Consider the following 57,209-nt stretch of genomic DNA (forward strand, 5'->3'; position numbering starts at 1 on the left):
TCTCCTGATCCCATGCTGGGAGGGCTAAAGCCGATCCCGTAGAGAAGCGAGGCCCCGCGAAAGACGTCAAACGCCGGAGAAGCCGCAAGCTCGAAAGCGCTTGACCTCAACATGCCGAATAGAGAAGTGCTTCAGGACTGCTGCAACCCGGACTCTTTCAACACTATCTGTCGGAAGCAGACGAACCGCGGGCAGCGCCACATCCGACCGCAGGGATGGTTCCTTCGAGAGCATCGAGCCGGCGAGTTCCGTCGGCCCGCCTCGCTTAATCGATTGTAGAGGACGCCGGCTTTGCCGAAAGCTTGCCTTTCGCACTGCAGCACAATATCGGTTCGATTCCCAACGTTCCAAACTCTTGGAACCGGAGAGCTAGCATGACCAAATGGGTCTACACCTTTGGCGATGGAGCAGCGGAAGGCCGTGCCGGCGACCGCAATCTGCTTGGTGGCAAGGGCGCCAATCTCGCCGAAATGTGCAGCCTGGGCCTGCCGGTGCCGCCTGGGTTCACTATCACCACCGAGGTCTGCAACGCCTACTACGCCAACGGCCACGCATACCCGGCCTCGCTGGAAGCGGATGTTGCGGTCGCCCTCGACCATATCGGCCGGCTGACCGGGCGCCGTTTCGGCGATCCGTCGAAACTGCTTTTGGTGTCGGTGCGCTCCGGTGCCCGTGCTTCCATGCCCGGCATGATGGACACCGTGCTCAACCTCGGCCTCAACGATGAGACCGTGGAAGCACTGGCCGCCGATTCAGGCGATGCGCGATTCGCCTATGACAGTTACCGCCGTTTCATCCAGATGTATTCCGATGTCGTCATGGGCCTCGACCATGAGGTGTTCGAGGAAATCCTCGAGGACCAGAAGGGCGGCCTCGGCCGTGAGCTCGACACCGAGCTGACAGACATCGAATGGCAAGGCGTGATCGCGCTCTATAAGGCCAAGGTCGAGGAGGAGCTTGGCAAGCCGTTTCCGCAGGCCCCGCATGAGCAGCTCTGGGGCGCCATCGGCGCGGTGTTTTCCAGCTGGATGAACAACCGCGCCATCACCTATCGGCGCCTGCACGACATTCCCGAAAGCTGGGGCACGGCGGTCAATGTCCAGGCCATGGTCTTCGGCAATATGGGCGACACCTCGGCCACCGGCGTCGCCTTCACCCGCAATCCGTCGACCGGCGAAAAGCAGCTTTATGGCGAGTTCCTGGTCAACGCCCAGGGCGAGGATGTCGTTGCCGGCATCCGTACGCCGCAGAACATCACCGAGGCGGCGCGCATTGCCGCCGGTTCCGACAAGCCGTCGCTGCAGAAGCTGATGCCGGACGCCTTCCAGGCTTTCGTCAGCATCTCCAACCGCCTGGAAAAACATTACCGCGACATGCAGGATCTCGAATTCACCATCGAGCGCGGCAAATTGTGGATGCTGCAGACCAGGTCCGGCAAGCGCACCGCCAAGGCGGCGCTGAAGATTGCGGTCGACATGGCCATGGATGGACTGATTTCGAAGGAGGAGGCCGTCGCCCGCATCGATCCGGCCTCGCTCGACCAATTGCTGCATCCGACAATCGATCCAAAAGCGGCGCGCGACATTATCGGCGTCGGCCTGCCGGCCTCGCCGGGTGCCGCCACCGGCGAAGTCGTGTTTTCCTCGAACGACGCCGAGGAGGCCAAGTCACAAGGCCGAAAGGCGATCCTGGTCCGCATCGAGACTAGCCCCGAAGACATCCATGGCATGCATGCGGCCGAAGGCATCCTGACGACGCGCGGCGGCATGACCAGCCACGCAGCTGTTGTGGCGCGCGGCATGGGTAAGCCTTGCGTTTCGGGAGCCGGCTCGCTGCGAGTTGACTACAAGGCCGGCACGCTGATGGCGATGGGCGCGACCTTCCGCAAGGGCGACATCATTACCATCGACGGCGGCAACGGCCAGGTGCTGAAGGGTGCCGTACCGATGCTGCAGCCGGAACTCTCCGGCGATTTCGCCGCTATCATGGAGTGGGCCGACGGCGCGCGCCGCATGAAGGTGCGCACCAATGCCGAGACGCCGCTCGATGCTCGCATGGCGCGGTCCTTCGGCGCCGAAGGCATCGGGCTTTGTCGCACCGAGCACATGTTCTTCGACGGCGACCGCATCGTTGCCATGCGCGAGATGATCCTGGCCGATACGGAAAAGGATCGGCGAACGGCGCTAGCCAAGCTGTTGCCGATACAGCGCTCGGATTTCCTCGAACTGTTCGAGATCATGGCCGGGCTGCCGGTGACGATCCGTCTGCTCGATCCGCCGCTGCACGAATTCCTGCCCAAGACCGAGGAGGAGGTGGCCGAGGTCGCCGCGGCCATGAACGTATCGCCGGACAAGCTCAGGCGGCGCACCGAAGCGCTGCACGAGTTCAATCCGATGCTCGGCCATCGCGGCTGCCGGCTTGCCGTCTCATATCCCGAAATCGCCGAGATGCAGGCACGAGCCATTTTCGAGGCGGCCGTGGAGGCCAGCAGGAAGGCCGGCGCGCTGGTGGTCCCCGAAATCATGGTGCCGCTGGTCGGGCTAGCGAAGGAGCTCGACTTCGTCAAGGCACGTATCGATGCGGTCGCCAAAAGCGTGATGGAGGAGACCGGTGTCAGGATCGACTATCTGACCGGCACGATGATCGAACTGCCGCGTGCCGCGATCCGCGCCCAAATCATCGCCGAGGCGGCCGAATTCTTCTCCTTCGGCACCAACGATTTGACCCAGACCACGTTCGGTATCTCGCGCGACGACGCGGCCTCGTTCCTCGAGACCTACCGGCAAAAAGGCATCATCGAGCAGGATCCGTTTGTGTCACTCGACATAGAGGGCGTCGGCGAGCTGGTGCGGATGGCGGCCGAGAAGGGCAGGGCGACGCGGCCCGACATAAAGCTCGGCATTTGCGGCGAACATGGGGGCGACCCGGCCTCGATCCATTTCTGCGAGAAGGTCGGCCTCGACTACGTCTCGTGCTCGCCCTACCGGGTGCCGATCGCCAGGCTGGCCGCCGCGCAAGCGGCGATGCAGGCCGCGAAGGAAGGGCGCGGGTAGGAACCGCGCGATCCTTTCACATACGGTTAAGGACGTGGAGCACGCATGGTGACCTCGCGCTTGCCAAAGGTCAGGCCGGCGGTCAAATTGCCGCTGCCGACCCTTTTGCAGGGGCATCGTCCCGATTTCCGCCTTGATGGCGGTCTTGAGGTCGCCGCTTCAACTTTGATCCGGCCGACCTGGAAATAATCGATGCGCCTGTTCCAAAACTATTTTTGCGCCGTTGCGATATCGCTGTGGGCTGTTTCTCCTGGCAACGCCCAGTTGCTCGTCGCACCTACGCTGCACATCAAGGGCGAGGCGGGCGGCGGCCGCGTCGCGCTGACGCTCGATGCGTGCGGCGGAAGGACCGACACACGGATTCTCTCGGCGCTGGTGGAAAACAAGATTCCTGCCACCATTTTCGTCACCGGCATCTGGCTGAAGCACAACGCCGCCGCCATCGAGATCATGCGGGCGCATCCCGAACTGTTTGAATTGGAAAACCATGGCGGCCGCCATGTCCCGGCTGTCGACACGCCGCAAAAGATCTACGGCATTCGCAGTGCCGGCAGCCCGCAGGCCGTGCTGGCCGAGGTCGAATCGGGTGCTGCCGCTCTTGCCGTGACCGGCGAACCGGCGCCGAAATGGTTTCGCGGCGCAACCGCCGAATACAGCCCGTCGGCGATCGCGATGATACGCAAGCTTGGTTTCAAGATCGCCGGATTCTCAATCAACGGCGATGGCGGCTCATTGCTCGGTGCAAAAGAGACCGCCCGGCGCATTGCCGCGGCGAAGGATGGCGACGTCATCATCGCTCACATCAACCAGCCGACCCATGCGGCCGGCGAAGGCGTGGTGCAGGGCCTCCTGGCGCTGAAGAGCAAGGGTGTCACCTTCGTGCGGCTCGACGATGCCGACGGCATCGGCGATGAAGGCACCACCGACTGATCAGTCGGGCGTGGCCTCGATGGTCACCTTGTTCGGATAGAACGCGCCGTGGCCGCGGATATCGGCCATCTCGTCGAACGGCCGCTCATAGGCCCACATCGCATCCTTGCCTGCATCGCCGGCGGGCAGCACGCTCCAATAGCTGGCATCGCCCTTATAGGGGCAATGGGTCGAGTGTTCGGTCTTGCCAAGCTGTTTGAAGTCGATGTCGCCGAACGGAATGTAGAAAACAGGCGGATAGGGAGGTTCGGTCAGCACCTTGACCTTGCCGGACGAGGCGATAACGACATCGCCGACGCGCACCGTCACGGTGCCCTTGTAAGGCTCGACGGTGATGACCTTGTCCGGATTGCGTTGAAAGCCGGGTGCCGGGTTTGCGATCTGGTCCATATCGGATCTCCTTGCCTCTACCCCAAGATGTGTCTGGCAAGCGCGTTGCGCAAGACCTGCCAGCCACCGGCGGGCATCGCCCGCGGGTGGCAGTCTTGCGCTTTCCTCCGGTATCGCGCCTAAAATCAGGCGGCGGCCTGGAAAGCGTCCATCAGCCCGGCATAGGCGGCGGCAATCCCGGCCACCGGATTGGTGCTTTTCGAGGTGGTCTCGACCTTCAAAGCACCACCGTTGGTCGGCAAGGTGAGCAGCAGGAACTGGCGATTGCCGCCATCGCCGACCGATGCGGCGGCGACGTGCTGGGCTTCGCCCTCGTTCTCGACGCACATCTTGAACAAGAGCGTGCCGCCGACAGCTTCGAGGGCGCCGCCGACGACCTCGACGAATTCATCTTCGGAAACGGTTTTGGCGTCAGGCACCAGATCGGCCTGCGCCACATCGGCCGCCACCAGATCGGCCAGACTTTCGGCAAGCGTATTTTCGAGGGCTTTGTCGTCGAGCTGCGCGTCCATGCGAACCTCTTTCATTCGCCAATCGCGCCCCGCCGTTAATCAACGTTAACGCCGAGCATGGCCGGATTGTGGCGAATTCGGCCTCAATTGGCTCCATGCCCCGCTCCAGCCCGATCCTGGCTGGACAATCCGCCGGTTCGTCCCACAATGGCGAAAAAATAACGGGAGGAACAAGATGCTCGGGCTGATGCAGGAATGGCCGCTGCTTTGCCATAAGCTGATCGACAATGCCGAGAGGCAGCACGGCAGCCGCGAAATCGTGTCGCGTTCGATTGAGGGGCCGATCGTGCGCAGCACATATGCCGAAATCCATGATCGTGCCCTGAAGGTCGCCGAGCGGCTCGAGCGTGACGGTTTCGGGCTTGGCGACCGCATCGCGACCCTGGCCTGGAACACCGCGCGCCATCTCGAGGCCTGGTACGGCATCATGGGTGTCGGCGCCATCTATCACACGCTCAACCCGCGTCTCTTTCCCGAGCAGATCACCTGGATCATGAACAATGCCGGGGACAAGGCGATCTTCGTCGACCTGACCTTCCTGCCTCTGCTCGAAAAGATCGCCGGCGCGGTCAAGTCGCTGAAGCAGGTTATCGTGCTGACCGACAACGCGCATATGCCGGAGACTGCGCTGCCCAATGTGGTTGCGTACGAAGAATGGCTTGCTGAAGCCGACGGCAACTTCGCCTGGAAGACTTTCGACGAAAACACCGCCGCCGGTATGTGCTACACCTCGGGCACCACGGGCGATCCGAAAGGCGTCCTCTACAGCCATCGTTCGAACGTGCTGCACGCCATGATCGAAGCGATGCCCGACGCCATGGGCCTGTCGTCGCGGGATACCGTATTGCCGGTCGTGCCGATGTTTCACGCCAACGCCTGGGGCCTTGCCCAGAGCGCGCCGATGATTGGCGCCAAGCTGGTCATGCCCGGCTGCAAGATGGATGGCGCTTCGATCTACGAGCTGCTCGACACCGAGAAGGTGACCTTCAGCGCCGCCGTGCCGACGGTGTGGATGATGCTCCTCCAGCATCTGGAAGAAACCGGCAAGAAACTGCCCTATCTGCAGAAAGTCGTCATCGGAGGCGCGTCCTGTCCACGCGCGATCACGACGAAGTTCCAGGACAATTACGATGTCCAGGTCGTCCACGCCTGGGGCATGACCGAGATGTCGCCGCTCGGCACGCTGTGTACCCTGAAGCCGGACTATGCCGGGCTGAAGGGTGAGGCTCGCCTCGCCGTCCAGCAGAAGCAGGGCTTTACGCCGTTCGGCATCGAAATGAAGATAACGGATGAGGACGATAACGAGCTGCCATGGGACGGCAAGACCTTCGGCCGACTCAAAGTCCGCGGGCCGGCCGTCGCGCGCGCCTATTATGGCGGCATCGGATCCGAACAGTTCGATGAAGACGGCTGGTTCGATACCGGTGATATCGCGCATATCGACCCCGGCGGCTACATGCAGATCACCGATCGCGCCAAGGACGTGATCAAGTCGGGCGGCGAATGGATCTCGACGATTGAGCTCGAGAACCTCGCTGTCGGCCATCCGGACGTGGCGGAGGCCGCCGCCATCGGCATTCCGCATTCGAAATGGGGCGAGCGGCCTTTGCTCGTGGTCGTGCGCAAGCCGGGCAGGGATCCGTCCAAGACGGACATCCTCGCTTTCATGGACGGCAAGGTGGCGAAGTGGTGGATGCCGGAGGACGTCGCCTTTGTCGGCGAAATCCCACACACCGCTGCCGGCAAGATCCAGAAGATTACCTTGCGCCAGCAGTTCCGGGATTATCACCTGCCGACGGATTGACCGGAGATGGGGCGTCTTTCCGCCTTCAAGCCGCCGCTGAAAGGCACTATGCCTGTGTTCGGGTTGGGGCAGCGCGGAAAACAATGACGGGAATTCCCGAGCGACAAACGTCGAGGGCTGCCGGTTGGTCGCGGCGCGCCGGCGCGTTTTCGGCAGTCCTGCTGCTGACCGCTCTCATCGGCCATCGCTATGACCTCGTCGAGACCCAAGCTTTCCTATGGGTGCTTGGCATTGTCGCCCTGCTGGCCGCGTTTGCGCTTCTGTTCGCCGGGTTTGCCTTTGCGCGATTGTGGAATTTCGGTGATCGCGGCGGCCATGACTTGACCGCTGGCGCCTTGCTGGCGGTTCTGGTGCTCATCCCTTACGGCGTCGCGGCCTATTGGGTGGCCACCTATCCGCCGCTACGCGACATCTCGACGGATCTGGACGACCCACCGGTGCTCGATATTTCCACCCGGACAAAGGATATGAACGAGCTTTTGCCGCCGACACCCGGCGAGCAGCGCCTGCAAATCGAAGCTTATCCGCTTGTTACCGGACGCAGCTACACCTTGCCTTTCGATCGCGTTCTGGAGGCGGTCAAAACGGTGCTCGATCGGCGCGGCTGGCAGCTCACGGCGCCGTTTCCAGACGCAGCAGGGCAAAGCGACGTGACGGTCGATGCACTGGCCAAGAGCGTGCTGCTTGGTCTTCCTGCCGATGTCGCCATCCGCGTGACCGACGACGGCGATGCGGTCATCGTCGACATGCGCTCGGCCTCGCGTTACGGCCGCTACGACCTTGGCGACAATGCAGCGCGCATCACCGATTTCCTTTCCGAACTCGACCAGGAAGTCGCCGGCCAGGTGGGTGTGGCGCCGGCGGAATGATATCCGAAGTGTGCTAGGTTGCCGGCGAATAGATACCGTCGATAGCCGGCGCGCCATCGGTGTGGACCAGGCCGCGCGCCACCAGGTCTTCCAGATGGGCAAGCACCGACAGGCCGGCCGCGCCATGCAGGCGCGGGTCGGTGTCTCGATAGATCGCGTCGACCATGTCCTTGATTGTCCGGTCGCCGCTGTTGATCCGCTCCAGAATTGCGCGTTCGCGCATTTTGCGATGGGCTTTCAATCCGCGCATGAAGCTGCGCGGCTCGGTCACCGGCCCACCATGACCGGGCAGCAGCAGCCGGTCGTCACGTTCGATCAGCCGATCGAGCGATGTCATGTACTGGGCCATCGCGCCATCCGGCGGTGCGACGATCGTGGTTGCCCACGCCATGACGTGATCGGCCGACAAAAGGATGCCGGTTCCCTCCAGCGCGAAGGCCGCGTGATTGGCGGTATGGCCGGGCGTCAGCACCGTCCGGATCGCCCAGCCATCGCCGTCGATCACCATATCATCCGGCAGCGCGACGTCTGGAACGAACTCGATGTCGGCGCTGGCATCGAGCGGATTGACCTCGCCGGTGCGCAACGGCCGCGCCGGGCGATGCCTGCCCTCCGCCAGAACCACCGCACCCGTATGTCGCTTTAACCGAGCCGCCAGCGGCGAATGGTCGCGATGCGTGTGGCTGACGAAGATATGGCTGACCGGCCTGGTCCCGATCGCTTCGAGCAGTGTTCTAAGATGTGCCTCGTCATCCGGTCCGGGATCGATCACCGCCACCGTCTCGCGCCCGACGATATAACTGTTGGTTCCGTGATAGGTGAACGGGCTTGGGTTCGGGGCCGTGACGCGTTGAATACCAGGCGCAACGATCACGCCCTTGCCATAGGACGGTTCGAAGCGTGTGTCGAATTTCAGCGCCATGCGAACGTCGCGACCTTTTTTGGGGCGAGGGCAAAACCGATTGCCGCATAGCACGGAAGCCAATATAGGAAAACGCAAGGCCGCGTTCGGCGGCAATCCGCAACGGGGAAGACCATGGCAATTGCAACGACGACGCGTCCGCTTATTTCTCTCGCTCTGCCTGAAAAGGGCGCGGCCCGGCTGGCAGGACAGCTTTTGCTGGCGATCGCCGGAACGTTGCTGCTGATCTTGTCTGCCAAGACCAAGATCATGCTCGGACCGGTAGACATCTCGATGCAGACGCTCGCCGTCTTGCTGATCGCTGCCGCCTTCGGCATGCGCCTTGGCGTCGCCACGCTGCTTCTCTACATGGCGGAGGGTGCGTTGGGCCTTCCGGTTTTCCAGAGCACGCCCGAAAAGGGCATCGGCATCGCTTACATGCTCGGTTCGACCGGCGGTTATCTAGCCGGCTTCGTCGTCATGGCGGCGATCGTCGGCTGGGCTGCCGACCGTGGCTGGGATCGCCATCCTATCAAGCTCTTCAATGCGATGCTGGTGGCCGAGATCGTCATGATGGCAATGGGCTTTGCCTGGCTGGCGCTGTTGATCGGCCCGGAAAAGTCGTGGCAGTTCGGGGTGGTGCCCTTTATCGTCGGCGATCTGATCAAGGTTGCGCTGGCCGCGAGCCTGGTGCCAGCTGTCTGGTCGCTGCTGAAGCGTTCGTGAAGCCGGTCGAGCGGTGATAACCCGTTCTGCGCGACAGTGATTTTTCGCCGTAGTTGGTGTGGCCGTGCAGGATCTTTGTCGCTGGCGGCAGGCTTCTAGCGTGACGCCATCCGTCACATTAGCTTCAAGTCGACGGACTAAGTACCAGAACCAACGGGCGATTCGTCGCGACTAGCGTAACCAAGCACCTACGTATGGAAATAAATTGCTCGACATAGCATCTTAGCCAGCTGAAAAAGAAAGCGGCTCGGTGATTATTTAGGCAGAGCTAAATTTCTGAGCAATGTGTAGGAAATTCTTAACCCAACCGCCTTGACTCTAGTGGCTTGGTTGCTTGCTGGTATCCACACACTGTCGTAACCGTTGACCTGAGATCATGCCGCCGACCGCCGAAGGAAGACACGTGAGTAGCGCGGAAAAAACAACGAATAGGGCGACCACCCTGTCGTCGGAGCCGACCGCCGCGCCGGCAACGCGCTGGTATGCGGCCAGCGTCTTTCCCGGGAAGGAGCATGTCGCAGAGCGGCATCTCCGGATCCAGGGATTCGAGCCCTTTGTGCCTCGCTGCGAGAAAACCGTGCGTCATGCCCGGCGGCTCGAAACCCGGTCTGCGGCGTATTTCCCGGGTTATATGTTCATCGCCCTTGACGTTGCGCTGCAACGTTGGCGCTCGGTCAATGGAACATTCGGTGTGCGTTCCCTCGTCACGCAAGGCGACCGGCCTTTGCCGGTCCCCTCGGGTCTGGTAGAGCGTTTCATTGCATTGACCGGTGAGGACGGGCTGCTTGATTTCAGTGGAGGCCTCGCAGCCGGTGCCTCGGTCCGAATCCTTTCGGGCCCTCTCGCGGAAACGATCGGTCGCCTTGACCGGCTCGATCCAGCTGGACGAGCCCGGGTTCTGGTGGCCATCATGAATGGCGAAATCCCTGTCGACTTGGATGCCAGGGATCTCGTAGCAATCGCGTAGCCGCAAACATCAAGGCGGCGTCGTGATGTAAATTGTTGTAGGATGCGCTCTCGGGTTTCACCCGGGAGTGCGGTAGCCGTCGTTCGGTGGGGAATAGGCGCTGTCTGGCGGGATCGTCTCGTCGGCGCTGATTGAGAGTACGCGGTATGCGAATAACAATGATTGGTGCCGGCTATGTAGGGCTCGTCTCGGGCGCCTGCTTCGCCGACTTTGGCCATCAGGTCTGCTGCGTCGACCGGGATGCGGAAAAGCTTGCCATGCTCAAACTTGGCAAGATACCGATCTATGAGCCAGGGCTCGACGACCTCGTCACCACCAACACCGCGCAGGGCCGCTTGCGTTTCGACGACAACCTGGCCGATGCCGTTTCTCAATCGGATGTCGTCTTCATTGCCGTGGGCACGCCGTCGCGGCGTGGCGACGGGCATGCCGATCTGTCCTTCGTTTACGATGCGGCCGCCGAGGTTGGCCGCGCGCTCAAGGGATTTACGGTCGTGGTGACGAAATCGACCGTCCCCGTCGGTACCGGCGATGAGGTGGAACGAATCATCCGCGAGCAAAATCCCGACGCCGATTTTGCGGTGGTTTCCAATCCGGAGTTTCTGCGCGAAGGATCGGCGATAGAGGACTTCAAGCGCCCCGATCGCATCATTGTCGGGACCGATGCCGAGAGGGCCAAAGTGATGATGCGCGAGATCTACCGACCGCTCTCGCTGAACGTCGCGCCGATTTTCTATACGGGCCGGCGTACGGCTGAGCTTACCAAATATGCTGGCAACGCATTTCTGGCCATGAAGATCACCTTCATCAACGAAATAGCCGATCTCTGCGAGCGGTTGGGGGCCGATGTGCAGGACGTCGCGCGCGGCATCGGCATGGACAACCGCATCGGTGCAAAGTTTCTTCATGCTGGACCGGGCTATGGTGGCTCCTGTTTCCCGAAAGATACGCTGGCACTGGTGAAGACCGCGCAGGACGCGGCAAGCCCGGTGCGGCTGATTGAAACGACGGTCTCGATAAACGACCAGCGCAAGCGGGCGATGGCGCGCAAGGTGATCGAGGCCTGCGGCGGCTCTGTGCGCGGCAAGACTGTCGGTATCCTTGGCCTTACGTTCAAGCCGAACACCGACGATATGCGCGACGCCCCCTCATTGGCCATCATTCAGGCACTCCAGGACGCAGGCGCTTCGATCAAGGCCTATGATCCGGTCGGCATGGAGCAGGCGCGCAAGATGATCGAGGGCATTGAATTCGGAGAAAGCGCCTACGCGGTGGCCGACGGCGCGCACGCGATCGTCATCGTCACCGAGTGGAACGCCTTTCGGTCACTGGATCTGACGCGGCTTCGTGCACTCATGGCGACGCCGGTGATGGTCGACCTGCGAAATGTCTATCGCGGCGAGGACGTCGTGAGGGAAGGCATAGCCTATTCCAGCGTTGGCCGAGAGCGACATCCTGTCCAGTGAAGGTTCAGGTTTCCAGGGGGCCCGGTTCGCAGGATTCAATTTGAACACCACCACTATCCATCTACCCAATCGAAGGCACCTCCTGCTCCGGATGCGCTTTCAACTGCTTGGCGGATTGATGTTCGCCATACTGCTGCCGGCGTTGTTACGTCTGTCGTTCGATCAACAAGTGATCTTGCAATCGAACATGCAGGTTACAATATTCGCCGCATTCATCGCCCATACGACAGGCTATCTGTTTTACAAGCGCATCGGCAATTTCCCGGGCGTTGCGGCGGCCGCCTACATCTTGCCAACATTCGCCCTGACTTACGGCCTCGTGTTCGCGACCATCTTCTTCTTCAGGTTCGACTACAGCCGGTTCCAGGCCGGAGCGAGCTTCGTCCAATCGACGTTGTGGTATTTTGGTTTGAGCTTGATCACGCGACGTCTGGGAGCATACCGTCTGGCGATAATTCCTGGCGGAGACGTCGGCAGGCTGGAGAACATACCGGGTGTGAGTTGGCACAGGATTCGTTCGCCCGACACAGTTGTCGAGTACGCGAGCGGCGTTGTGGCCGACCTTCGGGCCGACCTTTCTGATGAGTGGGAGCGCTATATCGCCGACCGCGCTCTCTCGGGAACACCAGTCTATCATGTCAAGCAAATCAGCGAGTCGCTCACCGGCAGGGTAGAGATAGAGCATCTTTCTGAAAACACCTTGGGTTCCCTGAATCCAAACCACGCCTACCTGAAAATAAAGCAAGCAATAGACTGGGCCTCTGCGCTGTTTGTGCTTGTTGTTTTCTCACCGTTGCTGTTCTTCGTGGCGATTGCAGTAAAGGTCGATTCACCTGGACCAGCGCTGTTTAGACAGAAGCGAATGGGCTACAGAGGACATCCCTACGAGGTCTATAAGTTTCGAACTATGAATCTCAGCGCCAGCATTGACGATGAAAAGGAAGCCGCCATCACAAAGGCCGGCGACGAACGCATCACTCGCTTGGGACAGTTCTTGAGAAAATCCAGGATCGACGAGTTGCCGCAGGCATTCAACATCCTGCGCGGCGAGATGAGCTGGATCGGTCCGCGGCCGGAAGCGCTCGTACTGTCGAACTGGTACGAGGCCGAACTGCCATTCTATCGCTACCGGCACATCGTGCGGCCTGGCATTACCGGATGGGCGCAAGTCAACCAGGGCCACGTTGCGGCAGTGGACGATGTTCTGGAAAAGCTTCACTACGACTTCTACTACATCAAGAATTTCTCCCCTTGGCTCGACGTGCTGATTGTGTTCCGTACCATCCGAACCATGCTGACAGGATTTGGCGCGCGTTGACACGGCGACAAAGATCGATAGCCAACGCAGCCAAGCCACCACTCACGAGCCTCACAGGGTGGGGACAACCACCAGCTTTGTGAAAAAGGTATTTGCAATGTCAAAAGTTACGCCGATTAGCGTTGAATACCGTCGTATCGACCCCGGAGAAGCACAATGACTAGGAAGACCGCGCTCATTACCGGCATCACCGGCCAGGATGGCGCCTATCTGGCGGAACTTCTTTTGGCAAAGGGCTATGATGTCCACGGCATCAAGCGGCGGTCGTCGTCTTTCAATACGGGCCGTATCGATAATCTCTACCAGGATCCGCATGAAAAGAACGTAAGGCTCTCGCTGCACTATGGTGACATGACCGATGCCACCAACCTCATCCGCATCGTGCAGGAAGTGCAGCCCGACGAAATTTACAATCTTGCGGCGCAATCGCATGTCCAGGTGAGCTTCGAGACCGCAGAATATACGGCGAATGCCGACGCGATCGGGACCTTGCGTCTCCTCGAAGCGATCCGGCTGCTTGGCCTGACAAAAAAAACGCGTTTCTATCAGGCATCGACGTCCGAGCTCTACGGCAACGTGCAGGAGATCCCGCAACGCGAGACCACGCCTTTCTATCCCCGGTCGCCTTATGCGGCGGCAAAAATCTATGCCTATTGGATCACAGTGAATTACCGCGAAGCCTATGATATCCATGCTTCCAATGGCATCCTGTTCAATCACGAGAGCCCGATGCGCGGCGAAACGTTCGTCACCCGTAAGATCACGCGCGCGGCTGCCGCGATAAGCCTAGGCCTTCAGGACAAGCTCTACCTCGGCAATCTGTCGGCTGAAAGGGATTGGGGGCATGCCCGCGATTATGTCGAAGGCATGTGGAGAATTCTTCAGCATGAAACGCCCGACGACTACGTTCTTGCAACCGGGGTAAAGAATTCGGTCCGCCGCTTTGTCGAACTCGCGTTCAACGAAGTCGGGACCGAGATCCAATGGGTTGGTTCTGGCATCGAAGAAAAAGGCATCGACGCAAAATCCGGCACTGTTCTGATCGAGGTGGATCCGCGCTATTTCAGGCCCACGGAAGTGGAGCTTTTGATCGGCGACGCCTCGAAGGCGGAGCGCGTTCTCGGTTGGAAGGCGACGACGTCGCTCGCAACGATGGTCCAGGAAATGGTCCAGTCCGACCTTGAAACGGTAAGGCGGGAATCCGAACATCGGCGCCTGGACGAGGATCGCATTCGCGTTGCGGCACAGTGAGCGGCGGAGGCGGGGTCGACATGAAAATCTCGGTTTTGACCGTTTGCTGGAACTCAGCAGCAACGATCAGGCACACGCTCGACAGCTTCTTTGTTCAAGACCATGGTGACAAGGAACTGGTGATCATCGACGGCGGATCGTCGGACGAAACGCTGGCGATCGTTCGGTCATATCCCCAGGACCGGATTCAGTTGGTCAGCGAGCCTGACAGTGGGATGTATGACGCCCTCAACAAAGGTCTGCACCTCTACACTGGAGACGGGGTAGGCGTCCTGAATTCCGATGACTGTTTCCACGACGACATGGTGCTGAGACGGATTGCGGCGGGGCTTGAGCATGCAGATATCGTGCATGGCGACCTGGACTTTGTCGAAGACCATCTGAGCAAGCGGGTCATACGACGCTGGCGTGCCGCTCCCAAGCCGGCAAAAGGTTTTCGGACTGGTTGGATGCCGGCCCATCCGACGTTCTACGTCAGGCGGAAAGTGGCGGAAGCGGTCGGCGCGTTCGACCTCAGGCTCAAGGTGGCATCGGATTACGATTGGATGCTGAGGGCGGTTGAGGTCCATGGATTCGAATCCGTTGCCACTAACCACGTGCTGGTCGACATGATGATCGGCGGGGCCAGCACGCGTAGCCTTGCCTCGCACTTGGGCCACAATTTGGAAGCGCTGCGTTCCCGCCGCCGCTGGCTCGGATCAGGTCCTTTCGACTACGCGCTTGTTGCGAAACCTGCGCGCAAGCTGAGGCAATTCCTTTTAACACCACGCAACAAATCGCCCGTATGAAAACAGAACCAAGTAACAGCCTTGTTTGGCCGGTCGGAAGTCTATTGCTTGTTGGCCCCTCTTGCAGCCCGGTGACCGGGCAGTCGGCAATGTTTCAAGCGGCAGTGGATGTATTTCCAGGAGCCAGAGTTGTTCGTATAAAAGGCACAGACCGAAGGGCGATAATTAGGTGCCTCTTTGCGGCAGAGTTCCTATGGAAGTACTTCAGAAACCTGTATCGAAAAGAGGTTGAGCTTGTTTATGTGACGGTTTCGCGCTCAGTATCTGGATTTATAAGGGATTTTATTGTATATTTATCCGCTCGGTCCGCTGCGAAGAGAATTGTATTTCATTGCCACGGAGGAGATCTCCATAATTTATTCAACAAGAGGATATTCGGTCGCATCGCATCTTTTATATATAGACGTGCGGATGCGATTATATTCCTAAATAGATGTTCGATCCCGGCCGAAATTGTTAGCTTGAAGAATATTTGGATAGTTGATAACTGCTACCAGGGATTTAAAGAGACAGCACCGACCCAAGCCCCGGAAAAGAAGTGGAAGAGGCCCGGTAGGCGGGTCACCTATATTGGAAATTTCATCCGACAGAAGGGAGTTGATGACGTCTTAGACGTTATCAGCAAGATTAACGAAAAGAATTCTTCAACCGAGATTTCATTTGTCTTGGCGGGAAAGTTTCTGAATGAGCCGGACTTGGAAGCTGAAGTACGCAGACGCGCAGCCGGAATGAGTAACCTCCGTTTGATTGCAGGTCCTCAGCGAAGCCAGCTAGAACTCGAACTGAAAGACAGCAATTTCTTAATTTTCCCCTCTCGCTATCCGTCCGAATGTCAGCCCCTTGTGGTAATAGAGGCGCTTGTCGCGGGGGCCATCCCGATGATCACGGATGTTAATGGTATACAGGAGCAGTTTTCGGAGTTCTCCTTCTTAAAAATCACACCTCGCGACTCTGATGGCATGGTTGAAGTCCTGCTAGCCAATCTAAGCGTCGATCTTTCCGACGTAGCCACGGCAAATCGGGACCTCGCGACGGTAAGATTCTCAGAAGACAAGTTCAAAGAGTCTCTTGCAACTGTCCTTGCTTCTTATCTGAGGAATTGAGGGTGCTCTTTCATGCCTAAAATGACTCGTCCACAGACCATCGTTCGGATCGTAGGCCTTAATCAAGGTGGCGGAGCGAGGATACACTGTCGTCAATTGAACAATTATATAGAACAAACAGGGCGAAAAACAGTCACCTTTATACCCGCATCCCGGTTCCACGATCCTCTGACCAAAACAAAAAATGAAAATATGATATACGTCGAGGATTTGGGCGTAATCCGAATTCTTCGATATGTTATTAAAAATAGAAGGGCCATACAGTACGTTCATATTCATCTTAAGAACGCTGTTATCCTGTTCTTCTGGATTGCAATAGTGTGTAGGCTTCCGGTTCTTGTCACGGTGCATCAAGAAATTGTTTCACGGACATGGCGGGCAAAACTTACCAATGCTTTCTACGCTGCCCTGCTAAGGCGCGCTACGTCGGTTATTGCGATCTCGACCTACATACAGGAACAATTGGAAGCGATTGGGGTAAGATCGACAATGATTTGGAATGCTAGCGAGGACGTGAAGCCATGTACTCCGAGGGGGGAAAGAAGGGAAGATGGACCACTAGTGATCGGAGTTGTTGGCGAGCTTACTGCTCGAAAAGGCGTTACTGATTTGATAGAGCTGTCTGAACTGCTTTCTCCGGGGTGCACTTTTGCGGTTTACGGTGTTGGCCCGCTCTCCTCAACTCTTCGCGGCGCCCGTGGGGTAGATTTGCGCGGCTACGAAAGTGATACATCTACCATATATTCGTCGATAGACTTATTGCTCATGTTGTCTTATGGCGAGCCTTTCGGGCGTGTGCTGACGGAGGCGATGGCCTATTCGCTCCCTGTCGTGGCAAGGCATTCTGGCGGCGCCATCGAAGTCGTAGACAAGAAGTGGACCTTTGAGACGTTACCTGAATGCGCCGCGCTTATAAATAAGCTGCGTTGCCAACGTACACGCGATGAAGTTGGCGTATCAAACAGAGAGAAGTTTTCTTCGTTGTTTAGCTTGGACGTCTTTTATAGCCGCCTAAAGGAGTTTGGAATATGATTGTGCACGCAGACCCGTCAATCGGTAGCGACAATACGGGGGACGCAATCATTTCACATTACGTGAAGGTCGAGTTAAAAAAGCTATTTCCCCAGGACCATATTGTGTCCATTCCAACGCAAACAATGACCGTATCAAGGAGACTAAACTCACTTCTGTCTAACGCAAGGGGCGTGGTGGTAGGGGGTTCCAACCTATTAAGCGGAAGATATCCACGCATTCGCCAATGGGCAAATATGTGCGTGTTTGCTCCGCATAGAAAAAAAGTGCATTTAATTGGCTGTGGATGGCACTCATACGAGAAGAGAAATCTTCCATTAAATACGTTGCTGTTGCGTGCGGCACTTGATAAAGGTGGAGTCCATTCCGTTAGGGACAGCTACACAAAAGTCAAGCTGGCAGAGAACGGGATCCGGAGCTGGAATACCGGCTGTCCGACGATGTGGGGCTTATCAGGTTCCTATTCTTACAAATCCGAAAGTACCGTGGGCCGGATAATTGTCACGCTGACGCACTACAGGAAGGATGTAGCTCGAGATACGGCGCTACTTGCGTATGTTCGTTCCCTTGGAAGGGAGATCTACTTTTGGCCACAATCGCCACAAGACACCGTGTATTTAAAGGAACTCTGCGGGGCCGACAGCACAATTCGGGTTCTCGGAGAAAAGATTTCGTGTGTCGAGGATGTCGCTGACTCGTCCGCGATTTACGTCGGCACGCGACTGCACGGCGCGATTCATTTATTGAATCGGTCAGTGCCGGTGTTTGTGGTAGGAATTGACAATAGGGCAATAGAGATTGCTCATGATACAGGATTGCCGTTAATCGATATATGGAATCCGCCAAGCGGGCTTCCAATCGAGACGGCCATTGATATCACTATGCCTCGGGAGGAAATTGCGGCCTGGAGGGTGACAATCAGAAAGCATATAGATGGTTAGGGCATGGGCGTATCTGTTCGTTGTCAGCTGTCTTTTCCCATATGTTGAGATCTATAACTTCGGGACGGATTTGCAGCCAACGGCGCTGATATTTGGCGCTATCTTGGTTGTACTAGCATACATGTCACAAGAGGGCCTTTCGCTCAGTTGGGTCGAGTGGTTGTTCATCCTTGTCACGTTTTTTGCCTTTATTCTCATGCTGTTGGAGCTTCCTGACCCCCTCGCCGTCCGGGGCTTTGTCACGTACCTAAGCTTTTCTATTGTTGTAATCGCCAGTAAAGTGGCAATTGGCTACATAAGAAACCTTGTAGGCATTGTGTCTGTCTGTGGAATCCTTTACGCTTTGTGCGGCGTCATACAGATCATTGTCGATCCTAATCTATTTGTTGCAATTGTGCCGATAGACCGATCGGCATATGGGCTGGGTGGGCGCGGAGTGGAATCCCTTACCCCTGAACCGACCTTTTTTGCCTTTCACCTGATATTGCTATCGTTGGTACGATATCAATATGGGCGGAAGACATATGGGGAGATGCTGGCCGTCGTGTTTCTCTCCAAAAGTGCATCAGGCGCCGCTACCTTGATGCCGCTCCTTTTTAGCGCACGGCACCGTCGGGTAGCTTTAGCAATATCCGCGGTGATAGCAGTTGGCCTTCTAGCTAGTGCGCTAACTCTCGCATTAAAGGGAGGAGGGCGCGTCGAGCACGTTGCTGAGCTGGTCGCTAGTTCCGATATGCAGTCCCTGCTTAAGGACCAATCAGTTAATGATAGAGTGGGCAGCATTGTCCTCTCCGTGACGAGCGTGATTTTTGACGCGGGTTATCCACACGGCTTCGTAAGTTGGCGTAGGTATGTTGAGCAGAGCGACTGGTATTACTCAACCTTCCCATATGTTAGTGGGTTCCATGGCCGTATACACTCAGGCATTGGCGCCGTATTATTCGAATGTGGACTGATTGGATTGCTTTTTTTGGTTGCCATTTTCGCGCAAATTCGGGAACTCGGCTTTATCACATTCAGTGTTGCGTTTCTTCTTCTCCTGCAGTCCACCCCGCTAGCTCAGCCAATGTTTGCTTTAATCGTAGCGATGGGGATAATCGCGAAGGAGCGCCGTTTGTCTTTTGGTTGGTCTGCCATCTGGAAGAAGTCGTCGGGCAGACAGGCACCTATTCACCAACGTCGAGTTTTTCGAACGGCAGAACCTCTACTGAATCCATGGCGTGTCGACTGAGAGCATGAGGTCATACTACGCAAGAATGGGTGTCGTATGGTTACGTGCGGGCTAGCCTCCTTCAAAGAGAGCTCCCAGTGTGATGGCGCACGGCAGACGGTGTGCGTCGGGGCGTCCGCGGTGCGAATTAGGGCCCTGCTTCTAAAGACGCACAGTCATATCGCACGGCATATTGCGCTGACACAACGTCGGTTTTAATATTGTTCAACAGTGAACCCTGGGATGCAGAGAAATGATGAAGGCGATATTCTTTAAGGCGCCGAAGTCGAACGCGGACAATGAGTTGCGTCGGCTGCAAACTTGCGAACTGGTTAAGATGCTTGCCCACACAGAGCTATCCGGAACCGCGCTATCTATTAGCGGGTCTAGCCACCTATTACGAGGGCTAAAATTTGAGGGATCAGTAGAAGACTTGTCGTACCCTGAATACGACTGTCGATGTATACCGCGTCCCGACTCGATGTATGATCTATACCTTTCCGATCAAGTCTTGGAGCACGTAGGAACGCAACCTGATGTTGTTTTTTCTGAAGCGTTTCGTTTGCTAAAGAAGCAGGGTGTCGCAATTATCTCTACCTGCTTGCTTAATCCTATTCATATGGCACCCACCGACTATTTGCGTTTCACACCATACGGCATTAAGGAACTTGCGGAGCGCGCGGGCTTTACGACAATCGAGCAGTTCACGATTGGCCATGCTGGGGATTTCATGATACAACGCTTGGGCGGAGCTGGTATGAATTACACGAGGATCACGTCCTTGTTGATCCGGGTGCTCGGCGCAATCTTTCGCCGGTCCGCGGACAAAAATCCGATTTTAGTAGGTGCAGTTCTTCGTAAATGAAAAAACAGATTTTGTTTGCGGGCTACAAGTTTGCGTTCCTTGGGATCGGTGTTGTTACTCTCCAATTGAACATACGGTATTTTGACCCGAATTATGTTCTAGAACTCTACAAGGCTCTTAGTCTGTCGCTTATATTTACGACTATTATTGATTTCGGCTCATCCAGAGCCGCTATATCACGTGGAGCGATGCGAACAACGTTTCCGCTATCGGGTATCAAATCTGTCGTGCGAAACGCAGTTTACGTGGGAGGATTGGCATTATTATTGTCGTTTGCCTATGACATAGTTGTAGGACAAGTGTATGCATCCTTCGCGGCAACAGTTGCTGTATTTACTTGTGCGCTCATACCAGAAAAATTGTCGGCCGTAAAATCTGGACGAGTTCTCTGGTGGTCATTTATTGACTCGGTGAGCTCGGTTGTTTTTTCCCTTGCATCTGTTTTCTCAGTATTTCTAGGACCTTATCATTTCCTAATTTGCATTGGCGTGTGTGGATTGTATTTAGGGATTTGGGTATCCAAACGTGGCTTAAGGGGGTTAGCGACACGGAGATCGCTCAGTGCGTTCGTAACAGCCAATCGGCAGTCGGTTCAGTATGGTTTGGAATCTGTTCTGTCGACCGCAGTGTGGGCCGGGTTTCTGTGGATGCCCTTCGGTGGAAGTGGCCAGGTCAACCAACTATTGGTTCATCGCGTACTAAACTTGACCAGAGTATATGCGTCCACATCTGTCAACTCGATGCTTTCAGATCCGAGTTCGATCTCTCCGGTTGGTATCATCACATCGAGCTTGCTTGTTACGCCCTTTGGTGCGATCGCGCTGTATGGTCTAATGGTATTTGCACATGTAACGCACATCTGGCTTGAGATGGCTTTTGCAATACCTATGATTCTTGGCACGGTTGTGTTTATTTTGTCATCATGGGCATTGCTGTTCTTGGCACGAAAGACAGAGCGTCTCATCTTAATAGTAGGCGTGGCGTGTGGTGAAGCGGTGATTGTGGCTGGCGATTTCAGCTACCGACAATTCGGGATTGTAATATTTGCATTCGGACTGATTGCATGGAGTCGTTGCTATATGCTGTTCCCCCGCCGCTGAGCGGAGTTCGTTTGCTAGTTGCGCTTGGCCGGAAGCTATGTGTCCTGGTCTGGCCAGTGAAGTGGTCTCACGTCAGATCGCCGGTGCGGCGAAACTTTCAATTGACCACTGTAGCAGTTCCTGCATTCTACCCAGCCGATTGCGGTCGCCTCACGGTCTTCGTCCGAACCCGTTTCCAGTCCATTCCGTCAACCAGAGCCATGAGCTGAGCATGATTGAGCTGGACCCGGTGGTGGCCGATCCGCGGCCAGCAGAACTTCGCGTCCATCCAGCCGCTTGGCATAAAGACACACGCCGCTGCCGGACCTTGCCTTCGCAAGGTCACGATTTAAGCAATAAAATCAAACCGTTTGACGTTTGTGGACGGAAACTAGGCCAGCCGTCAAGCTCCGCGAAATCAGACAAAGCTGCGCAGCCGGTCTATCTCAAAATTCTTCAGGACTAAAAAGTCGCCGTGCGGCGGCAACTTCTCGTTGTCGGTTGGCATTAAGTCTTTACAGAGGTATACCTTGCCATAGCGCAAGAGCGAGTGTCTCAGTTCCTCTGCGCTACCTCCGGCTCTTCCCAAGTGCCGCTCATCAAACTCGACGATGCCGGCAAATGACTTGCTCTCCTTGAGTAACTTGCTCATTCCGGAAAGCACGTTGATTTCCCACCCTTCGACGTCAATCTTAAACAGGACCGCCTTTGACTCGCCGTCAACCACAGTGTCGACCGGAATAGACGAAACCTCTGTACGCTCGAACTGTCCTTCACCAGCACCCTTAAAGGCGCTGTCAGCTATCTCTCCGACCAGGGAAGATGTTCCTGACCACTTCTTGTCAATAGTGAGACTGACAGTTCCCCTCGAAGAAGAGGCCGCACACATATGCAGATGAAAGATCCGGTGATCTGCCCTAGATTGTATGCTCCGTCGCAGGTACTGTTCCAAGTACGGATTGGCTTCAAATAGGTGGACAGAGGTGGCGTTTCGATAGGTGGTGCAAAATGCAATCTCGCCATAGTTTGCGCCGATATCTAATATTATATCGGGGGCCATTTCCGTTGCCAATAAGCGCCAAAGACGCGAAGTACTGCGTTGTGTAACCCCGGCCATAGCTAGGATACGACGCCCGCGGTTGTCTCGAGGGGATACATACATCGATCCACGGCCTACTAAAATGACGCGCTCCGTCCATGGTATAGTTTTGAACTGAAAGGCGTTGAGCAGACCGGATGCCATTGCCCTCAACGTAACGAACGATGATTTCAGCATTTAAAGCCCTTAGTGGTAAACACACAACACGAGAACCGGCACGATGCATCGCTGGGTTCGTAAAAGCGATATCGCCATACAACGGTGACACCGTCGCAGGGAGATTGGTTTGTCCATCAAAAAAATTGGCATTCTCAGTATAATAGCTTTGGCCTTTGCCGCAAGCTTTCTGACAATTATTGTTAGGACAGGGACGAGAATCAATGCGCCAAAACCTAAGTCGATAGCAGCTTGGAAGCCTATCAAGGGTAAACTTTTTATTCCATCCATAGACGACCTCCGCGTCGGTGATCAAAAAATTGTACTATGCGGCGCAGCGTTCACGAAACCCCGGTCGATGCGCGCTCTGGTAACGGAGACCGCGCGGCGGAATTATCAACGGCTCTCGCTGACTTGCAAGGCCGTTGGCACAGGAACGCCATGTGACGGCAATGTCGCAGCAAAATTTAATGATGCAATTGTTGTGCAGTGCTTCACTGCCGATGGCACAGATCTGGCTTCAAAACTTGTAGAGAGTGGCATCCTGTGTGGGCAGCCCACACAGGCAGGCTCGACCTACAAGGGGTGCTCGCCAGGCTCGTAGTTGCCAGCGGGCATAACAAGCACAGCCGACTGGAGAGTTTGGGCGTAGCGTTAGAGTTGTGACGACGTCGGGCCGCAAAGCATCGTCCACATCAGCTCTCGAAATCCCTATTGCGGCCGGCATCCGGCATTCGGCATAGAGATGATAGTTTCCAATTGGTTGGCGTTTCCAATTGCTTGGCATTAATGGGTGTGTTCAATCAACCACACCGAAACCAAAAATTATCTCGCAACTGCGATATGGGTTGGAATTGTCGCAAAAAGCTGTTACGCGCTTTTTAGTATTTTAGTGGTTGGGTGGGCCTCAGGTAACGTGGGAAAGATGGATTGATGCGGATGAACCTAGTTGTGAAAAGTGCGTTGGCCGGATTTGTTGTGTTGGTCGGCTTCGCCCCGGTATCGTCTTTCGCGCAGGATGGATCGTGCACCTGTGCAACTGCCTATACGGGCGTAAATCCGATTGGTTCAATCGGGAGCGTCAATGGCGATGTGATGATCTCGCAGGTGGCTGGCTATGGCCCGGCACAAGCGGGGGGCGCTCTTGATTTCGGCAGCCGCGTCGTGGTTGGCGCTAAGGGGTCGGCTTCGGTTAAAGTCGGGGGCTGCAATCTGAGCGTCCCGGCGAATTCGACGCTCGATATCTCACGCGTCGACAACAAGATTTGCCTCAATGTGCTGGGTTCTGAGAAGACCGCCCAAACCGGCAATTCAGGGGGCATCACCAACAACAAGCCGGCCTGGATATTCCTGGGGTTGGCGGGCGGCGCGGGCATTCTGGCTGCAACGCAGGATGAGGACAGCGGCGTAAGCAAATAGGCGGACGGGTAGCGGAGGTGGTTGCCTCTGCGCGTAATGTGAGCCGTAGACCTGTGCTGCGCAATCGTTGGTGTGCACTGGCGGACATCTGGGTGCATCTGTATCGTTCTACAGCTTGAACTGGTGCCGGTGGCCGATGTATTGGCCGGGGGGGGCAGCTAATTGTAGGGACGGGAATGAAGGTTCGTCCTTGTCCTGCTGCAACATCTCAGGCTAGAGGCGTTGTCGCTCGAATTACTCAAATGTCCGGTGGTGTGCAGATCGTGCCGCATTGTGACTGGACCCCAATCCTTAGAGTTGTTCAGGAATGGTGCAACTTTCGCCGTGATTGGGAGAGCTCGCTTGACAGGTGCGTCATGCTCCATCGAGTGAGGGGCGCATATTTGGGGGAGGGCGAAGTTGCTACGTTGCGTCGGTGTAGCCAGAAATGATCGATTTGCATTCGCATATCTTGCCCCGCCTTGACGACGGCTCACCCGGTCTTGCTGAATCGCTGGAAATGGCTCGAATGGCGGTGGCCGACGGAACGACTCACATGGCGTGCACGCCGCACGTGATGCCGGGTGTATACGAAAACGCAACATCGAACATTGTCCGAGCAGTTCAAGAATTTGACCAGGCGCTGCGCCGCGCCGCCATACCCCTAGCGCTCTATGTTGGTGCCGATGTTCACATAGCGCCGGATCTTCCGGACCGATTGGCGGCCGGCAGTGTGCCGACTTTAAACCAGTCCCGATATTTTCTGTTCGAACCGCCGCACCATGTCCTACCTCCAAGGATGGAGGATCTTGCGCTACGCCTCATAAACGCCGGTTTCATCCCGATTCTTACTCATCCGGAGCGTTTGACCTGGATCAAGACGAATTACGACGTTATCGAGAGGTTGAATGCGGTCGGCTGCCTCATCCAGCTTACCGCGGACTCGATTGTTGGTGCTTTTGGACGCACGGCGCTTTATTATTCGGAAAAGCTGATTGACGAGGGCAGGGTGGATATCATCGCATCGGACACTCATAGCGCTACGCGCCGGCGTCCGGGGCTTTCACAGGCTGTTGCTGCTGTAGCCAAGCGATGTGGGGAAGACGAGGCCCTCAACATGGTGTTGAAGCGTCCAAGCAAAATATTAGCGAACCGGCCCATTGAGCCGGTCGGAAAATCGCGTCCAAAAACAGCAAACGCTGGAAACGCCATCCGGTTTGGAGGATTTGGCCGGTTGTTCAGGGGCGGTATAGCGTAATGGGCATTTTCAATTTCGCAAAAACTCAAATCGGGACGGTACTCGTATTGCTCGCTTCACTCGCAATGTCTGCATGCACAAGCACCTCATCGACGACACTATCTTCGTCGACTTCGGTCGATGCGTTGCAATTGACATCATCATCTGCGCCACTTTCGACCGGCGGCGCTCTGAAGGTGGTGAAGGACCTGCCGGCGCCGCAAAATACCCAGAACGGGAGCGAGCAGCCTTTATCTCCGAACGATGTGCTCGAGGTGAATGTATTCCAAGTCGACAATCTGAACAGAACGGTTCAAGTCGATGCTGGCGGCCAGATTTCCCTTCCGCTTATCGGAACAATTACCGCAGCAGGAAAAACTGTCCGTCAGTTGGAGCAAGAGATCGAGACCTCTTATGGAGCCAAATACCTACAATCGCCTGATGTGACCATTTTCGTCAAAGAGTCAGTCGGGCAGCGGGTTACAGTGGACGGGGAAGTGAAGAAAGCAGGAATCTACCCGATATCGAGCAGTTCCTCGCTGCTAGATGCAATTGCATTAGCAGGCGGTTTCAGTCCAGTGGGCGATGGTGGCAAGGTCTTCATCTACCGCAACATTGGTCCAAACAAGCTGGTAGCAAATTACAACGTTGACGAAATCCGCGCTGGCAAAAATCAAAATCCACGCATTTACGGCGGCGACGTAATTGTTGTATTTGCTTCTCAATCAAAAATTGCAATGACCAATCTTAAGGAGGCACTTGGGATTGCGTCAAGCGCTGCAAGACTTGCCGTGATCCCATAGGCGGAACATAGCAGGCTTGTATTTAGACAACTTAGGATCTCGGCGTACTATGCTCGACCGCAACAAGCAGCATCGAATTTCAGGCCCTGGACACGGCCAAGCCTTGTCTGCCGATCTGTATTATGACGGCGCGCAAAACTATAGTCCGTATGGCCCCGACTACTCGGAGCAAGACGAGAGTTTCAATCCACTCAAGCTGCTTTTTTACGCTGCCCACTATAGATGGCTGATTGTCACGATGGCGGCAGCCGGACTTGTCGCGGGCGTCATCGTTACGATGATGCAGACGCCAAAATATCAGGCAACGACGCAGTTGGAAGTGCTGGTGCCCTCGGCCAAGGTTTTCCAGGACATAGAGGTAGTTTCGGAAAACGCTGACGTGCGGGCGTTTCTAACTGCCCGTGAAAAGCTAAAAAGCCGTGCATTGGCACAGCGGGTAGTGTTCCAGTTGGGTCTCAGTGAAAAGCCGGACTTCCTGTTCCCAACCCCGGACTTCTCCCTCAGCAACATCTTCTACCGTGCGTTTCGAATCTCCAAATCTCCTTCCATTCAGGAGACAACCCCAGAGGAACGCGAGGCCATCGCGATCGGCCGCATTTTGAAAGACCTGACAGTCAATCTGGTCACGAATACGAGCCTTCTTTCGATCTCGTTTGTCGATCAAAAACCGAAGTACGCAAGCGATGTTGCCAATCAGGTCGCGCAAAGTTTCATCGATCAACGCCTCGACCAAACCAGCGAAACTTCGGATCTGGCACGGAAATTCATCCAGGAACAGGTTTTGCAGGTGAAGCAAAAGCTTCAGAAATCCGAAGAGGAACTTGTCGCCTATGCAAAGGATGCAGGCATCACGATAACTGGCGGAGATAAATCGTTAATTGGATCAAACATTGAGGCTCTGAACACCGCGCTCGCGGCGGCAATCCAGGAGCGTCTCGATGCCGGTCGAGTGGTAGACCAGATAGACAAGGGCCGCGGCTCAAGTCTCGGCCCCGTTCTCGAAAGCGAAGGCCTGCAGAAGCTCAGCGATAGACTGGCGGATTTGACTAGCCAATACCAGCAAAAGCTAGGCATTCTGAAACCCGGGTTTCCTGAAATGCAGCAGCTCCAGTCGCAGATCAAGGAGTTGCAACGCCTTTACAACGACGGCGTTTTGACCATAACGGATTCGCTGCGGCTAAAATACCAGGAGGCCCAGAATAAAGAAGACGACCTCAGAGCCAAACTTGCTGAGATGGAGAAGCAGCAGGTTGTGTTCAACGATAAGAACATAAAATATACGATCCTTAAGCGTGAAGTCGATTCGGACCGATCGCAATATGACAGCCTAATTGCCAAGCTGAATGAGGTTGGTGTCAGTTCAGAACTCAAGACGCAAAGCGCGGCTATTGTTGATTTCGCAGCACAGCCAGAGTTACCCTATTCGCCGCGTTTGAGCATCAATCTTGCGATCGCCCTAGCTCTTTTCATGGCTATGAGCGGGACGATTATCTACCTCATTGAGCTGTTGAACAACACGTTCACTAATCCTGAGCAGGTTGAGAAGGAGCTCGGCTTGGCCATGCTCGGCATCTTGCCGCTGGTCGACGACCGGGAACTCGTGGCCAGTATAGCTGATCAGAAATCTGGCCTGTCGGAGGCCTATCGTTCGCTTCGAACATCGCTGCAGTTTTCCGGTGCGGAAGGCGCGCCACGATCGCTGCTGGTCACCAGTTCCGAGCCTTCGGAAGGCAAGTCGACCACCTCATTCAAGCTTGGTCAAGATTTTGCGGCACTCGGCGCGAGGGTGCTCATTGTCGATGGTGATCTTCGAAAGCCGAACCTTCATCGGCTGTTTGGTCTCGACAACACAATCGGACTGAGCAATCTCCTCACAAATACCGTTCGCAAGGAAGATTTAGCGGGCATCTTCAGGGCAACGAAATATCCCAATGTTACAGTTCTGACTTCTGGGACGATTCCCCCGAATCCGGCCGATCTTCTTTCGTCACCGAAGATGGCTCTGATCATGACCAATCTCGGCAAGCGATTTGATCTTGTCATCATCGACGCGCCGCCGATCGTCGGCCTCTCGGATGCTCCTATTCTCAGCCGGCTCGCCGAGGGCACATTGATGGTCATCTCTACCAACCAGGTGACACGCAAATCTGCGAAGGCGGCGTTGAAGCGCCTTCGAGCTGCTGGAGCGAACGTGGTTGGAGCCGCGATGTCTAAGTTCGCGGTGAACAAGTTCGATTACAACTATGCCTATAAATATATGAACTACCAATACTATAACTACGGCACGAGTACTGCGAAGATTGAAGGCAAAGTCGATGACGGAGCAGGCCAGCCCGCTTATGCAAAATCTCCGGCGTTCAGTCGTTTGGTCCGTCGCGTCCGTTTTAGTATTGGTGGCTTCCTCGATCGGGCTAAGTCGATTTCTTGAAACGGAAACGCCAGCCGTCTCCCTTGCGGTGGATCCTTTCAACGTTGATGCGTTGATAGCTGAAATCAGTAACGTCCTGAATGATTCGAACAATGCTCCCGATCTTGATGCATTGCTTGCCAAAGCCAGAGGCGCACTCGCCTTTGATCTGGCGGACGCGCGTCTCTATAGCGTCATGGGTGAGATAGAATACCGGAAAGGCGAAACAGACGAGGCCTATGAGCTCTTCGATCAGGCTCGTAAATTATCCAAGACGGAAATCCATGCACTCCAGAGGTCCATCACCCGCGAGATCGAGACAGGGGATTTGCCGAAGGCGGTCGGTGAGATCGATATACTACTCCGGCGGTGGCCAGACCAATTTCCTGCAATCGCCCAGGGTCTGCCGGCAATTCTCTCAAATCGGGCAGGATACCAGGCGGTGCTGACAGCGATCAGGGCAGAGGCACCGTGGAGAGCCAGTCTGTTCGCCGCCCTTGGTAAAGACCCCAAGGGTCTCGATACCGCCAACCGGCTGTTGCTCGATCTCGCCGAGTCAGGGGCACCGCCAAGATCGAATGAATTGTCAGCTGTGATCAACGGCTATATTCGTCAGAGAAAATACCAAACGGCATATCGCCTGTTCCTTTTCAGCCTTACTGATGAAGAACAAAAATTAGGTGGGTATATTTTCAACAGCACCTTTGAGCCAGGATTCAGCGGCAAGCCTTTCAATTGGCAGGTCCACAGTCAGTCGGGGTTGGAAGTCACATTTGCACCGTCCCGAGGCGGGGGCGGAGCGACCGTCCGGTTCTTAAATATGCCAGTCAAGAATACGGCTCTCTCACAATATATCGAACTACCTCCTGGTAGATACAAAGTTTCTCTCACAGCTTCTGCAAGAAACCTGAAGCTTCCAAAGGAACTATTTTGGTCAATAAGGTGCATGGATCCGGCCAGCGAAATAGCGCGTTTCAACATTCCGGAGGGTACCTTCAATCGTCAGACTCTGAGCCAGGCCTTTTCAGTGGGACCAGCTGCATGCCCCATTCAACTACTAAGACTCGAAACTGCGACCATTGCCGAGAGCTGGCGATTTCGATATGTCGGCACCTTGATAATGCACAAACTGAGCATTGAGAGACTTCCATCTTGAAGGACCGAGCGTCGGAATGGGATAAATATCTCCTTGGCACGGTCTTGTTCGTGTCGCTGCTGATCGGGGGTGGTACTGCGAGCGGCCTTTACACAGACACTCTGATCGAGGTTGCGGCGATAGTTTCGGCCGCGGCTGTCTTTTCGCAAACCCCCGGTCAGAGAATCGCCCGGCCTGTTCTGTGGCTGCTGGTCTTCGCTATGGCGTTGATCGTTTTGCAAATCGTCCCATTGCCGTCAGCCATATTCAACGGGTTGCGGCCGGAGTTGTTGCTCGGAGATCCCTGGGTTGGAGAAAGCCGATTTCGTTTCATCAGCGTAGGGGTCGGCCGGACGGTCGAATGCCTGCTTTATCTTCTGGCCGCCGCAGCGTTTTTTTTGGCCGTATTGCGTTTGCGTGCCGAGCAGGTCAGCGCGCTCCTTCCGTTTTTCTTCATGGGTGTTATCTGCAATGGTTTGGCGGGAGCGATTCAATATTCGCTCTCTGACGACGTCGCTATTGTCGGGCTGTTGCCTTTTACTATCAATGCCGGGCTTTTCGCCAATGTGAATCATTTTTCGGCGTTGCTTTTTGTGTCGATCCCCTTCGTCGTCTATTACGGTCTATTCCGCGGACATCTTTTGTCCGGATCCTTCGGCCTGATCGCGCTCTTGCTGCTTCTTTTGGCCGCCGGTTCGCGTGCCGGTGTTCTGATTGGGTTGGCGATCACCATGTTGTCCGTGATCTTTCTCTCAGCCCGTTCGAGGGCGAGCGGGTTTAGCGTTCTCCTGATTTTTGTCGGGCTTTCGATATACACGATTGGCGCCTGGACCAAGATCGACCTGGAGGCAATCGACCCCGCTTTCGGGCGAGGAGAATTTGCCCGAACCACGCTCGAGGGCATCAAGGGCAATTGGGCGGCAGGTGTCGGATTTGGGAATTTTCAAAACGCCTACCAGATATACGAACGGGAGAGCATGATTTTCAGGCAATACGTAAATCATGCCCATAATGAGTACCTTGAAATGGCTTTCGAAGGGGGAGTTCTGGCTATCCTGCTGTTGGCAGGTTATTTCGTACTGCTTTTCGCTGCACTGGCCAGGGTTCGCCGCGACCCGCTTCAGAAGGCGGCATTTCTCTCGGTATCGTTTCTTCTCATTCATTCGCTGGTCGATTATCCGCTGCGAACCGGGGCGCTGGCGATGACCTTTGCCTATATGAACGCCATCATCTTCCACAAAGGATTTGCAGAACGCTTAAGCCGCAAGAGCGAGATGATCGAGATCGATCACAATGGTGACAAGCTACTTGTTCCCATCGAACGTTCGTCCTAGCGACCTCGTCGCCACGGCTGGCGTCGCCAGAACATGGCGGACCGCCTGTGAGGCGAGCCGGCCCCTGGCTCTCGGGTTCCGAGGCTCAGGCAACATTTTCCTGCCCCTGCCAAGTGCAATCGCTCGCTGAGCAGAAATTTCCCAGTTTACCCATCTGCATGGAAAATTCATTCCCGAACCATTCGGCCGCAAGCGTGTCTTGCATTGTTCTGGACCGGAACGATCTGCTAGAACGCCCGCACGAGAATAGATTGTCCGGAAGTGCAGTTTGAATCGGGCGGCTGAAGGTCGCCTCCGATGCAGGCCCTTCCGTGGATCGGTACGAAAGAACGCTCGCAGTCCATGAACATCGCGCTTACGCACCTTCAGCGGCTTGAGGCCGAATCCATCCATATTTTTCGCGAGGTGGCCGCAGCCTTTGCCAAGCCGGTCATGCTCTATTCGGTCGGGAAGGATTCGTCCGTGCTCATGCACCTGGCTATGAAGGCATTCTATCCGGCCAAGCCGCCCTTTCCCTTTCTCCATGTCGACACTACCTGGAAATTCCGCGAAATGATCGCCTTTCGCGACCAGATGCAGCAAAAGCTCGGCTTCGACCTCCTGGTCCATGTCAATGAAGACGGCGTGCGCGACAACATCAATCCGTTCGACCACGGCTCCAACACCCACACCCATGTAATGAAGACAGTTGCCCTGCGGCAGGCGCTCGACAAATACGGGTTTGACGCTGCCTTTGGCGGCGCGCGGCGCGACGAGGAGAAGTCGCGCGCCAAGGAGCGCATCTTCTCGTTCCGCAACGCCCAGCATGTCTGGGATCCGAAGAACCAGCGGCCGGAGATGTGGAAGATTTTCAACACCCGCATCGCTGCCGGTGAATCGATCAGGGTGTTCCCGTTGTCGAACTGGACCGAGCTCGACATCTGGCAGTACATTCTCCAGGAAGACATCCCGATCGTGCCGCTGTATCTGGCCAAGGAGCGGCCGGTCGTCGAGCGCGATGGCATGCTTATCCTGAAGGACGACGACCGTATGCAATTGCGGCCCGGCGAGACGGTGGAGAACCGGATGGTGCGGTTTCGCACGCTCGGCTGCTATCCGCTGACCGGCGCGATCGACTCGGAAGCCGACACTCTGGAGGCGATAGTCGGCGAAATGCTCACGGCGCGCACTTCCGAGCGGCAAGGTCGCCTGATCGATCGCGATGAAGCCGGCTCGATGGAAAAGAAGAAGCGCGAGGGGTATTTCTGAGCATGCGCCACATTATGGCCAAGAGTCTCGCCCCGACCGATGGCGTCCGCGACTATCTGGCGGCGCAGGAACGAAAGTCGCTGCTGCGCTTCCTGACCTGCGGCTCGGTCGACGACGGCAAGTCGACGCTGATCGGGCGCCTGCTTTCCGACACCAAGCAGATTTTCGAGGACCAGCTGGCCACGCTCGAGCGCGATTCGCGCAAGCACGGCACCACCGGCGACGACGTCGACTTCGCGCTGCTGGTCGACGGCCTCGAGGCCGAGCGCGAGCAAGGGATTACCATCGACGTCGCCTATCGCTTCTTCGCCACGCCAAAGCGCAAGTTCATCGTCGCCGACACGCCCGGCCACGAACAATACACGCGTAACATGGCGACGGGTGCATCGACCGCCGATCTTGCCATCGTGCTGATCGATGGCCGCCAGGGCGTATTGCGTCAGACAAGGCGACATTCGATCATTGCCTCGCTGCTGGGCATCCGCCACATCGTGCTCGCCGTCAACAAGATCGATCTTGTCGACTTCGACGAGGCGGTTTTTAAGCAGATTGTCGCGGATTACGCGCAATTCTCACGTGAGCTCGGCTTCCAGACAATCCTGCCCATTCCTATGTCGGCCCGCTACGGTGACAACGTTAGCAGCCGATCCGACAGGACGGACTGGTATTCCGGCCCGACGCTGATCGAACATCTCGAAACCGTCTCGGTCGACCAGGCCGCGGTCGAATTGCCGTTCCGCTTTCCGGTCCAATATGTGAACCGTCCCAATCTCGATTTCCGCGGCTTCGCCGGCACCATAGCGTCCGGATCGGTTGCGCCCGGCGACGAGGTGGTCGTCGCGAAATCCGGCAAGTCCTCCCGTGTCAGGCGCATCGTTTCGCATAGCGGCGACCTTCAGCAGGCTATCGCCGGCCAGGCCATCACTCTTGTCCTCGACGACGAGGTGGAAGTCTCGCGCGGCAATATGCTGGTGTCGCCGGCAGCGCGGCCGCAGGTCGCCGACCAGTTCGCCGCCAACATCGTCTGGTTCGACGAACATGCGCTGCTGCCTGGCCGCTCCTACATCCTGCGCACCGAGACCGACCAGACCAGCGCCACCGTCACCGACCTGAAATATCGCGTCAACGTCAACGACTTTGCCCATGAGGCGGCCAAGTCGCTTGAAATGAACGAAGTCGGCATCTGCAATATCTCGACGCGGTCGCCGATCGCCTTCGATCCGTTTGCCGAGAATCGCACCACCGGCGCCTTCATCCTCATCGACCGCATCACTAACGCCACGGTCGGCGCCGGCATGATCCTGCATTCGCTGCGCCGCGCCGAAAACATCCACTGGCAGTCGCTCGATGTCGGCAAGCGCGCCCGCGCCGATATGAAGAACCAGCGGCCGGCCGTGTTCTGGTTCACCGGGCTTTCGGGTTCGGGCAAGTCGACCATCGCCAATCTGTTCGAAAAGAAGCTGTTCGCCACTGGGCGCCATACCTACATTCTGGATGGCGACAACGTCCGTCACGGCCTCAACCGCGATCTCGGTTTCACCGACGCCGATCGTGTCGAAAACATTCGCCGCGTCGCCGAAGTGGCGCGCCTGATGGCCGACGCCGGGCTGGTCGTCATCGTGTCGTTCATTTCGCCGTTCAGCGCCGAGCGGCGCATGGCGCGCGAACTGATGGCCGACGGCGAATTCGTCGAGGTGTTTGTCGATACCCCCTTTGAGGAATGCGCCAGGCGCGATCCGAAGGGTCTCTATGCGCGGGCGTTGAACGGCGAGATCAAGAATTTCACCGGCGTCGATTCACCCTATGAGGTGCCGGAAAAGCCCGAAATCCATCTCAAGACCCTCGGCAGATCGGCCGAGGAGATGGTGGACGCCCTGGAACACTGGCTAAACGAGCGGGACATTGCCGAAGACCAATATGACAGCGGCGGCGGTATCTGACGACGAAGCGATGCTCGCCGTCTTCGAGCACCTTGCCTTGGCGGCAGGGCGCGAGGTGATGCGCGTCTTTCGTGCCGGCTGTGCGGTCGACAGCAAGTCGGACAGTTCGCCAGTGACGGAGGCTGACCGCCAGAGCGAAAAGATCATCCTTGCCGGGCTGCGCGCCGCATTTCCAGAGATTCCATGCGTGGCAGAGGAGGAAGCCTCTGCCGGAATCATGGCGCCGGATCTCGGCGACGCCTTTTTCCTTATCGATCCGCTGGACGGCACCAAGGAGTTCGTCAACCGGCGGACCGATTTCACTGTCAACATCGCGCTGGTTCGCCATGGCGTGCCTGAGATCGGCGTCGTCTTCGCGCCTTGCACCGGCCGCTTCTTTTCCGGCCGCCCGGGCAAAGCGGAAACGATCGAGATCAATGACGACTACGAGATCGTCGATCGCCAGCCGATTTCGGCAAGGGCCGGTATGGTGCCGCTGACCGTCGTTGCCAGCCGTTCCCACAACACGCCGGAAACCGACGCTTATATCCGCGCGCTGGGCGCTGCCGAGATCGTCTCGGTCGGCTCGTCGCTGAAATTCTGCCTTGTCGCCGGCGCCGAGGCGGACGTCTATCCGCGCTTCGGCCGCACCATGGAGTGGGATACGGCCGCGGGTGACGCGGTGCTACGCGCCGCCGGCGGCATGACGCGCACGCTGGATGGTGAGCCGCTCGCCTACGGCAAGCGCAACCAGAGTGACGACGAGGATTTCGCCAACCCGCATTTTATCGCAAGCGGCAAGGCTGCTGGATTTGGCTAGACGGTGATTGCGCAGTTCCAGACCCGTACGAAAGTGCGGGTCTTGCAAGTGACTTATGCAAGCGACCTCAGAGACTGCTCGAGATCTGTAAGCACAGCGATACGATCCCCATCCAGCCGACAGTCGGGTCGGCGTGGCCGATTCGCTTCGTGTCCGGTCGATGCTGTGGGGCCTTCACACGGTGTATCCAAATTGCTGTATACCGATACACTTGAACGGCTATACGAGGCAGTGATGGCGTTCCACATCAAAAATCCCGAGACCGACGCACTGGCCCGCCGGGTCGCCGCACTTAAGAGGACTGGTCTGACAGAGGCTGTCCATGCCGCGCTCAAGCATGAGCTTGAGCGCGAACAGGCTAGACCGTCCCTGGTAGAGATCGGCGTCAGGTTCTGCCGTGATCTGCGAGCCCGGGGCAAGCCTGATCACGGCAGGCCCGCCGACAAGGCGTTTCGCGACAGCCTGTACAAGAATGACTGAAGTTCATCGACTTCAATCTGGACCGTGGCCAGCCAAGTAAAGTCCGGTTCAACACCGTTCAGCCGCGCCGGGTCCCGGCCAGGAGTTCGCGCGCAGCATCCTCGTTGGTCACCAGCGCCGTCAGGGCCGAGGCGATCACGTTCAAGAACCTAAAATGCGGCGGGCTTGCTTCGGATGGCTAAGGCCAGGAGCGCCTCCGAAAGTCGTTTCTTCGCCCGCTCCACCCCGTTCTCGTCGATTGCCTCAACATCGAGGAACAAGTCGAGACCAGTCGCATGTTCGCTGATGACCTGAGGGCGCTGGGCGAGTTCACCCAGGAGGCCCTCGACTTCGTAGGGGACAACCTCTCGGCTGATCCCCTTCATGGCTATCGGTGCCAATGGACGCGCCCGGACAAGGTCGCGCACGAGCGCGTAAGTCTCATAGCTGAGGCAGATGCCGCCGGGCTCGGCAATCGACTGCAGCCGGGCCGCCAAGTTCGCCTCGGCCCCAATGATCGTGTAGTCCATCCGATCATCGGAACCGAAGTTCCCAACATTGCAATATCCCGTGTTGATGCCCATGCGAGCTCGGAAGGGCCGTTCAACTCCGCGGTCATGCCACACCCTGTTCAACTGCTCCAGCCGACGCTGCATGTCGACAGCCATGCGCAAGCAGGCTCTCGCGTCTTCCTCGACGCCTTGCGTCTCGGGGTCTCCGAAGAACACAAGAAGCGCGTCGCCGATGAACTTGTCGACGGTGCCGCCGTGTTTGAGCGCGATCGTCGACATCTCGGTAAAGTACTCGTTGAGGAGAAGCGTCAGGTCCTCGGGCTGGAGCCGTTCCACGATCGCGGTGAAATCCTTGACGTCGGAGAAAAAGATCGTGAGCTTCTTGCGCTCGGTCGCGATGGTGACGTCCTTCTGGCCGCTGAAGATGCTTTTGTAAATTTGAGGCGAAAGGTATTTGGCGATCTTCAATGAAATCGCGGCCAGGAAGTCGTTTGCCTCCGAAAGCTCCTTGTTGATGCCCTGAATCAACGCGGACTGCCGACGCTGCAGGAGAATGAACGTCAGGCCCGCCGCCGCCGCGAAACCGAAATATAGGAGCAGATACTTGAAGGTCAGCACGTTCGCAGCGATAGGCTGATTGACTGATATCTCCTGGATCCCTCGGACATCCCCTACCTTCCAGTCCGTCTTGGGGCTGTCCGGGTGTGAGTTATGGCAGGTCACGCACACTTGTCCCATTATGACAGGGGCCGCGGCGCGGACCTGCCGGTCAAACAGTGAGCCCGAGACCTCGATGATCGGCTCCTTCGGGTTGGCGCGCAAAGCTAGGATTGCATTCCGCTCGAACGCATCGAGCTGGTGGGGCGCGCGACCTTTGAAAGGCAGATCCGAGACGAACCGATATTTGACCGAGCCGTCATGAGCGCTGATGCGCTTGCCGAGTTCGATCGAGAGGGTTGCTGGAATAGGGATCGCGCCTGGCACGTCCCGATAGTTGTGCGTCGCAGTCACGGCGCCGTTAGCTTGCAGCACGCGTCCCACGACGTCGCTGCCGTAAAATCCGCGCATTTCGTCGATGATGCGGCTGATTTCGCTGGCTTGCCTGCGCAGCATCCGTTCCGACAGGTCTCGGAGGTCGAGCCAGGCTGCGACGGGCAGACCGACAAGGCCGATGACCACTGCCGCCACCACGAGCGGTCCCATGGTGCGCTGCTGACGCGCAATCTGTTCACCCAGTCCAGCCATTGTGCAAGCGCCCGGCCGTCTTAGTATGTGAACTATAGCTCATTCCCGCCGCGGTACCAGAGTCAGTCTTGGCTCGATGAAAACACGTCGGCCCTGCAACGTCGGACCGACCTCGAGCGGTTGTTGCCAAGCCGCGACTCTCACGGCGGATTTCGCATTCTGGCGCTGGACGGGCAGTGAATCAGCGAAGTGGATGTCGCAACGTCGGTTGTGGCCCGGAATGCGCTGCGCGATAGCCGCTCAGGTGTCAAAATTCGCGTCTCGCAAGGTCGAGAGACTTCTGCGGCCGGAGAGCGCGTCGGAGAAGAAAACGTCCCGCGAAACGTCTCCGCGCGTCGGTCGCACTATGGAATGGGACACCGCGGCGGGTGACGCGCGCTGCCGGCAGCATGACGCGCACCTGAATGGTGCGCCGCTCGCCCGCGGTAAGCGCAACCAGAGCGACGACGAGGATTTCGCCAATTCGCATTTCATTGCCAGCGGCAACCCTGCCACGGCCGCTTAGATATCATGATGAGTCCAATCCCGTCCCGGCTCGTCGGCCCCGTTGACGCCGTCGCGGATGCGACGCCTAGGTGAAGCATTTATTTTCAGGCGAACGCTCGTGGCAGGGAGTAACCATCCGGTGTGGATCGTGGCAGCGGCGCTTTCGCGTGTTAAACTGCTTGCATGGAGATCGACACCGACAAGATCGACGATGCCGTTATGGGCCTGCTTTGGCTGACGCTGCATGAAGAGAGGCGCGCCTGGAAGGGGTTGGATCGGAATGCTCTGGATCGCTTGCACGAGAAGGGGCTGATCGCGAATCCGGCAAATAAGGCGAAGTCAGTGTTTCTGACAGATGAAGGACTGCGGCGCGCTGAGGAGCTATTCCGAACGCTGTTCACTCGCCCGGCGCCCTGAGCCAGAGCGCTGGACGGGCGCCTGCGAGCTGATAACGCACATGGCTGAATTTCGACACCGGCGGCGCGCCGACCGCAGGCGGGACGGCCGGTGCTCTCGCCGTGACGGCCAAATTGGTATTCGTCACCCACGCCAACGGGCGCATCCATTCTGTTAAGGCAGTGGCAGAGCATACCGCAGCCGCGAGATGCTTCTCCCGGCGAATGGGCGCTCCGGGCCGAGTTGCAGGCAGGCAGCGGGTCTGCGCCCGCTGCTGGCACATGGGATGTTGAAGAGGCAGATTACCACAAGCAATGTGTCATCATGGCTGCGGATTTCCGAAGGCAGGTTTCTCAAGCACCAGCACATGACTACCAAGAGGCGATGTGTGAGTGCTCTTGACCTGGAACCCTTCGTCAGAAAGCGTTTCGATGAATTCGCCATCCGTTCCAGGCGGAACGCGGGCAACGACGTTTGAGGTGCGCCTCACAATATTGGAAAGCACCCTTCGCGCCTTGCCCGGGCCGATGTTGCGCTGCATGTGCTGATAGACGGCCAGCAGCAGGACGATATCGTATTTCGGTAGAAGGATATTGCCGAGGCGCCGGCTGCCGAGGTTTAGGCGATCGAACCGGGCATGCACCGGGGAGCCACTCAACAACATCTTTGCGGTCTCGATGTGCGGCTTGGCAATGTCGATCCCGTGGATCGAACTGGGTTTCAGCTTGGAGATCTCATAGGCGACAACACCCATATTGCAGCCAACATCGAGAATGGATTTTCCGGTGTAGTCGACTTTTGCGGAGAATAGCCCGTCAAGTCTGTCGTCCCACGTTCCGGCAAAACCCCTTTTGAATCTTGACCACCACAAATCATCAGCTCCTTTGAGAAGAGCCCCCTTGAGCGCCTCCTACCACGAGAGAATTAACGGTCGATACCCGTTCAACTGGAATTGATGACATTGACGAACCAAGGCAGGGACGTGTGCGGCCGCCTCACAACCCCATCACTTTGAGTGCCGCGGGAACCGCATAGCGGCTGCCGTCATAGCGCAGCCGGTTGGTGCGCTTCACAGGCTTGCCAGGATGGGAATGGCATTCGCCATTCTGGTCGGGGGAGGGACTATCGGTATTCGTCTGCTCAACCGCGGTGATATCGTGATAGCCCTGATGGCTCGCCGGGCTCATCGCCAGGCTGACCTGGCTGGAATGAAAGTATCCGGCGCAACTACCATCGCTATCGCCGCCAGAGCCGGCCACCACGAGGCCGTCGAGCACCATGCGTAGCGTATCGCCGGTGCGAGCGTAGAGCCGCAGGTCGGTTTCAGCGAACGGAGCGGTCAGCGAATGGTGTGCCAGTGCGATGCGCAGGCCGAAGGCGGTTACCTCAGGGGCCAGTGCATAGCGGCCGGTGTCGAATTCCACCTTCTCGATGACGATCGCGTCATCGGTCATCAGACCGGGCTGGAGCAGGCGCTGGCGCACACGCCGCGTATTCCTGTCGACGACCAGAAGCTCGATATCGCCGACATGCAGGTGGTCGCCGTTAGCGCTGTCAATCAGCGGCACTGCGACCAACAGCAGGTCGACATGGGCGGGCCAAATCTTGCAGACCAGGCCGAATGGCGCATCGGTCCCCGGGAGCGTTGAGGTGATGCTGGTATGAGGTTCAAGCGTGAACGAGGTGCCGTCGGCGCTCTTTCGGGCCTTGGGATAGGCCTGCTGCACCAGCGCGGCGGCATCGCCGCAATCGCCCGCCGCGGCTCGGGCGGGCGACAGGCCGGCTGAGGCCAGGCCGAGCAACAGGACAGGCAACACTATTCGCATGGAGTTTCTCGCCTAGCAGGGCCGGGTTAGGCCAGTGGCTTTCTACGCGAGATTGGTGGCGGCGCACAGTGCCGATCCAAGGCAAGCACCTGCCCCATTTGCAGATGGATGTTCGCAAGGAAGTCCCTACGCAGTAAGAGGTGGGTATGCTGGCCTATGCCACCAACGACAACTGGGACCCCAAGCCCACTGCATCGTGGTATTTCGTGTCAAGAGCGGCGAGGCGCGCAAGGTGAACAGATCATGGCCTCGCTCGAGGCCGAGCAGAAGCAGAACGCGCTGAAGGGCGGCATTCATATCACCGGTAAGGCCGAGGCGCTCGAAAACCGAAATTTCAACATTCCCGTGCGTGTCGGTCCGGTTGCGCTGAACCTGGACTTCCCGACCGATGATCCCGCGGTCAGCCTGAACTTTTCGGGCTATCCGGCACGGGAACGCTCTCGCTGCCCGATCAAATCCTGTCGCCCGACCCGAGCCTGAGTTCCGGTGAAGTCAACCGAGTGCCCTAGAGCGCCAGATCGGCGCCGGAGCCACGGTCGGGATTGCAAGTGCAAAGAAACGCGGAAGGCTGGCATCTGATTGATTGGAAAAGCGCGGTCGCGCCAGTTGTCGCACCTCAGTAGACGGTTTCGAGCCGGCTGAACCGAACCGGGATGAGTTTCCGGGTCTCGAGCTGCCCTGCCGCATCCTTCTCGATGACAGTCAGAAACTGTGCTTCTTTAGATCCTAAAGGCAGAACCAGCCGTCCCCCCGGCTTGAGTTGCTTCAGAAAAGCCGGCGGTGTCTGCTCAGCCGCCGCCGTGACCAGGATCTTGTCGAATGGGGCGTGCTCGGGCCAGCCGCGAGACCCGTCTCCGACACGAATGCCGACATTGGATAAGCCTAGCTCCTGCAGGAGATCCTCCGCACGGCTTACGAATTCCTCGATGATTTCCACGCTCCAAACCTGCCCGGCGAGTTGCGCGAGGATTGCGGTTTGATAGCCCAGGCCAGTGCCGATCTCGAGCACCGCCTCGTGCGGTTGGGGAGCAAGGAGATCGGTCATGAGAGCGACGATGAATGGCTGCGAGACGGTTTTATCGAAGCCGATCGGCAGCGGCATGTCCTGGTAGGCATAAGGTGCAACCGAGGCCGGCACGAAGCGATGCCGCGGCACTCGCCGCATCGCTGCCATCACCCGCTCGTCGAGCGCCGCCTTGCCGAGTTCTTCGCTTGCAAGGTCGGTATGGATTGCAATCATCTCGACCATGTGCCTGCGTAGGACCGCGAGGTGCTCTTCGTTCATTGGCTTCATGACGGTGGGGCCTTCCTCAACCAGCTTGCTGCCGGTGAGCATTATATCCTGTTCGTCACGGTAGCGCCCGCCATCGTTTCCATTAGGGTGCCCAGGGCAAGCGTGGGTGACCGTCTTGGCAGGCTATTGCTGGCGGCGACCCTGGAGATTCTGGGCGCCATATCGCCATAGCGGTGTGTCACACATGCGGCTATCGCGCATCAGCTTCGCCAGCACCTGAGAATCGCGCGATCCCTGACGTCGACGAGACGGTCGCCGGCGCATGTTTTCAGGCCAGCGTGCTGATCGCGACCAGCCGGTCGTAAACGATGTCGGTACGGCCCGCTGGTCCGCGAATGTTTCCCTCCAGGAAATGGTCGAAGTTTGGATCAGCGAGCAGCGCGGCAACCTGTTCGGCGATGTAGGCCCGGATCTCCGGCTCGCCGTTTGCGATTTCCTCGACGATCTCCTCCCGCCCGTCGACCAAAAGGAGAATGTCCTCGGCGTCGCGGCTGGCGATGAGATCGCGTTCGCCGCGTCCGCGGTATGCCTCCAACTTGGTCGCGACAAACAGCTGCGGCGTGAGGCGCCGGATCTCGAGCGCCTCCTCCAGCTGTTCTGGTACGGCCGTCGCGATCCCCTTTGCGTACCAGCGATTGCTGAACCCGAGGATCGCCTCGTCGTCCGGCATGAAGTCGACCTTGAGCTCGCCGAGTTTCATTCGGCAGATGACGGAATCGTCAGCCGCCTCGGTGAAGCCGCGTGCGCGCAAACGCTCCGTCAGCTCGACCCATTCTGCGAAACCAGCGAGATCGACGATAAGGTCGACATCATCGGTCGCTCTCACCCCTTCGAGAACGATGGGGTCAGTAATGTAGAGCGCGGTCGTGCAGCCGCCGACGAAGACCAGGCGCGCGCGCAACTCCTCGCCGAGTGCCTCGGCGACGGCCTTCAACATGGCCTTCAACTGATCTTGGACAGTCATCCCAGCCTCTGCGCGAGCAGGTCGGCGGCGAGCTTGCTTTCGCGTTGATTGCCGACGCGGATCGCGTCGATGAGGGCCAGATAGGCGTAGAGCCGCCTGTCTTTCTCGCAGGCCTCCGGCACGCTTTTGAACAGCGGGTCGACCGACTGACCCATTTCTTTTGCATGCGCGTAGGGCCAAACGCAGATGAGATTGCCAGCGCTGTGCAGGGATTCACGTAGCACGGGGGCCGCGAATGCCGTCGGCAACCCGCGCTGCATGGCGCCTGGTTTCGCCGGAAAGACGAATTTCACTCCGTGGACGATGAACTCGCGCAGATGGCGCCGGCTCGGTTTAGGCCGGTCTGTCTTCCTGTCCTTGATCGCGAGGCCCGCCGCAATGCTACGCTTGAGCGAAGCGCCAATCTCCGTCTTGCTGATTCCGAGGGCTGCCTCGAGGCCGCGCACAGAATAGGGATCCTCGCCCGCGGCTAGCCCGAGCGGCGTAGATTCGTCACCGATATCCTTTGCGTAGTCCTCCAAGCTCGCCAGCTTGAGCAGAACGACAACATCCTGGCTCTTCATCATGTCCTCTGTCCGTGGTCCTCGGACAGAGGACATCTAACATCATACACACCGAGTGTCAACGATCACGGCTGCAAATCGGTTGGTCTCGGCGGTGAGTCGACCGTGTCCACAGCAACCACTCGGCATGCCGCTCGCAACCGCAGTCCTCGAGCCTCGTCCTCAGTCCCGGGACAGTGGACAAGCGCGGGATCGGTCCCGCACACCACACCGGCTAATGCTCCGCTCCGATACCGCGCCCATTACCAGAGCTGGTGGCGACCGTCGCGGCAAGTGACAGCCGGGTCACACGCCCTTTCTCGTCTTGAATCGCGAAGCTCGGCATCTGTTTCGTGCGCCGTTTTCCGTACCAGGCCGTCGCAACTGTGATCAGATCCTCGTTGAACCGCTTGGCGAGAAAACCGTCGAGCAACTTGTCCGTCAGAGCCGGATCCGCATAATACCGAAAATCGCCGGTGTGCACCAAGGCATTGAGGTCGGGAGCTTCTTCATCCAGGCGCCGTTGCATCATCTTGTGAGGCAGGTCGGCTGATTTCGGGTAATCAGCAAATGCCCCTCGATAGATCGGAGCCATGAAGTCGATAATATGAGTGTCGGTCTGGAGCCACACGCGGAATGCATCGTGCCCGGACACCAGCTGCCCATCCTCCAATTTCCCGAAGGTGGCAACCTCGCCGCCGCCGTCACCCAAGCAAAAGCAGAACGCACCGCCCACAATCTGCGCTCTGATTTTGTAGCACCGGTTGAGAACATAGCCGCCGACGGCCGCAAAGAAGAGGCATGCTCTCTCGGCAGTCGCGTCTGGTACCTCCTGAAGCACGCCATGGGTCACCTGATAGATGCGGTTGTAGTCGCTAAGCGGCAGAAGGAACTTACCCATGAAACCTCAGGTTTTTCGGTCGCCGTAGCGGCCACGCCGGTCATATCCAGGAAAATGAAGAACGGGGTAGCCCGCATGCGGGAGAGCATCTCATCGCACGGGGCCTGGCTTTGAAGGTGTGCGTGGTGCTGTGGACAGTCGTTGTCCTGGCGGCAGTCTTTGTCATTGTGCAGGCCTGAACCGATCGACACAAATTGGTGCCGGCGAAAATGAATAGGACGCGACTATGGCAAACCGCTACGCGTTTCGCATGGACCGCCCGGACTGCTGGACCGTTTTCGACGTTTTCACCGGCCAGCCCGCCGAGTCCGATCACAAGATCATGCTCGGCATCAATGCCGGCGAAGCGGACGACATGGTCGGCCGGCTGAACGATGAAGACGCCAAGCGGCGGGAACAGGCCGGCCGCTGAGCTAGCACACCGGCGAGCAAATTCGCCGGAATGATTCGCTAAGCACCTGTGCGGGGCGTACAGTCCGTTGTCGCCGGCCACAGAACAATGGGCACCGGCGCTTGAGAGCGTCCATCGTACTCCCGCCCCCTCGATGGGAGCCGCATTATGGACAACGATCAATCGGCCGATGTGATTTCGACTTTTGACTGCAGTATCCTGCGTGACGCGTTCAGAACATCGGTCATTGAAAAGCAGATCCCCGAGGATCAGTGGCAGGCATACGCCGCGCTTTTGATCCGCGACTATACCGGCAACTCCGATTTTGATCCGGCGTTGCTGGCCTGGATCGTGCGACCGTAATTTTATCGCCGTGCAAGGTGCCGGGGCGGACAGCCGCTCCGCGCTCTCTTTCATTTTTGCCTAAAAGGACAATAAGCATGAGGTACATGAAAACTCCGGACGCTCCGGCCATACCGGTCAAGCCAATCGTCGAAACTGGAAAAATCCTGTCGAAGCGGCTGACAATCAGAAGCGACGAAGCAACAAGACGAAAGTCCGCCGACACCGACGGCACGGTGCGGCGGGCGCGTCAAATTGCGGAAAGCAACCGCCTGATTTGATGCCCCTATGTCCCCTTTGGGCAAAACCCGGACATCATGCAGCCCAAGCCGATCGTCAGCTTTCAGGAAGTCGCAAGAACTGATCTTCTACGGCCTGCCGGCGCCCAACCACAAACGGCGTCACGTCGACATTGTCATGTACCTCCGGGCAATCCGCAGATCCATTCGATGGGTCCGTTTGCGTGACGCGGTTCGCGAACGAACCCAGTCCACCTTATATTCGGTCAGGGCGCATGCACCTGTTCCATGATCCCGCTTGCGGCGGAGTCGGACCCAAGAGACGAAACCATTCTTCAGCGGCGGCTGTTTGAGGCCATGAGTTTCGTCGGTTCGTCTACCGAGAATCTGCCAGGCCTGATCGGTCCTGGAGATTGTTAGAATCGATTGGCGTCTACGCTGATGGTTTCGTCGGGAGAGCTCCTTCTATACCGACTCCGGCGTTCACGTATTTCCACAGTGCAACAAGCAGTTTCCGAGCGAGGGCGATGATCGCCGTCTTCTTGTACCGGCCACCATTCTGGATGACTCGCGCCCTGAACCACTGGCTGAGTGCGGAATTGGGTTGATGGCGCACCCAGAGCCACGCAACCTGGATAAGCGTCGACCGGAGCCTAGGATTACCGGACTTCGAGACTCCCTGCTCGCAATTAATCTGCCCACTGTGCCAGGGCGTTGGCACCAAACCAGCGTAGGCGGTCAGGAATTTCGCCACCCGGTCGGGCACGACTTCCAGTTCCGCCCCGAAGACACCGATCTCCTCGAGTTTCTGGATCAGGCCGATATGCCCAACGACTGGAAGGTGGTTGTCGCAGAGCGCCTTCTGGATGTCGTAGGACGCGGAGCAGTAGAAGGCGTCGCCACCAATGCCGGCGAAGTGGAAAGCCGCACGCAGATAGTCTTCTGCCGTAGCGAGCGGACGGCCAGCAAAGCTGCCCCAACTGCCGTATGGAAGGCCGACCTGTACGAAACAATCGCCGGCTGCCTGTCGCATTTCCTGATCAAAGCATCGGCCTTCGATGAAAGCATGTGAATGCCCGCTGCGGCAGCGGCAGCCGCCTCGTCGGGCGTGCTGACGAAGAGCATCGAGATCTTCTGGCTATCCTTCTTCATCTTTCGGATATCCTCGACATGAGGACGGTTGTGATACATGCCCATAGTCAGCCTCCGCTACAGTTCAGGTGACCTTGAAAATGCGGGGCGGTCGACCAGCCGCAAGTGTTCACCTCGATGCCGGATACCCCCATGCGCTGGGCATGATTAAGCACCGCGTCCAACGGCAGATTGCGAGACTGTCTGAAACGAAACCCAGTTTCACGCGTAGAACTCCGGCTTTGCAATCATCTGCACAGGCGTACGACGGGCTTCCTTCAGCGCTACCACGCCAGCCTCGGCAACGACGGCGGCGCAATAGCCGTCCCAGCAATCCGAGGCGGTCGTGGGGAACTCACCGGTCATGACAAAGCGAAGGAAGTCGCGGTTCTGGCGGCGATAGGCATCATAGTACCGGGTCCGCCAGTCGGCGTCGTAGCTTGTGCTTTGGGCAAGCGCCGATTCCGTGCGGGTGTAGGCAATGTTGTTGGTTGCCACGGCGCCGTTCTCGCCAGCTCGTCGCGAAACATGATTACGCAACCGCGCTGCAAGGCCTGCCAATCCTTAGGTTTTGGGATTTCGTGGGCAAGGCGCGTTGATAACGGCACACTCTGATCAGACGGTTGCCGGAAGGCGCGGTTGGGGAGGTCAACGACTTACCTCGTCTGTCCCCCGATTTGCCCTGATCTCCTGTTCCCACCATCAGAAGCTGATGCCTACGATCTTTACGCCGATACGATCGGCGAGTTCGAGCAATTCGGAATACACGTTAGAATTTCTGGTCAAATCGAGCGACACGCCGGACTGCACCAACATCCTTGCCGGAATTCGATCGCCAAACAGCATCACGGCGAGAGCCCGGTCGTCCTGCCGAGAAATCCAGCAAAGTCCCTGGATATCTGGGCATTGTGCGTGAATGGCTTCAGCCCAGGGGCGCGTTGCTGGGTAGTGGTCCTTCTCGGTGTCGATGATCTGGCTGCGCTTGATGCCGAGTTTCCTCAGCGCTGTGACGCTCAGATCAGCCAAGACCAATTCGCCCTGCGGCGCCACCTGCGAATAGACTTGATCCGCCAGTTTCACCTTGTCGTAGGTCTTCAGGCCCGGCGCGAATGGCACATCGTGGAAGACGGTTTCCATCGCCCCACACTCAAAGGTCGTGCCGCCGTATAGAGTTGGGATACTGGCCCCACTTGCATTCTTGATCGGGCTGAATCGGGCATTGCCTTTCAGGCCTGGATTGAACTCGACGCCGGCATAGAGATTCAAATGGATACGATGGATAACTTGGTCCGCCGGCCATATCGTTCGGGTGATGATATCCTGCAAATCGTGCGATGGAACGGGAACTGGAGTCCCAGGTCCCCTTCCAATCTTTGATTTAGCCATGGAGTGCGCCTACCAACTCATCCTCGGCGGCTGCAAGAACGCGCTCGGGTTGCGCGGGGAGCACATCTTGCGGACGCTTGCCCCCAAGGAAGCTATTGACCGATGCAAACCAATAGGCGAGCCCCCAGTCATCCTTCTTCCCGTGTAAGACGCTAAGAACCTTAGCGAGCGCTTTGATAGGCCGATATCCAGCGCCGGAATCCAGTGCATAGCCAGGGAAATAGTCTACGCCCCGATGCCGAACTGCAAAGATCTGGCCTTCTTTCTTCCACTTGTGTGGCTGCGCACTCGGGTTGCTTGTGCTGAACCCAGCCATTTTGGCGATTTGGGGAGCGGTCAGCCAATCGCCGCTCTCCAGCACTGCCTTTCTCGCCTCGGCCGTCATCCGTGCCTCGACAAGCATGTATTGCGGGGGCGGCACCTGAGGGACCAGGGCCTCGATTATTAAGTTAATGGTTTCACGTTGGCGACTCATCAGGATGGTACGGACCAGAGGCGCGATGCTGACGACCGTGTCCGCAAGGGCGCGAACTGCGGGTTCACTCCCATGCTCGAACGTTAGTGCTATGACTTGCTCCGCAGTCAGCCGATCAAGTTGGTCACCAACCTCCTTCGGAGTTCCGGTGAGCGCGCCAAATCCCGATAGCTCAATGGTGTCATTGGTATGTGCCATAATATTCCACTCCGCTGGGTTGGTGAGGATGATTACATATATAGCACGATAACCGATCTCATCAAGTGGTGTTGCTGCGATGCTCTCGGACGCCTGGGAAGACATCAGTCCACTCCAGCATCAACCCTGGCTCGGCACCTTTCTAGTCGCTCGCATGCTGCGGCAGCGCCGCAAGACCGCGGCCCCACCTGCTGGCGCTCAACAGCGGCCTGCACGTTATCGGCCGTGAGCGCCGGCGTCACCGTGACCGGACCAAACGCCTGCTGGCATTTGTCGACGCCTTTACTGAAGCCACCGCGCTCGGCCTAAAGGAACATGACCGGCCGGCGTTGGCGCGGGAACAGATGCTGCGCCGCACCAGGAGCCGGCGCGGCAACTCGAAGCTGCATCCGCATAATCCATTCCAGCAAATCCGCATCGAGCGTCGCGTGCCTCCCGCCGTGCAGATACCTCGATACTGTCGCCTCTCTTGAGCTGCTCAGACATCGCCGGCGTCAAATTCACCAATGGTGTCGCACAGTCCGCGACACCGGATCACCGCGCCGCCTGATCGGCCGCGTCACCCAATTCCGACCATAGCTCCTCGCGAGCCGGCCTCAAGCACAAGAGCCGCTCCGACACGCCTGTCGCCCGAATTGAGAAACTGACCCCCTGACGAAATGAAGAACTGACCCCTCGGTTATGAGAGGAGGCATGAGGGGGGTGGACGAAGCCCATCCTCACAATGTTCGCCTACCGGGACAAACGTGACGCAACGGAACGGATGGTTCACCCGTAAAGTCTTGGGGAGGTTTGCGAAAGGAGACCAGCATATGACCTGCGAACGAGATGTCGGCACGTTCGAAGAGCCCGTGACCGTTTTGCTGTCCTCGGACAAAGTCAGTGTTTCGAGCACCCGCGAAGCCGCCGAAATGGTGCTTTACCGCTGGCCCATTGGAGAAACCGCGCGCCGCATCCAGGCTCGTATGGCATGCATGATGGTTCTCGGCGGCGGCGGCTCACCGGATGTAGCGCGCGTGGCATTTCTCAGCGCCGCCAAGGAAGCGAAAATCCTGAACGCCTGACATCGTCAATGCGTGCCCCACCACTGTCCATCATGCACACTCTTGCAGCAAACATCCTGCGTCGATCATGCGGAGACGCCGAATGCTTGCGCGAGAAGGCTGGAGCCGCGGATCTGCACTCTACGTGGACATAGCACCGCTCCGGGCAAAGCGGCCTACGGATCAAAGTTACGTGGAAACCTGCCCCACCAAACTTTGTCTGGCAAACGCATGTCGGCCCTCCCGATTTCGTTGCGAGGGGCGAAGCTGGATCGCGCGCACTCGGTCTTCATCGCGTGTTTTCGAAACAGTTCGGGAGAAGGAAAACGGGTCAAGTAGTTCAGTGTTCGATCTGGAGGAATTGAAGCTGCTCGGCCTCGATCCGACAGGCAATCGATTACGGCCCAGGGGTGACTTGCCGATAAACCTCATTCCCGTTAATCTCCAGCCCCTGTTTCGAGGCAAGAGAATCGCATGCGCGGCCTCGTCGAGGAATTCCGCACGTATGGGCATGTATGGGGCCCTGTCGGGCCGCGACATCTACTTAGGACAGTAGCCGCGACCATAACTTTTGATAACAGGTCAGGGTCGCGGGATGCCGAGCCGCTTGAAATACCGAGTTGTGCGGGTGCTCGCGATCGTCCCGCCTCAACCGCGCAAGTGCGTCATCATCGCCGGCGAGCGCCATAGCCAAACCGGGAGCGCTTATTCTCGACGGAGCGCCGGGCATTGTCTGATTGTGAAGACGGTGCTTGATCACCAGCCGCCTGAGTGTGTCGTCGCTTGCGCTATAGTCGTGCCTGAACAGATCAATGACCCTCTGGACCGTGATCGCCTCTGCCCGTGGCAGGTAGAGCGGCCGAAGTCGTTCGCCTGTTTCTGGCGCTGTTTTGACAGGGAGTGCATTGGTCATTCGGCCCTAGCGCTATTCTGCGGCCCGCCGTTTCGCCCGACATCGCGGAACGATATCGCCCCCCATGTATTAGAAACCCATGGACACTATGGAACCCCACGGCCACGGGATGGCGGTCGATATTTTGACATCGGAAGTTGCCAATGCCAGGCAGCGCATCCACCGGACCGAGCTGGCGCTTCAACGCACTGAAGAAATGCTGGCCGAAAATCTCGCGCTGTGCAGCAGGATACGAACTGCGGTCGAGGCCGCAGACCGCTTGATGGAGATCGATCCCCCCAGCTTTGAACGACATCACGTGGGTTGAACTGCGCCGGCGTTTCGTTCGTAGCGGCCTCGGCACCCTGCCGCAAGCGCCTGCCCTGTTGGCATCACAGCGTGAGCAAACATTGGACAGAAGCATTCCAACGTTCACGATGTGCCACGCGGACGCCAAACCGACACAAATCTTCAGTTCAAGGAGCGAGGATAATGCTGCGGCAAAGAAGGTGGCACGGGGGGTCTTCGCGCGAGCCGGTTATGCGATCTCCCGCTCAGAAATTATACTAAATATTCCGACGTCCTGATGGAACCCTTTGGTTGCGGGCGAGTTGCGGCTCATTGGGAGGGACTTCCCGAACATGACAGCCAGCAACAAAGCAGACCATCAGTCTGTCTCCGAAGCATTTCGGAAACTGATCCGTTCCGATGGCTATCGTCATAACCTACAAACGTTCTTAAATCTGGGGGTCGAACCAGAACTGCCGCCAAACCTTCAGTCATTACTTGCGGCTATTGATCGGGCCAAAGAGGGGCCGACCGAAGAAGTCCCTTAACTCCTCGGCAGCAAGCGTCATTACCTGCTGCATGTCAGCGCCGTAGCGCCGGTAGTCCTTGTAGCGGAAGGTGACGCCGGCCTCATCGAAGCCGATCAGGCGGCGGTTCGAGATTGCCACGCGGTGGGTGTAGCGCGACAGATAGGCGAGCACCGCCTCCGGCCCGGCGAACGGCGCCTTGGCGTAGACCACCCAACACTTCTTGCGAACAGGAGCAAGGTGGTGCAGGAATGCGCGTCGATCGGACAGGTGCACCAGCGATCCGAAGAAGGCGAGCAGCCCGGCGTCGTGCAGAGCGACCAGCCGGGCGAGGAAGAGCCGTCGGAACAGTTTGCCGAGCACGCGCACCGGCAGCAGGAAGGCCGGCCGCGAGGAGACCCATCGGCTATCGCCCAGTGCGATGCCGCCGCCCGGCACGATGATGTGCACGTGCGGATGGTGGGTCATCGCCGATCCCCAGATGTGGAGCACGGCGGTGATGCCGATGCGCGCACCGAGGTGTTTTGGATCGGCTGCGATCGTCAGCATCGTCTGTCAATGATCACGGAATCGGGACGCGATATTTTCGCGCAAAAGGAACCCCGGTTTTGGGGCGGTGAAGGGCACGCCGGTAAGCGCCCGATCAGGCGGAGCTGGTCGGGATTGCACAGCCTGATCGGGCGCGGCTGATTGGCTTTTCGGCTTTAGATCCCATGAGGAGTGAACGGCGGCCGGCGCTCTGTCAGGGTGAGGCTGCATCGAACCACTCACTCAACAGGAGATCGCCGTGGAGAATGTGTCTGCCCAACCTGGAGTCCCAAACGCTGTCCGTGTCGACCTTGGAGCAATCTTTGTCTCCCTGGAACTGAGCCGCTCAACCTGGCTGGTTACGTCGTTGTCCCCGGGCAGCGGCGACAAGATGTCGAAACGTGCTGTGGATGGCGGCGATATTGCCGGACGGCCAGAGCGAAGGGCAGATAGCCGAGCTCATCGAGTACGACGAAGTCGAGCCGGGTCAGGTGATCGGCAATCCGGCCCTGGCGGCCGGAGCGGGTTCGGTCTCGAGCCTGTTGACGAGGTCGACGACATTGAAGAAGCGCCCGCGTGCGCCGTTGCGGATGAGAGAACGGGCAATTGGCTGGCCGAACCTCTGACAGAGGCACGCGGAAGGCCATCGATCTTCGCCCTCCAGCCATCATGCTCTATCGCACGACCGGTTCAATCGGGAACCGGAGCAAACCTGCGTCGGGATCGAGTTATGTTTAAAAATGAACAAAATCACTCTGTAATTTAGATAAAGATAGACATATTGATGGAGATGGCGTATCGTCAGATAGAGGCTGACATCGGGAATGGGCCTCGACACCCAGGGAGGAGATGTAAAAATGAAATCGAAGCTGGTTTTGCACGCTTCCGTCGCGACCTTGCTTGCGGCAGGCTGCTGCGTTGCCTTTAGCGCTTTTGCAGGGGAAAAGCCCAAGGGGCTGATGCTCTTTTCGTACCTCGGCGATCAGGCCTATGTTCGCCAGTACAATGTCGCCAAAGGCCGGGCGGGCAAGATTGAAGATGTCCAGATCGACGTCAAATCGGGCACCTCGCGCGGCGACGTCAATTTCTTCATTCAGGAAATCGTCAACGCCCCCGCTGAAGGCTACAAGGTTATCGGCGTCAACACCGGTGCCACCTCCAAGGAACTGGTAAGCGCGCTCAACGATGCGACCAAGCAAGGCATCAAGGTGCTGTCCTTCGACGGCGCGCCACCGCCGATCGACGACCTGACGGCGCAGGTGAATTATGATCCGGTCGGGGCCGAGAAGGCAGTCGTGCAGGAGTTTGCCAAACAACTCCCTGCGGGAGGCGAGATTGGCGTCATCCGCTGTATTGCGGGCCTGGCGGATACCGACGCGTTCATCAATGCTTTCAAGGATGCGTTGAAGGGTACGAAGTTCAGCATCGTTGCCGAGGGCGACGCCCGTTGCGACCCCGAGAAATCGCGCACGATCGCCGAGGGCATGTTGAACGCGCATCCAAATCTGGTCGGCATCTACGATATCTTTGACGTCTCGGCACAGGGCACGCTGCAGGCGCTCGAGGCAGCCGGCTCCAATGTCATCGTTGGTTCGGTCGGCGGCCAGGAGTACGCGCTGAAGGCGATCGCTGCGGGCAACAAGAACTGGAAGTTCACGGTCCCCTACCCGTTCGAGGTGATCGCCAGAACAGCCACGGACACCACTGCTGACCTGGTGCGCGGTAAAAGCGTTGAAAAGCTTGTGGTGGTGCCGGCGCAGCCCGTCCAAACCTCGGAGAATGCGGGTGGCATGCTGAAGACGGTCTCCGACGTTGTGGCAGGCAACGTTGATGACGTCGTGAAATAACGCCACCGATGGAAGCGCACGTCAACATTGCGGGGAAATCATCCGACCCGGCGGCGGGGCGCCGCGATCACCTCTCCATCCTGCTATGGCTTCTGCAGGCCGGGCCGATCATAATTCTCGTAACCCTGGTGGTGGCATTCGGCCTGCTTGCCCCGCATTTCATTTCGGTGCGCAATCTTCAGAACCTCCTGGCCCAAAGCGCGATTGTCTGCGCCTTGGGCCTGGGGCAATTCCTCGTGATCCTGGTTCGCGGCGTCGATGTCTCGGTCGGCAGCGTCATAGCGCTGAGTGTCGTGACGGTGGCCACGCTCACCGGTGTCGATCAACCCAGCTCGATTGCGCTGGTCATCTATCCTCTTGTTGGTCTGATTGTCGGACTGATCAACGGCTTCCTCATCGTTAAAGGCGGCATTCCGCAGCCCCTCGTGGTCACCGTCGCGATGCTCGGCATTGTTGCCGGTGTCGCATTGCTCATCAGCGGCGGCAACACGCTCGTGGGTGTTTCGCCCGCAGTGCATTGGCTGGCAAACGGCAAGATGCTGGGCATACCTGCCGGCGCCTTGATGGTCCTGGTTCTTGCAGGGTTGTTCTGGCTCATGTTGCGGCGTACGCAATGGGGCCGCTGGCTCTATGCGGTTGGTGGCAATCCGGATGTCGCGCAATGGGTTGGGCTTCCGCGCGACAGGTTGATCATGAGCGCGTATGCCATCTGTGGCACCACAGCGGGCATTGCAGGCATGCTGTATCACGGTCGGACCGGGTCGGCTTCGCCTCTTTCGGGCATCGGCTATGAGCTGGACGCCATCACGGCGGTGGTTGTCGGCGGCGCAAGTCTCTTCGGCGGTCGCGGCAGCATCACCAACGTGCTGTTCGGCGCGCTCATCATCGCCACGATCCGCAGTGGCCTTCAGCAACTCGACGTCTCTCCGTTCTGGTCATCGGTGGCAATCGGCGTCGGCATCCTGCTGGCCCTTGAACTCGATGTCTTGCGCAAACACATCGAGACCCGCATTCGAACGCTGCGTGCGAGACAGGCGAGCCAATGAGTGTCGCCTCGCCAGACAGCATTTCCAACATGGCCACCGATGCGCGTCTGGTTCTCTCGGTGCGGGACGCGCGCAAGGCCTACGGGTTCGTAACGGCGCTGGCTGGTGCGTCGCTTGACCTCCATGAGGGCGAGATTGTTGCCTTGCTCGGCGACAACGGCGCCGGAAAGTCGACACTCATCAAGGCGATCACCGGCATCGTAACGCTGGATTCGGGTGACATCGAGCTTGCCGGACACCCATTGCGGCTGCGTTCGCCCGCCGACGCGCGTGCATCGGGCATCGAGACCGTGTTTCAGGACCTTGCTGTCTTCGACAATCTGACCGTATCCGACAACTTCCTGATCGGACGCGAGCAGACGCGGCCACGCTGGCTCGGTCCGCTGGGCTTCCTTTCCGCTGGACAAGAGCAGCGACAGTGGCGGCAGCATGCCAGCGCATTGAGCGTCAGCCATGTCTCACCTTCCCAGGAGATCGGACTGATGTCGGGTGGCCAGCGTCAGGCTGTCGCGGTTGCGCGGGCAGTGGCGTTCGCCCGACGGGTGGTCATTCTGGATGAACCCACGGCGGCCCTTGGTGTGCGCGAATCCGACGAGATATTGACGATGGTAAGACGCCTGCCGGAGCGAGGCCTGTCAGTCATCATCGTCAGCCACAACATGGACCACGTCGTGCGCGTGGCGCACCGTGCTGTCGTCATGCGGCAAGGCCGGAGTGTCGGCGAGATGACTGTAGGCCAAGGCGTTCAGAAGGATCTTGTCGCAATGATCATGGGCGTTACCTGAAACAGGCGTCATCCGGAAACCGTGCTGCTTTGTAAAACTGGATTGGCGCGGTCTATCGCTAGCCGATCGATGAGCTCCTCCACTTTCCCGAGGCTGAAGATATCCTCAAGCGCCAGATAGGCAGCGCCAAAAAGGGCACTGTCCTTCTGCGGGTTGGCAAGGACGATCTGCAACTCGCGCGTGGCAAGTGGAAGGCATCGCTGGTAGACGAGTTCGCGGATACCGGACAACAGAAACTCTCCACCCTTGGCGAGTGTGCCGCCCACCACGATCAAGTTCGGGTTGAGAATACTGACGACATCGGAGGCGACTTCGCCGATCACCCGCCCAGCGCTGCGCAGCAGCATCAGGGCTTCCGGCTTCTGCATTTCAACGAGCGATATGACATCGCGGGCGTTCTCCGCCTTGAAGCCTTTGCTTGAGAGATCCCGGGCAATCGCCCAGCCGCCGGCGCGGGCTTCGACACAACCGAGCTTGCCACAGCGGCACAAGGGCGCGTTCTCGGAGTTAAACTGGATATGGCCGATGTCGCCGGCCGCGCCCTGAGCGCCACGAAAGATCTTGCCGCCGGCGATGATGCCGCTGCCGATACCCGTTCCCGCCTTGATGAAGAACATGTCATCGACATGCGGGAAATTCTGGCGGTGCTCGTGGATCGCCATGAGGTTTACGTCATTTTCGACATAGATTGGTACATCGAAACGACGGCGCAGCCAGCTGATGATGTCGAATTCATCCCATCCGTGAAGGACCGAAGGACCGACGACGCGGCCGTGCTTGAAATCCACCGGCGTGGGCATGCTGAGGCTGACCCCAAAAAGCGAACCATGGCTGGTTCGAGCCTTCGCTGCAAGAATGTCGAACCCGTCGGCAATCTGCTCGAGGGAAGCCGCCGGTCCGTCCGACGCGTTGAACGGTATTGTACTTTGCGAGACGACAGCGGGTTCGAGGTCCATGGCGGCAAGATGGATGTAGGTTTCGCCGATATTGGCGACGAGAAAGAAGCCCGCCCGCTCATTGATCCCAAGCACGCGCGTCGGCCTTCCGCCGCTCGGCATGGTGCGCGCCGTCTCGCGGATCAGACCGGAGTCGATCAGCGCATTCAGGCGCTGGGTGACGGTCACGCGTGACAATCCGGACGCGTCGAGCAACGCCGACCGGGACGTGGCGGCGCCAGTGGCAATCAGCGAGAGAATTTCGCCACTGTTCACAAGGGCCGGGTTCTCCGCCATACCATTTGTCCTGACCATTACGCACGTCCCCGTTTGCCCTGAGGTTTAGCCACAATCCCTAGGGAGATAAAGGCGCGTCCGCAAGAAAGTGGCACACGTTTTGTACAAAAATATGCAATAATACGTTGACTTAAAGATATATCGATGACTAAGAGTATGTCGTCTGGGAGGAACGGATGAACTTGCGCGGACCGACCGCGCCGTTCCGGTGTTTCTCCGTCACTCCATCGACGGAATATCGCATGTTATCAGCGCAAAACGACTTAGCCCGCCCGGATCTCCTGGCGAACGCCATTCGCGCGCTGTCAATGGATGCGGTCGAGAACGCCAAGTCCGGCCATCCAGGCATGCCGATGGGCATGGCCGAGATCGCGGTCGCCCTCTGGCACCGGCACCTTCGTCACAATCCATCCAATCCGGCCTGGACCGACCGCGACCGCGTTGTGCTCAGCAACGGCCACGGCTCGATGCTGCTCTACAGCGTGCTTCATCTCACAGGCTACGATGTCTCGATCGCCGATCTCCGGCAGTTTAGGCAGCTTGGCAGCAGGACGCCGGGCCATCCCGAATTCGGCTATACGCCGGGAGTTGAAGTTACGACCGGGCCGCTCGGGCAAGGCCTCGCAAATGCCGTCGGCATGGCAATTGCCGAAAAGACATTGGCCGCCGCATTCAACCGACCCGGACACGACATTGTCGACCACCATACCTTTGTCCTGGCAGGCGACGGCTGCCTGATGGAAGGCATTTCGCATGAGGCTTGCTCGCTTGCCGGAACGCTCGGCCTTGGCAAGCTGATCGTGCTCTACGACGACAACGGCATCTCCATCGACGGCCATGTCGGCGGCTGGTTTTCGGACGATACGCCCAAGCGCTTCGAGGCCTATGGCTGGCAGGTCATTGCCGATGTGAACGGGCACGATATCGCGGCAGTCGACCGGGCGATTTCCGCAGCGAAGGCGCAAGCAGCCCGCCCGACGCTGATCTGCTGCAAGACCATGATCGGCAAGGGGGCGCCGACGAAAGCCGGAAGTCACGATAGCCATGGCTCTCCGCTCGGCGCCGACGAGGTCGGCCGGGCTCGGCTCGCGCTCGATTGGCCGCATGCGCCGTTCGCCGTTCCAGGAGAGATTAGCGACGCGTGGAACGCCTCGGTCAGGGGGGCTGCATCGGAGGCCGCCTGGCGCCGCCGCTTCGAGGCATACCGCGCGGCCTACCCCGATGATGCGGAGGAGTTCGAACGGCGAGCCACGCACCATCTTCCCGCAGGCTTCGCCGCCAAGGCGGATGCGTTCGTTGCGCAAACCGTCGAGAAGGCCGAAATGCTGGCGACACGCAAGGCAAGCCAGAATGCCATTCAGGCCTTTGCCGGCTTGCTTCCCGAACTGATCGGCGGTTCGGCAGATCTCGCCAGTTCGAACCTCACGCTTTGGAAGGGGGCGGAACCGATCACATCCATCTCGGGCGGCAACT

54 protein-coding genes and 7 pseudogenes (1 of these 61 running past the window's edge) are annotated in these 57,209 nt (G+C 58.0%); 42 read left to right on the forward strand and 19 right to left on the reverse strand.

Features of this window, described 5'->3' with window-relative positions:
• The first annotated feature begins 374 nt into the window (after positions 1–374).
• Both ppdK and NKI08_RS27370 read left to right on the forward strand, forming a co-directional pair.
• The gene (ppdK, locus tag NKI08_RS27365) at positions 375–3,053 is read left to right on the forward strand and encodes a pyruvate, phosphate dikinase (protein WP_352773976.1); all 2,679 of its coding nucleotides are present in this window, start codon (positions 375–377) and stop codon (positions 3,051–3,053) included.
• 192 nt (positions 3,054–3,245) lie between these two features.
• Positions 3,246–3,983 (forward strand): polysaccharide deacetylase family protein, encoded by a 738-nt coding sequence (locus NKI08_RS27370; protein ID WP_352773978.1) that lies wholly within the window; start codon positions 3,246–3,248, stop codon positions 3,981–3,983.
• Here the strand turns inward: NKI08_RS27370 and NKI08_RS27375 are convergent, their stop codons facing one another.
• Together NKI08_RS27375 and NKI08_RS27380 are read right to left on the reverse strand one after the other, a co-directional pair.
• Positions 3,984–4,373, reverse strand: a complete 390-nt coding sequence (locus tag NKI08_RS27375) for a DUF427 domain-containing protein (RefSeq protein ID WP_352773980.1) — start codon at positions 4,371–4,373, stop codon at positions 3,984–3,986.
• A gap of 125 nt (positions 4,374–4,498) precedes the next feature.
• Entirely contained in the window at positions 4,499–4,885 is a 387-nt protein-coding gene (locus tag NKI08_RS27380) for a hypothetical protein (RefSeq protein WP_352503741.1), read from the reverse strand.
• Positions 4,886–5,060: 175 nt separating this feature from the next.
• Between NKI08_RS27380 and NKI08_RS27385 the strand changes: the two genes are divergently transcribed.
• Positions 5,061–6,689, forward strand: coding sequence for a fatty-acid--CoA ligase (locus NKI08_RS27385; protein WP_352773982.1), 1,629 nt, complete (start codon positions 5,061–5,063; stop codon positions 6,687–6,689).
• Between the two features lie 83 nt (positions 6,690–6,772).
• Positions 6,773–7,558 (forward strand): DUF1499 domain-containing protein, encoded by a 786-nt coding sequence (locus NKI08_RS27390; RefSeq protein WP_352773984.1) that lies wholly within the window; start codon positions 6,773–6,775, stop codon positions 7,556–7,558.
• Positions 7,559–7,571: 13 nt separating this feature from the next.
• Here the strand turns inward: NKI08_RS27390 and NKI08_RS27395 are convergent, their stop codons facing one another.
• Positions 7,572–8,480, reverse strand: a complete 909-nt coding sequence (locus tag NKI08_RS27395) for an MBL fold metallo-hydrolase (protein WP_352773986.1) — start codon at positions 8,478–8,480, stop codon at positions 7,572–7,574.
• A gap of 114 nt (positions 8,481–8,594) precedes the next feature.
• On the opposite strand from NKI08_RS27395, the gene NKI08_RS27400 reads away from it, so the two are divergent.
• The 12 genes and pseudogenes from NKI08_RS27400 to NKI08_RS27455 all read left to right on the forward strand — a co-directional run bounded on the left by NKI08_RS27400 (position 8,595) and on the right by NKI08_RS27455 (position 21,226).
• Positions 8,595–9,185: a biotin transporter BioY gene (locus NKI08_RS27400; protein ID WP_352773988.1), complete on the forward strand. Its 591-nt coding sequence runs from the start codon at positions 8,595–8,597 to the stop codon at positions 9,183–9,185.
• Between the two features lie 403 nt (positions 9,186–9,588).
• Positions 9,589–10,152: a transcription termination/antitermination protein NusG gene (nusG, locus tag NKI08_RS27405; RefSeq protein ID WP_352773990.1), complete on the forward strand. Its 564-nt coding sequence runs from the start codon at positions 9,589–9,591 to the stop codon at positions 10,150–10,152.
• Between the two features lie 146 nt (positions 10,153–10,298).
• Positions 10,299–11,618: a UDP-glucose dehydrogenase family protein gene (locus tag NKI08_RS27410; RefSeq protein ID WP_352773992.1), complete on the forward strand. Its 1,320-nt coding sequence runs from the start codon at positions 10,299–10,301 to the stop codon at positions 11,616–11,618.
• A 40-nt stretch (positions 11,619–11,658) separates the two neighbouring features.
• On the forward strand, positions 11,659–12,936 hold the full coding sequence (locus NKI08_RS27415) for a sugar transferase (RefSeq protein ID WP_352773994.1): 1,278 nt from the start codon (positions 11,659–11,661) through the stop codon (positions 12,934–12,936).
• Between the two features lie 156 nt (positions 12,937–13,092).
• Positions 13,093–14,173, forward strand: a pseudogene (gmd, locus tag NKI08_RS27420) (GDP-mannose 4,6-dehydratase); the annotation flags it as partial.
• A gap of 34 nt (positions 14,174–14,207) precedes the next feature.
• Positions 14,208–14,975 carry a glycosyltransferase family 2 protein gene (locus tag NKI08_RS27425; protein ID WP_352773996.1) on the forward strand — a complete coding sequence of 256 codons (768 nt, stop codon included), beginning with the start codon at positions 14,208–14,210 and terminating at the stop codon, positions 14,973–14,975.
• A gap of 44 nt (positions 14,976–15,019) precedes the next feature.
• A complete protein-coding gene (locus NKI08_RS27430; RefSeq protein WP_352773998.1) occupies positions 15,020–16,078 on the forward strand; it encodes a glycosyltransferase family 4 protein in 1,059 nt (352 codons plus the stop codon).
• A 96-nt stretch (positions 16,079–16,174) separates the two neighbouring features.
• Complete coding sequence (locus tag NKI08_RS27435) at positions 16,175–17,110, forward strand: glycosyltransferase family 4 protein (RefSeq protein WP_502899675.1); 936 nt, start codon at positions 16,175–16,177, stop codon at positions 17,108–17,110.
• Positions 17,107–18,051 (forward strand): polysaccharide pyruvyl transferase family protein, encoded by a 945-nt coding sequence (locus NKI08_RS27440; RefSeq protein WP_352774000.1) that lies wholly within the window; start codon positions 17,107–17,109, stop codon positions 18,049–18,051. Before NKI08_RS27435 ends, NKI08_RS27440 begins: the two co-directional genes overlap by 4 nt.
• A complete protein-coding gene (locus NKI08_RS27445; protein WP_352774002.1) occupies positions 18,044–19,282 on the forward strand; it encodes a hypothetical protein in 1,239 nt (412 codons plus the stop codon). Before NKI08_RS27440 ends, NKI08_RS27445 begins: the two co-directional genes overlap by 8 nt.
• A 232-nt stretch (positions 19,283–19,514) precedes the next feature.
• Entirely contained in the window at positions 19,515–20,126 is a 612-nt protein-coding gene (locus NKI08_RS27450) for a class I SAM-dependent methyltransferase (RefSeq protein ID WP_352774004.1), read from the forward strand.
• Positions 20,123–21,226 (forward strand): hypothetical protein, encoded by a 1,104-nt coding sequence (locus NKI08_RS27455; RefSeq protein WP_352774006.1) that lies wholly within the window; start codon positions 20,123–20,125, stop codon positions 21,224–21,226. Before NKI08_RS27450 ends, NKI08_RS27455 begins: the two co-directional genes overlap by 4 nt.
• 397 nt (positions 21,227–21,623) lie before the next feature.
• Here NKI08_RS27455 and NKI08_RS27460 read toward each other — a convergent pair whose 3' ends face one another.
• Positions 21,624–22,481: an FkbM family methyltransferase gene (locus tag NKI08_RS27460; protein WP_352774008.1), complete on the reverse strand. Its 858-nt coding sequence runs from the start codon at positions 22,479–22,481 to the stop codon at positions 21,624–21,626.
• A 109-nt stretch (positions 22,482–22,590) separates the two neighbouring features.
• On the opposite strand from NKI08_RS27460, the gene NKI08_RS27465 reads away from it, so the two are divergent.
• The 11 genes from NKI08_RS27465 (at position 22,591) to NKI08_RS27515 (ending at position 35,241) form a co-directional block, all read left to right on the forward strand.
• Entirely contained in the window at positions 22,591–23,064 is a 474-nt protein-coding gene (locus NKI08_RS27465; RefSeq protein ID WP_352774010.1) for a hypothetical protein, read from the forward strand.
• A 329-nt stretch (positions 23,065–23,393) separates the two neighbouring features.
• Positions 23,394–23,879 (forward strand): hypothetical protein, encoded by a 486-nt coding sequence (locus NKI08_RS27470; RefSeq protein ID WP_352774072.1) that lies wholly within the window; start codon positions 23,394–23,396, stop codon positions 23,877–23,879.
• Between the two features lie 427 nt (positions 23,880–24,306).
• On the forward strand, positions 24,307–25,116 hold the full coding sequence (locus NKI08_RS27475) for a tyrosine-protein phosphatase (protein WP_352774012.1): 810 nt from the start codon (positions 24,307–24,309) through the stop codon (positions 25,114–25,116).
• Entirely contained in the window at positions 25,116–25,898 is a 783-nt protein-coding gene (locus NKI08_RS27480) for a polysaccharide biosynthesis/export family protein (protein ID WP_352774014.1), read from the forward strand. The genes NKI08_RS27475 and NKI08_RS27480 overlap by 1 nt, the downstream gene beginning before the upstream one ends.
• Positions 25,899–25,947: 49 nt before the next feature.
• Positions 25,948–28,326, forward strand: coding sequence for a GumC family protein (locus NKI08_RS27485; RefSeq protein WP_352774016.1), 2,379 nt, complete (start codon positions 25,948–25,950; stop codon positions 28,324–28,326).
• Positions 28,214–29,461 carry a tetratricopeptide repeat protein gene (locus NKI08_RS27490; RefSeq protein WP_352774018.1) on the forward strand — a complete coding sequence of 416 codons (1,248 nt, stop codon included), beginning with the start codon at positions 28,214–28,216 and terminating at the stop codon, positions 29,459–29,461. The genes NKI08_RS27485 and NKI08_RS27490 overlap by 113 nt, the downstream gene beginning before the upstream one ends.
• A complete protein-coding gene (locus tag NKI08_RS27495; protein ID WP_352774020.1) occupies positions 29,458–30,774 on the forward strand; it encodes an O-antigen ligase family protein in 1,317 nt (438 codons plus the stop codon). The genes NKI08_RS27490 and NKI08_RS27495 overlap by 4 nt, the downstream gene beginning before the upstream one ends.
• Before the next feature lie 342 nt (positions 30,775–31,116).
• Positions 31,117–32,022: a sulfate adenylyltransferase subunit CysD gene (gene cysD, locus NKI08_RS27500; RefSeq protein ID WP_352774022.1), complete on the forward strand. Its 906-nt coding sequence runs from the start codon at positions 31,117–31,119 to the stop codon at positions 32,020–32,022.
• 2 nt (positions 32,023–32,024) lie between these two features.
• Positions 32,025–33,962 (forward strand): sulfate adenylyltransferase subunit CysN, encoded by a 1,938-nt coding sequence (gene cysN, locus NKI08_RS27505; protein ID WP_352774024.1) that lies wholly within the window; start codon positions 32,025–32,027, stop codon positions 33,960–33,962.
• Between the two features lie 10 nt (positions 33,963–33,972).
• Positions 33,973–34,761 (forward strand): 3'(2'),5'-bisphosphate nucleotidase CysQ, encoded by a 789-nt coding sequence (gene cysQ / locus NKI08_RS27510; RefSeq protein WP_352774074.1) that lies wholly within the window; start codon positions 33,973–33,975, stop codon positions 34,759–34,761.
• A 234-nt stretch (positions 34,762–34,995) separates the two neighbouring features.
• A complete protein-coding gene (locus tag NKI08_RS27515; protein WP_352774026.1) occupies positions 34,996–35,241 on the forward strand; it encodes a type II toxin-antitoxin system VapB family antitoxin in 246 nt (81 codons plus the stop codon).
• 149 nt (positions 35,242–35,390) lie between these two features.
• On the opposite strand, the gene NKI08_RS27520 is transcribed toward NKI08_RS27515, so the two are convergent.
• Positions 35,391–36,977 carry an adenylate/guanylate cyclase domain-containing protein gene (locus tag NKI08_RS27520; protein ID WP_352774028.1) on the reverse strand — a complete coding sequence of 529 codons (1,587 nt, stop codon included), beginning with the start codon at positions 36,975–36,977 and terminating at the stop codon, positions 35,391–35,393.
• 328 nt (positions 36,978–37,305) lie between these two features.
• On the opposite strand from NKI08_RS27520, the pseudogene NKI08_RS27525 reads away from it, so the two are divergent.
• Positions 37,306–37,482: pseudogene (locus NKI08_RS27525) on the forward strand (3'(2'),5'-bisphosphate nucleotidase CysQ); the annotation flags it as partial.
• A gap of 164 nt (positions 37,483–37,646) precedes the next feature.
• Positions 37,647–37,880 (forward strand): DUF6429 family protein, encoded by a 234-nt coding sequence (locus NKI08_RS27530; protein WP_352774030.1) that lies wholly within the window; start codon positions 37,647–37,649, stop codon positions 37,878–37,880.
• Between the two features lie 301 nt (positions 37,881–38,181).
• Here NKI08_RS27530 and NKI08_RS27535 read toward each other — a convergent pair whose 3' ends face one another.
• Positions 38,182–38,730, reverse strand: coding sequence for a class I SAM-dependent methyltransferase (locus tag NKI08_RS27535; protein WP_352774032.1), 549 nt, complete (start codon positions 38,728–38,730; stop codon positions 38,182–38,184).
• Between the two features lie 124 nt (positions 38,731–38,854).
• Positions 38,855–39,661 carry a PA3715 family protein gene (locus tag NKI08_RS27540; protein ID WP_352774034.1) on the reverse strand — a complete coding sequence of 269 codons (807 nt, stop codon included), beginning with the start codon at positions 39,659–39,661 and terminating at the stop codon, positions 38,855–38,857.
• 267 nt (positions 39,662–39,928) lie between these two features.
• Here NKI08_RS27540 and NKI08_RS27545 point away from each other — a divergent pair, with 267 nt between their 5' ends.
• Positions 39,929–40,165: a hypothetical protein gene (locus NKI08_RS27545; RefSeq protein WP_352774035.1), complete on the forward strand. Its 237-nt coding sequence runs from the start codon at positions 39,929–39,931 to the stop codon at positions 40,163–40,165.
• A gap of 136 nt (positions 40,166–40,301) precedes the next feature.
• Here the strand turns inward: NKI08_RS27545 and NKI08_RS27550 are convergent, their stop codons facing one another.
• The 4 genes from NKI08_RS27550 to NKI08_RS27565 form a co-directional block, all read right to left on the reverse strand.
• Positions 40,302–40,979 (reverse strand): protein-L-isoaspartate(D-aspartate) O-methyltransferase, encoded by a 678-nt coding sequence (locus NKI08_RS27550; protein WP_352774076.1) that lies wholly within the window; start codon positions 40,977–40,979, stop codon positions 40,302–40,304.
• A 268-nt stretch (positions 40,980–41,247) separates the two neighbouring features.
• A complete protein-coding gene (locus NKI08_RS27555; protein ID WP_352774078.1) occupies positions 41,248–41,916 on the reverse strand; it encodes a hypothetical protein in 669 nt (222 codons plus the stop codon).
• A gap of 23 nt (positions 41,917–41,939) precedes the next feature.
• Complete coding sequence (locus tag NKI08_RS27560) at positions 41,940–42,389, reverse strand: hypothetical protein (RefSeq protein WP_352774037.1); 450 nt, start codon at positions 42,387–42,389, stop codon at positions 41,940–41,942.
• A 331-nt stretch (positions 42,390–42,720) separates the two neighbouring features.
• Positions 42,721–43,386 (reverse strand): DUF2026 family protein, encoded by a 666-nt coding sequence (locus tag NKI08_RS27565; protein WP_352774039.1) that lies wholly within the window; start codon positions 43,384–43,386, stop codon positions 42,721–42,723.
• Between the two features lie 226 nt (positions 43,387–43,612).
• On the opposite strand from NKI08_RS27565, the gene NKI08_RS27570 reads away from it, so the two are divergent.
• From NKI08_RS27570 to NKI08_RS27580, 3 genes are all read left to right on the forward strand, one after another.
• On the forward strand, positions 43,613–43,798 hold the full coding sequence (locus NKI08_RS27570; RefSeq protein WP_352774041.1) for a hypothetical protein: 186 nt from the start codon (positions 43,613–43,615) through the stop codon (positions 43,796–43,798).
• Positions 43,799–43,945: 147 nt separating this feature from the next.
• A complete protein-coding gene (locus NKI08_RS27575; protein ID WP_352774043.1) occupies positions 43,946–44,140 on the forward strand; it encodes a hypothetical protein in 195 nt (64 codons plus the stop codon).
• A gap of 77 nt (positions 44,141–44,217) precedes the next feature.
• Positions 44,218–44,400 (forward strand): hypothetical protein, encoded by a 183-nt coding sequence (locus NKI08_RS27580; protein ID WP_352541463.1) that lies wholly within the window; start codon positions 44,218–44,220, stop codon positions 44,398–44,400.
• A gap of 391 nt (positions 44,401–44,791) precedes the next feature.
• Here NKI08_RS27580 and NKI08_RS27585 read toward each other — a convergent pair.
• The 5 genes and pseudogenes from NKI08_RS27585 to NKI08_RS27605 all read right to left on the reverse strand — a co-directional run.
• Positions 44,792–45,100 (reverse strand): annotated as a pseudogene (locus NKI08_RS27585) (transposase); the annotation flags it as partial.
• Between the two features lie 487 nt (positions 45,101–45,587).
• Positions 45,588–45,715: pseudogene (locus tag NKI08_RS27590) on the reverse strand (sugar phosphate isomerase/epimerase); the annotation flags it as partial.
• Complete coding sequence (locus NKI08_RS27595) at positions 45,712–45,987, reverse strand: hypothetical protein (RefSeq protein WP_352774045.1); 276 nt, start codon at positions 45,985–45,987, stop codon at positions 45,712–45,714. The gene NKI08_RS27595 and the pseudogene NKI08_RS27590, both read right to left, overlap by 4 nt.
• Before the next feature lie 204 nt (positions 45,988–46,191).
• Entirely contained in the window at positions 46,192–46,875 is a 684-nt protein-coding gene (locus tag NKI08_RS27600) for an RES family NAD+ phosphorylase (RefSeq protein WP_352774047.1), read from the reverse strand.
• Positions 46,868–47,653 carry a hypothetical protein gene (locus tag NKI08_RS27605; RefSeq protein WP_352774049.1) on the reverse strand — a complete coding sequence of 262 codons (786 nt, stop codon included), beginning with the start codon at positions 47,651–47,653 and terminating at the stop codon, positions 46,868–46,870. The genes NKI08_RS27600 and NKI08_RS27605 overlap by 8 nt, the downstream gene beginning before the upstream one ends.
• Between NKI08_RS27605 and NKI08_RS27610 the strand changes: the two genes are divergently transcribed.
• The 4 genes from NKI08_RS27610 (at position 47,628) to NKI08_RS27625 (ending at position 49,811) form a co-directional block, all read left to right on the forward strand.
• The gene (locus NKI08_RS27610; protein ID WP_352774051.1) at positions 47,628–47,777 is read left to right on the forward strand and encodes a DUF1612 domain-containing protein; all 150 of its coding nucleotides are present in this window, start codon (positions 47,628–47,630) and stop codon (positions 47,775–47,777) included. The two genes, NKI08_RS27605 and NKI08_RS27610, sit on opposite strands and share 26 nt — an antisense overlap.
• Positions 47,767–48,021, forward strand: coding sequence for a DUF1612 domain-containing protein (locus tag NKI08_RS27615; protein WP_352774079.1), 255 nt, complete (start codon positions 47,767–47,769; stop codon positions 48,019–48,021). The genes NKI08_RS27610 and NKI08_RS27615 overlap by 11 nt, the downstream gene beginning before the upstream one ends.
• Before the next feature lie 378 nt (positions 48,022–48,399).
• A complete protein-coding gene (locus tag NKI08_RS27620; RefSeq protein WP_352774052.1) occupies positions 48,400–48,612 on the forward strand; it encodes a DUF982 domain-containing protein in 213 nt (70 codons plus the stop codon).
• Positions 48,613–49,613: 1,001 nt separating this feature from the next.
• Positions 49,614–49,811: a hypothetical protein gene (locus NKI08_RS27625; RefSeq protein ID WP_352502794.1), complete on the forward strand. Its 198-nt coding sequence runs from the start codon at positions 49,614–49,616 to the stop codon at positions 49,809–49,811.
• Positions 49,812–50,319: 508 nt separating this feature from the next.
• Here the strand turns inward: NKI08_RS27625 and NKI08_RS27630 are convergent.
• A pseudogene (locus tag NKI08_RS27630) lies at positions 50,320–50,850 on the reverse strand (IS91 family transposase); the annotation flags it as partial.
• A gap of 244 nt (positions 50,851–51,094) precedes the next feature.
• On the opposite strand from NKI08_RS27630, the pseudogene NKI08_RS27635 reads away from it, so the two are divergent.
• Positions 51,095–51,253 (forward strand): annotated as a pseudogene (locus NKI08_RS27635) (IS110 family transposase); the annotation flags it as partial.
• Here the strand turns inward: NKI08_RS27635 and NKI08_RS27640 are convergent.
• Positions 51,237–51,433, reverse strand: a pseudogene (locus NKI08_RS27640) (ATP-binding protein); the annotation flags it as partial. The pseudogenes NKI08_RS27635 and NKI08_RS27640 sit on opposite strands and share 17 nt — an antisense overlap.
• A gap of 250 nt (positions 51,434–51,683) precedes the next feature.
• Here NKI08_RS27640 and NKI08_RS27645 point away from each other — a divergent pair.
• The 3 genes from NKI08_RS27645 to NKI08_RS27655 are packed head-to-tail and all read left to right on the forward strand — an operon-like array spanning position 51,684 to position 54,504.
• Positions 51,684–52,673, forward strand: coding sequence for a sugar ABC transporter substrate-binding protein (locus tag NKI08_RS27645; RefSeq protein ID WP_352774054.1), 990 nt, complete (start codon positions 51,684–51,686; stop codon positions 52,671–52,673).
• An 8-nt stretch (positions 52,674–52,681) separates the two neighbouring features.
• Positions 52,682–53,719: an ABC transporter permease gene (locus NKI08_RS27650; protein WP_352774056.1), complete on the forward strand. Its 1,038-nt coding sequence runs from the start codon at positions 52,682–52,684 to the stop codon at positions 53,717–53,719.
• A complete protein-coding gene (locus tag NKI08_RS27655) occupies positions 53,716–54,504 on the forward strand; it encodes an ATP-binding cassette domain-containing protein (RefSeq protein WP_352774058.1) in 789 nt (262 codons plus the stop codon). The genes NKI08_RS27650 and NKI08_RS27655 overlap by 4 nt, the downstream gene beginning before the upstream one ends.
• 8 nt (positions 54,505–54,512) lie before the next feature.
• On the opposite strand, the gene NKI08_RS27660 is transcribed toward NKI08_RS27655, so the two are convergent.
• On the reverse strand, positions 54,513–55,754 hold the full coding sequence (locus tag NKI08_RS27660; RefSeq protein ID WP_352774060.1) for an ROK family transcriptional regulator: 1,242 nt from the start codon (positions 55,752–55,754) through the stop codon (positions 54,513–54,515).
• A 224-nt stretch (positions 55,755–55,978) separates the two neighbouring features.
• Here NKI08_RS27660 and tkt point away from each other — a divergent pair, with 224 nt between their 5' ends.
• Positions 55,979–57,209 carry the 5' portion of a transketolase gene (gene tkt, locus NKI08_RS27665; RefSeq protein WP_352774062.1) on the forward strand. It continues 830 nt past the right edge of the window, so the window shows 1,231 of its 2,061 coding nt (coding positions 1–1,231); its start codon is at positions 55,979–55,981; the stop codon falls past the right edge of the window.

It is taken from the genome of Mesorhizobium sp. M0768 (assembly GCF_040320195.1).
Classification (GTDB): domain Bacteria; phylum Pseudomonadota; class Alphaproteobacteria; order Rhizobiales; family Rhizobiaceae; genus Mesorhizobium.

Coding starts and splice junctions, on each gene's coding strand:
- NKI08_RS27400 (WP_352773988.1), top strand. CDS start 8,595: ATGGCAATTGCAACGACGACGCGTCCGCTTATTTCTCTCGCTCTGCCT.
- NKI08_RS27450 (WP_352774004.1), top strand. CDS start 19,515: ATGATGAAGGCGATATTCTTTAAGGCGCCGAAGTCGAACGCGGACAAT.
- NKI08_RS27605 (WP_352774049.1), bottom strand. CDS start 47,653: ATGTCTTCCCAGGCGTCCGAGAGCATCGCAGCAACACCACTTGATGAG.
- NKI08_RS27490 (WP_352774018.1), top strand. CDS start 28,214: ATGACGGAGCAGGCCAGCCCGCTTATGCAAAATCTCCGGCGTTCAGTC.
- NKI08_RS27555 (WP_352774078.1), bottom strand. CDS start 41,916: ATGTTGAAGGCCGTCGCCGAGGCACTCGGCGAGGAGTTGCGCGCGCGC.
- NKI08_RS27570 (WP_352774041.1), top strand. CDS start 43,613: ATGGCAAACCGCTACGCGTTTCGCATGGACCGCCCGGACTGCTGGACC.
- NKI08_RS27575 (WP_352774043.1), top strand. CDS start 43,946: ATGGACAACGATCAATCGGCCGATGTGATTTCGACTTTTGACTGCAGT.
- NKI08_RS27515 (WP_352774026.1), top strand. CDS start 34,996: ATGGCGTTCCACATCAAAAATCCCGAGACCGACGCACTGGCCCGCCGG.
- NKI08_RS27460 (WP_352774008.1), bottom strand. CDS start 22,481: ATGCTGAAATCATCGTTCGTTACGTTGAGGGCAATGGCATCCGGTCTG.
- NKI08_RS27565 (WP_352774039.1), bottom strand. CDS start 43,386: ATGGGTAAGTTCCTTCTGCCGCTTAGCGACTACAACCGCATCTATCAG.
- NKI08_RS27610 (WP_352774051.1), top strand. CDS start 47,628: ATGCTCTCGGACGCCTGGGAAGACATCAGTCCACTCCAGCATCAACCC.
- NKI08_RS27370 (WP_352773978.1), top strand. CDS start 3,246: ATGCGCCTGTTCCAAAACTATTTTTGCGCCGTTGCGATATCGCTGTGG.
- NKI08_RS27645 (WP_352774054.1), top strand. CDS start 51,684: ATGAAATCGAAGCTGGTTTTGCACGCTTCCGTCGCGACCTTGCTTGCG.
- NKI08_RS27520 (WP_352774028.1), bottom strand. CDS start 36,977: ATGGCTGGACTGGGTGAACAGATTGCGCGTCAGCAGCGCACCATGGGA.
- NKI08_RS27455 (WP_352774006.1), top strand. CDS start 20,123: ATGAAAAAACAGATTTTGTTTGCGGGCTACAAGTTTGCGTTCCTTGGG.
- cysQ (WP_352774074.1), top strand. CDS start 33,973: ATGCTCGCCGTCTTCGAGCACCTTGCCTTGGCGGCAGGGCGCGAGGTG.
- NKI08_RS27410 (WP_352773992.1), top strand. CDS start 10,299: ATGCGAATAACAATGATTGGTGCCGGCTATGTAGGGCTCGTCTCGGGC.
- NKI08_RS27545 (WP_352774035.1), top strand. CDS start 39,929: ATGGCCTCGCTCGAGGCCGAGCAGAAGCAGAACGCGCTGAAGGGCGGC.
- NKI08_RS27385 (WP_352773982.1), top strand. CDS start 5,061: ATGCTCGGGCTGATGCAGGAATGGCCGCTGCTTTGCCATAAGCTGATC.
- NKI08_RS27655 (WP_352774058.1), top strand. CDS start 53,716: ATGAGTGTCGCCTCGCCAGACAGCATTTCCAACATGGCCACCGATGCG.
- ppdK (WP_352773976.1), top strand. CDS start 375: ATGACCAAATGGGTCTACACCTTTGGCGATGGAGCAGCGGAAGGCCGT.
- NKI08_RS27480 (WP_352774014.1), top strand. CDS start 25,116: ATGGGCATTTTCAATTTCGCAAAAACTCAAATCGGGACGGTACTCGTA.
- NKI08_RS27395 (WP_352773986.1), bottom strand. CDS start 8,480: ATGGCGCTGAAATTCGACACACGCTTCGAACCGTCCTATGGCAAGGGC.
- NKI08_RS27390 (WP_352773984.1), top strand. CDS start 6,773: ATGACGGGAATTCCCGAGCGACAAACGTCGAGGGCTGCCGGTTGGTCG.
- NKI08_RS27485 (WP_352774016.1), top strand. CDS start 25,948: ATGCTCGACCGCAACAAGCAGCATCGAATTTCAGGCCCTGGACACGGC.
- NKI08_RS27600 (WP_352774047.1), bottom strand. CDS start 46,875: ATGGCTAAATCAAAGATTGGAAGGGGACCTGGGACTCCAGTTCCCGTT.
- NKI08_RS27380 (WP_352503741.1), bottom strand. CDS start 4,885: ATGGACGCGCAGCTCGACGACAAAGCCCTCGAAAATACGCTTGCCGAA.
- NKI08_RS27375 (WP_352773980.1), bottom strand. CDS start 4,373: ATGGACCAGATCGCAAACCCGGCACCCGGCTTTCAACGCAATCCGGAC.
- NKI08_RS27650 (WP_352774056.1), top strand. CDS start 52,682: ATGGAAGCGCACGTCAACATTGCGGGGAAATCATCCGACCCGGCGGCG.
- NKI08_RS27470 (WP_352774072.1), top strand. CDS start 23,394: ATGCGGATGAACCTAGTTGTGAAAAGTGCGTTGGCCGGATTTGTTGTG.
- NKI08_RS27440 (WP_352774000.1), top strand. CDS start 17,107: ATGATTGTGCACGCAGACCCGTCAATCGGTAGCGACAATACGGGGGAC.
- NKI08_RS27445 (WP_352774002.1), top strand. CDS start 18,044: ATGGTTAGGGCATGGGCGTATCTGTTCGTTGTCAGCTGTCTTTTCCCA.
- NKI08_RS27580 (WP_352541463.1), top strand. CDS start 44,218: ATGAGGTACATGAAAACTCCGGACGCTCCGGCCATACCGGTCAAGCCA.
- NKI08_RS27660 (WP_352774060.1), bottom strand. CDS start 55,754: ATGGTCAGGACAAATGGTATGGCGGAGAACCCGGCCCTTGTGAACAGT.
- cysN (WP_352774024.1), top strand. CDS start 32,025: ATGCGCCACATTATGGCCAAGAGTCTCGCCCCGACCGATGGCGTCCGC.
- cysD (WP_352774022.1), top strand. CDS start 31,117: ATGAACATCGCGCTTACGCACCTTCAGCGGCTTGAGGCCGAATCCATC.
- NKI08_RS27550 (WP_352774076.1), bottom strand. CDS start 40,979: ATGAAGCCAATGAACGAAGAGCACCTCGCGGTCCTACGCAGGCACATG.
- NKI08_RS27530 (WP_352774030.1), top strand. CDS start 37,647: ATGGAGATCGACACCGACAAGATCGACGATGCCGTTATGGGCCTGCTT.
- NKI08_RS27425 (WP_352773996.1), top strand. CDS start 14,208: ATGAAAATCTCGGTTTTGACCGTTTGCTGGAACTCAGCAGCAACGATC.
- NKI08_RS27475 (WP_352774012.1), top strand. CDS start 24,307: ATGATCGATTTGCATTCGCATATCTTGCCCCGCCTTGACGACGGCTCA.
- NKI08_RS27625 (WP_352502794.1), top strand. CDS start 49,614: ATGGCGGTCGATATTTTGACATCGGAAGTTGCCAATGCCAGGCAGCGC.